The organism is Pseudomonas sp. CCC4.1, assembly GCF_035019225.1.
GTDB classification, from domain to species: domain Bacteria; phylum Pseudomonadota; class Gammaproteobacteria; order Pseudomonadales; family Pseudomonadaceae; genus Aquipseudomonas; species Aquipseudomonas bubulae.
In genome coordinates, this window is sequence record NZ_JASJWL010000022.1 from 1 (window position 1) to 57,187 (window position 57,187).

Annotated in this window: 49 protein-coding genes, 2 tRNA genes and 2 pseudogenes (1 of these 53 cut by a window edge); 30 read left to right on the plus strand and 23 right to left on the minus strand. The window is 57.6% G+C overall.

Annotated elements, in window-relative coordinates:
- Window positions 1-241 precede the first annotated feature (241 nt).
- Genes QN377_RS11220 through QN377_RS11230 form a run of 3 tightly spaced genes read left to right on the plus strand, consistent with a single transcriptional unit; the run spans window position 242 to window position 3,807 of the window.
- Window positions 242-901: a paraquat-inducible protein A gene (locus QN377_RS11220; protein ID WP_095019684.1), complete on the plus strand. Its 660-nt coding sequence runs from the start codon at window positions 242-244 to the stop codon at window positions 899-901.
- Window positions 888-1,511, plus strand: a complete 624-nt coding sequence (locus tag QN377_RS11225; protein WP_095003217.1) for a paraquat-inducible protein A — start codon at window positions 888-890, stop codon at window positions 1,509-1,511. The genes QN377_RS11220 and QN377_RS11225 overlap by 14 nt, the downstream gene beginning before the upstream one ends.
- A complete protein-coding gene (locus QN377_RS11230) occupies window positions 1,504-3,807 on the plus strand; it encodes a PqiB family protein (RefSeq protein WP_095003216.1) in 2,304 nt (767 codons plus the stop codon). The genes QN377_RS11225 and QN377_RS11230 overlap by 8 nt, the downstream gene beginning before the upstream one ends.
- A gap of 56 nt (window positions 3,808-3,863) precedes the next feature.
- Here QN377_RS11230 and mksF read toward each other — a convergent pair whose 3' ends face one another.
- Genes mksF through mksB form a run of 3 tightly spaced genes read right to left on the minus strand, consistent with a single transcriptional unit; the run spans window position 3,864 to window position 8,618 of the window.
- Entirely contained in the window at window positions 3,864-6,704 is a 2,841-nt protein-coding gene (gene mksF / locus QN377_RS11235) for an Mks condensin complex protein MksF (RefSeq protein WP_322212353.1), read from the minus strand.
- The gene (gene mksE / locus QN377_RS11240; protein ID WP_150628566.1) at window positions 6,701-7,351 is read right to left on the minus strand and encodes an Mks condensin complex protein MksE; all 651 of its coding nucleotides are present in this window, start codon (window positions 7,349-7,351) and stop codon (window positions 6,701-6,703) included. The genes mksF and mksE overlap by 4 nt, the downstream gene beginning before the upstream one ends.
- Window positions 7,341-8,618 carry an Mks condensin complex protein MksB gene (mksB, locus tag QN377_RS11245; RefSeq protein WP_095019681.1) on the minus strand — a complete coding sequence of 426 codons (1,278 nt, stop codon included), beginning with the start codon at window positions 8,616-8,618 and terminating at the stop codon, window positions 7,341-7,343. The genes mksE and mksB overlap by 11 nt, the downstream gene beginning before the upstream one ends.
- 144 nt (window positions 8,619-8,762) lie before the next feature.
- Here mksB and QN377_RS11250 point away from each other — a divergent pair, with 144 nt between their 5' ends.
- The gene (locus QN377_RS11250; protein ID WP_150628568.1) at window positions 8,763-9,536 is read left to right on the plus strand and encodes an energy transducer TonB; all 774 of its coding nucleotides are present in this window, start codon (window positions 8,763-8,765) and stop codon (window positions 9,534-9,536) included.
- Window positions 9,529-9,981, plus strand: a complete 453-nt coding sequence (rimI, locus tag QN377_RS11255) for a ribosomal protein S18-alanine N-acetyltransferase (protein ID WP_016781701.1) — start codon at window positions 9,529-9,531, stop codon at window positions 9,979-9,981. Before QN377_RS11250 ends, rimI begins: the two co-directional genes overlap by 8 nt.
- Before the next feature lie 114 nt (window positions 9,982-10,095).
- Here rimI and QN377_RS11260 read toward each other — a convergent pair whose 3' ends face one another.
- Window positions 10,096-10,479 (minus strand): serine kinase/phosphatase, encoded by a 384-nt coding sequence (locus QN377_RS11260; protein ID WP_169916771.1) that lies wholly within the window; start codon window positions 10,477-10,479, stop codon window positions 10,096-10,098.
- A 151-nt stretch (window positions 10,480-10,630) separates the two neighbouring features.
- Here QN377_RS11260 and can point away from each other — a divergent pair, with 151 nt between their 5' ends.
- The gene (gene can, locus QN377_RS11265) at window positions 10,631-11,275 is read left to right on the plus strand and encodes a carbonate dehydratase (RefSeq protein ID WP_095003211.1); all 645 of its coding nucleotides are present in this window, start codon (window positions 10,631-10,633) and stop codon (window positions 11,273-11,275) included.
- Between the two features lie 120 nt (window positions 11,276-11,395).
- On the opposite strand, the gene QN377_RS11270 is transcribed toward can, so the two are convergent.
- Window positions 11,396-12,814, minus strand: coding sequence for a short-chain fatty acid transporter (locus QN377_RS11270; RefSeq protein WP_095003210.1), 1,419 nt, complete (start codon window positions 12,812-12,814; stop codon window positions 11,396-11,398).
- Between the two features lie 301 nt (window positions 12,815-13,115).
- Between QN377_RS11270 and QN377_RS22855 the strand changes: the two are divergent.
- From QN377_RS22855 to QN377_RS11300, 7 genes and pseudogenes are all read left to right on the plus strand, one after another.
- Window positions 13,116-13,802: pseudogene (locus QN377_RS22855) on the plus strand (PAS domain-containing protein); the annotation flags it as partial.
- A gap of 108 nt (window positions 13,803-13,910) precedes the next feature.
- Window positions 13,911-14,342: pseudogene (locus QN377_RS22860) on the plus strand (methyl-accepting chemotaxis protein); the annotation flags it as partial.
- Between the two features lie 97 nt (window positions 14,343-14,439).
- Window positions 14,440-15,321: a Dyp-type peroxidase gene (locus tag QN377_RS11280; protein WP_095039415.1), complete on the plus strand. Its 882-nt coding sequence runs from the start codon at window positions 14,440-14,442 to the stop codon at window positions 15,319-15,321.
- Window positions 15,322-15,417: 96 nt separating this feature from the next.
- Window positions 15,418-18,186 carry an ATP-binding protein gene (locus tag QN377_RS11285; RefSeq protein ID WP_095021246.1) on the plus strand — a complete coding sequence of 923 codons (2,769 nt, stop codon included), beginning with the start codon at window positions 15,418-15,420 and terminating at the stop codon, window positions 18,184-18,186.
- Between the two features lie 11 nt (window positions 18,187-18,197).
- Complete coding sequence (locus QN377_RS11290) at window positions 18,198-19,394, plus strand: EAL domain-containing protein (protein WP_095019678.1); 1,197 nt, start codon at window positions 18,198-18,200, stop codon at window positions 19,392-19,394.
- 90 nt (window positions 19,395-19,484) lie between these two features.
- Window positions 19,485-20,132 (plus strand): response regulator, encoded by a 648-nt coding sequence (locus QN377_RS11295; protein ID WP_095003207.1) that lies wholly within the window; start codon window positions 19,485-19,487, stop codon window positions 20,130-20,132.
- A gap of 36 nt (window positions 20,133-20,168) precedes the next feature.
- Window positions 20,169-20,813 (plus strand): response regulator, encoded by a 645-nt coding sequence (locus QN377_RS11300; protein WP_095019691.1) that lies wholly within the window; start codon window positions 20,169-20,171, stop codon window positions 20,811-20,813.
- Between the two features lie 9 nt (window positions 20,814-20,822).
- Here QN377_RS11300 and QN377_RS11305 read toward each other — a convergent pair whose 3' ends face one another.
- The 6 genes from QN377_RS11305 to QN377_RS11330 form a co-directional block, all read right to left on the minus strand.
- Window positions 20,823-21,341, minus strand: a complete 519-nt coding sequence (locus tag QN377_RS11305) for a fimbrial protein (protein ID WP_232527630.1) — start codon at window positions 21,339-21,341, stop codon at window positions 20,823-20,825.
- Window positions 21,342-21,348: 7 nt separating this feature from the next.
- Window positions 21,349-21,840: a fimbrial protein gene (locus tag QN377_RS11310; RefSeq protein ID WP_095019676.1), complete on the minus strand. Its 492-nt coding sequence runs from the start codon at window positions 21,838-21,840 to the stop codon at window positions 21,349-21,351.
- Window positions 21,841-21,859: 19 nt separating this feature from the next.
- Window positions 21,860-22,786, minus strand: coding sequence for a fimbrial protein (locus QN377_RS11315; RefSeq protein WP_095021237.1), 927 nt, complete (start codon window positions 22,784-22,786; stop codon window positions 21,860-21,862).
- On the minus strand, window positions 22,779-25,400 hold the full coding sequence (locus QN377_RS11320; protein ID WP_095031443.1) for a fimbria/pilus outer membrane usher protein: 2,622 nt from the start codon (window positions 25,398-25,400) through the stop codon (window positions 22,779-22,781). Before QN377_RS11320 ends, QN377_RS11315 begins: the two co-directional genes overlap by 8 nt.
- A gap of 35 nt (window positions 25,401-25,435) precedes the next feature.
- A complete protein-coding gene (locus QN377_RS11325) occupies window positions 25,436-26,134 on the minus strand; it encodes a molecular chaperone (protein WP_095019673.1) in 699 nt (232 codons plus the stop codon).
- Between the two features lie 75 nt (window positions 26,135-26,209).
- On the minus strand, window positions 26,210-26,791 hold the full coding sequence (locus QN377_RS11330; protein WP_095019672.1) for a fimbrial protein: 582 nt from the start codon (window positions 26,789-26,791) through the stop codon (window positions 26,210-26,212).
- A 281-nt stretch (window positions 26,792-27,072) separates the two neighbouring features.
- Between QN377_RS11330 and QN377_RS11335 the strand changes: the two genes are divergently transcribed.
- The 4 genes from QN377_RS11335 to QN377_RS11350 all read left to right on the plus strand — a co-directional run bounded on the left by QN377_RS11335 (window position 27,073) and on the right by QN377_RS11350 (window position 32,506).
- A complete protein-coding gene (locus QN377_RS11335) occupies window positions 27,073-30,327 on the plus strand; it encodes a hybrid sensor histidine kinase/response regulator (protein WP_095021235.1) in 3,255 nt (1,084 codons plus the stop codon).
- A gap of 102 nt (window positions 30,328-30,429) precedes the next feature.
- Window positions 30,430-31,830 carry an FAD-binding oxidoreductase gene (locus tag QN377_RS11340; RefSeq protein ID WP_095027168.1) on the plus strand — a complete coding sequence of 467 codons (1,401 nt, stop codon included), beginning with the start codon at window positions 30,430-30,432 and terminating at the stop codon, window positions 31,828-31,830.
- Window positions 31,831-31,929: 99 nt separating this feature from the next.
- Window positions 31,930-32,005 (plus strand) — tRNA-Phe (locus QN377_RS11345).
- Between the two features lie 156 nt (window positions 32,006-32,161).
- Window positions 32,162-32,506, plus strand: coding sequence for a cupin (locus QN377_RS11350; protein WP_322212362.1), 345 nt, complete (start codon window positions 32,162-32,164; stop codon window positions 32,504-32,506).
- Window positions 32,507-32,581: 75 nt separating this feature from the next.
- On the opposite strand, the gene QN377_RS11355 is transcribed toward QN377_RS11350, so the two are convergent.
- Together QN377_RS11355 and QN377_RS11360 are read right to left on the minus strand one after the other, a co-directional pair.
- Window positions 32,582-33,946, minus strand: coding sequence for an ArnT family glycosyltransferase (locus QN377_RS11355; protein ID WP_322212364.1), 1,365 nt, complete (start codon window positions 33,944-33,946; stop codon window positions 32,582-32,584).
- Window positions 33,947-34,295: 349 nt separating this feature from the next.
- A tRNA-Met gene (locus QN377_RS11360) sits at window positions 34,296-34,372 on the minus strand.
- Between the two features lie 172 nt (window positions 34,373-34,544).
- On the opposite strand from QN377_RS11360, the gene QN377_RS11365 reads away from it, so the two are divergent.
- Window positions 34,545-35,762, plus strand: coding sequence for an MFS transporter (locus tag QN377_RS11365; protein WP_095003198.1), 1,218 nt, complete (start codon window positions 34,545-34,547; stop codon window positions 35,760-35,762).
- Window positions 35,763-35,842: 80 nt separating this feature from the next.
- Here the strand turns inward: QN377_RS11365 and QN377_RS11370 are convergent, their stop codons facing one another.
- Window positions 35,843-36,367 (minus strand): RNA polymerase sigma factor, encoded by a 525-nt coding sequence (locus QN377_RS11370; protein WP_095019668.1) that lies wholly within the window; start codon window positions 36,365-36,367, stop codon window positions 35,843-35,845.
- A 330-nt stretch (window positions 36,368-36,697) separates the two neighbouring features.
- On the opposite strand from QN377_RS11370, the gene sctW reads away from it, so the two are divergent.
- From sctW to QN377_RS11430, 12 genes are all read left to right on the plus strand, one after another.
- Complete coding sequence (sctW, locus tag QN377_RS11375) at window positions 36,698-37,729, plus strand: type III secretion system gatekeeper subunit SctW (RefSeq protein ID WP_322212368.1); 1,032 nt, start codon at window positions 36,698-36,700, stop codon at window positions 37,727-37,729.
- On the plus strand, window positions 37,726-39,819 hold the full coding sequence (gene sctV, locus QN377_RS11380; protein ID WP_322212370.1) for a type III secretion system export apparatus subunit SctV: 2,094 nt from the start codon (window positions 37,726-37,728) through the stop codon (window positions 39,817-39,819). The genes sctW and sctV overlap by 4 nt, the downstream gene beginning before the upstream one ends.
- A gap of 35 nt (window positions 39,820-39,854) precedes the next feature.
- The gene (locus tag QN377_RS11385) at window positions 39,855-40,772 is read left to right on the plus strand and encodes an FHA domain-containing protein (RefSeq protein WP_254925221.1); all 918 of its coding nucleotides are present in this window, start codon (window positions 39,855-39,857) and stop codon (window positions 40,770-40,772) included.
- Entirely contained in the window at window positions 40,769-42,127 is a 1,359-nt protein-coding gene (locus QN377_RS11390; RefSeq protein WP_095019665.1) for a FliI/YscN family ATPase, read from the plus strand. The genes QN377_RS11385 and QN377_RS11390 overlap by 4 nt, the downstream gene beginning before the upstream one ends.
- Window positions 42,114-42,560: a YscO family type III secretion system apparatus protein gene (locus QN377_RS11395; RefSeq protein ID WP_307987298.1), complete on the plus strand. Its 447-nt coding sequence runs from the start codon at window positions 42,114-42,116 to the stop codon at window positions 42,558-42,560. The genes QN377_RS11390 and QN377_RS11395 overlap by 14 nt, the downstream gene beginning before the upstream one ends.
- Window positions 42,539-42,925 (plus strand): type III secretion system HrpP C-terminal domain-containing protein, encoded by a 387-nt coding sequence (locus QN377_RS11400; RefSeq protein ID WP_322212376.1) that lies wholly within the window; start codon window positions 42,539-42,541, stop codon window positions 42,923-42,925. The genes QN377_RS11395 and QN377_RS11400 overlap by 22 nt, the downstream gene beginning before the upstream one ends.
- Entirely contained in the window at window positions 42,925-43,914 is a 990-nt protein-coding gene (locus QN377_RS11405; protein WP_095019663.1) for a FliM/FliN family flagellar motor switch protein, read from the plus strand. The genes QN377_RS11400 and QN377_RS11405 overlap by 1 nt, the downstream gene beginning before the upstream one ends.
- Window positions 43,911-44,564 carry a type III secretion system export apparatus subunit SctR gene (gene sctR, locus QN377_RS11410; protein WP_095003191.1) on the plus strand — a complete coding sequence of 218 codons (654 nt, stop codon included), beginning with the start codon at window positions 43,911-43,913 and terminating at the stop codon, window positions 44,562-44,564. The genes QN377_RS11405 and sctR overlap by 4 nt, the downstream gene beginning before the upstream one ends.
- A gap of 7 nt (window positions 44,565-44,571) precedes the next feature.
- Window positions 44,572-44,832, plus strand: coding sequence for a type III secretion system export apparatus subunit SctS (gene sctS, locus QN377_RS11415; RefSeq protein WP_095003190.1), 261 nt, complete (start codon window positions 44,572-44,574; stop codon window positions 44,830-44,832).
- A 12-nt stretch (window positions 44,833-44,844) separates the two neighbouring features.
- Window positions 44,845-45,642 carry a type III secretion system export apparatus subunit SctT gene (sctT, locus tag QN377_RS11420; protein ID WP_095019662.1) on the plus strand — a complete coding sequence of 266 codons (798 nt, stop codon included), beginning with the start codon at window positions 44,845-44,847 and terminating at the stop codon, window positions 45,640-45,642.
- The gene (gene sctU / locus QN377_RS11425) at window positions 45,639-46,736 is read left to right on the plus strand and encodes a type III secretion system export apparatus subunit SctU (protein WP_095019661.1); all 1,098 of its coding nucleotides are present in this window, start codon (window positions 45,639-45,641) and stop codon (window positions 46,734-46,736) included. Before sctT ends, sctU begins: the two co-directional genes overlap by 4 nt.
- Before the next feature lie 68 nt (window positions 46,737-46,804).
- Window positions 46,805-51,127 (plus strand): AvrE-family type 3 secretion system effector, encoded by a 4,323-nt coding sequence (locus QN377_RS11430; protein WP_254925905.1) that lies wholly within the window; start codon window positions 46,805-46,807, stop codon window positions 51,125-51,127.
- A gap of 132 nt (window positions 51,128-51,259) precedes the next feature.
- Here the strand turns inward: QN377_RS11430 and hrpT are convergent, their stop codons facing one another.
- The 9 genes from hrpT to QN377_RS11475 all read right to left on the minus strand — a co-directional run.
- Entirely contained in the window at window positions 51,260-51,463 is a 204-nt protein-coding gene (hrpT, locus tag QN377_RS11435) for an HrpT family type III secretion system protein (protein WP_095019660.1), read from the minus strand.
- A complete protein-coding gene (gene sctC, locus QN377_RS11440) occupies window positions 51,460-53,412 on the minus strand; it encodes a type III secretion system outer membrane ring subunit SctC (protein ID WP_323567625.1) in 1,953 nt (650 codons plus the stop codon). The genes hrpT and sctC overlap by 4 nt, the downstream gene beginning before the upstream one ends.
- Window positions 53,413-53,480: 68 nt before the next feature.
- Window positions 53,481-53,699, minus strand: a complete 219-nt coding sequence (locus QN377_RS11445; RefSeq protein WP_095019658.1) for a type III secretion protein HrpF — start codon at window positions 53,697-53,699, stop codon at window positions 53,481-53,483.
- A 21-nt stretch (window positions 53,700-53,720) separates the two neighbouring features.
- Window positions 53,721-54,335, minus strand: a complete 615-nt coding sequence (gene sctL, locus QN377_RS11450) for a type III secretion system stator protein SctL (RefSeq protein ID WP_095019657.1) — start codon at window positions 54,333-54,335, stop codon at window positions 53,721-53,723.
- Window positions 54,313-54,858: a type III secretion protein gene (locus QN377_RS11455; RefSeq protein ID WP_095019686.1), complete on the minus strand. Its 546-nt coding sequence runs from the start codon at window positions 54,856-54,858 to the stop codon at window positions 54,313-54,315. The genes sctL and QN377_RS11455 overlap by 23 nt, the downstream gene beginning before the upstream one ends.
- A complete protein-coding gene (sctJ, locus tag QN377_RS11460) occupies window positions 54,855-55,610 on the minus strand; it encodes a type III secretion system inner membrane ring lipoprotein SctJ (RefSeq protein ID WP_095019656.1) in 756 nt (251 codons plus the stop codon). Before sctJ ends, QN377_RS11455 begins: the two co-directional genes overlap by 4 nt.
- An 8-nt stretch (window positions 55,611-55,618) precedes the next feature.
- Window positions 55,619-55,987, minus strand: a complete 369-nt coding sequence (locus QN377_RS11465) for an EscI/YscI/HrpB family type III secretion system inner rod protein (protein WP_095003181.1) — start codon at window positions 55,985-55,987, stop codon at window positions 55,619-55,621.
- A gap of 97 nt (window positions 55,988-56,084) precedes the next feature.
- Window positions 56,085-56,312, minus strand: a complete 228-nt coding sequence (locus QN377_RS11470; protein ID WP_095019655.1) for a hypothetical protein — start codon at window positions 56,310-56,312, stop codon at window positions 56,085-56,087.
- A gap of 296 nt (window positions 56,313-56,608) precedes the next feature.
- On the minus strand, window positions 56,609-57,187 hold the 3' portion of the coding sequence (locus QN377_RS11475; protein ID WP_322212388.1) for a sigma-54 dependent transcriptional regulator. 339 nt of this gene lie beyond the right edge of the window; only the last 579 of its 918 coding nucleotides appear in the window; its start codon lies off the right edge, out of view — the gene reads right to left on this strand; its stop codon occupies window positions 56,609-56,611.

Sequence of the window (57,187 nt, forward strand, 5' to 3'; positions counted from 1 at the left end):
TCGCCGATGGTAGTGTGGGGTTTCCCCATGTGAGAGTAGGTCATCGTCAAGATTAAATTCCAAACCCCCTGTCTGCTCACGCAGACAGGGGGTTTGTTTTTGTGGCGAAAAAAGTTATGACCCGCCTGAGCGTATCGTTCTTCAGATCGCCTGCAGCTAAAGTCCTGCAAATAGGCACAGTTATTTTGTAGCCCGCGCACTAGAATAGGCCCAGTCATTTTCTGAGCCTGAGACTCCCTATATGCCAGATCCGGTTGACCCCCGCAGGGTGTCAGAATTACCGCTGGACGAGTTGGTGGCCTGTCATGAGTGCGATCTACTGATGCGCAAGCCGCATCTCGCTCTCGGTGAGAAAGCCCAATGCCCGCGCTGCGGCTATGAACTCTACGCTCATAGGCACAAGGTGATTGAACGCAGCCTTGCGCTTGTGATTGCTGCTTTGCTGCTCTACATACCTGCGAACTTTTTACCCATCATGCAGCTCAATCTACTGGGCCAGGCGTCGCAAGACACGGTCTGGAGTGGTGTGCTCGGTTTGTACAACACCGGCATGCAAGGCATCGCGGTGGTGGTGTTCCTGTGCAGCATGGGCATCCCGCTGCTCAAGTTGCTCTGCCAGCTTGCTGTGTTGCTGAGCATTCGCTGGAATATCGGGCGCAGCTACGGTTTGCTGATTTACCGCATTTATCACCATCTGCGTGATTGGGGCATGCTTGAGGTCTACTTCATGGGCGTGCTGGTGGCCATCGTAAAACTGTCCGATCTGGCTGAGCTGAGTCTTGGCCTGGGCCTGGTCTGTTTTGTCAGCCTGTTGCTGGTACAGGTCTGGCTGGAAGTGGTGATGTCACCTCACCAGATCTGGCAGGCGTTATCCGGGGAGGATGCTCATGCGGGCGATTGATGCGGGTATCTTGATCTGTGGCGAATGCCACGAACTGAACAGGCAAGACCCCGAAACCGACGAGCAAACCTGTACTCGCTGCGGTGCTCTGGTTCACGCGCGTCGCCCCGACAGTTTGATGCGCACCTGGGCATTGCTGCTGACGTCGGCCATTCTCTATATCCCGGCCAACCTGCTGCCGATCATGACAGTCAACTCATTGGGCCAGGGCTCGCCGAGTACGATCATGGCGGGTGTCATCGAGCTGGTACAGCACGGCATGATCCCGATCGCTGCCGTGGTGTTTGTGGCAAGTATTCTGGTGCCCACCTTCAAGCTGGTCGGCATCGCCTTGCTGTTGTTTTCGGTACAACGCCATCAGCCTCTTTCTGCCCGGCAACGTATCATCATGTACCGATTTATCGAGTTCATTGGCCGTTGGTCAATGCTGGATATTTTCGTCATTGCCATTTTGGTGGCCGTGGTGAATTTTGGACGCATAGCCAGCATCGAAGCCAATCTTGGCGCAGTGGCATTTGCCAGTGTGGTGGTGCTAACGATGCTTGCAGCTGTAACTTTTGATCCCCGACTGATTTGGGACAACACGGAGTCGGACGACGACCATGAGTGACTTGCCTACCGCTAAAACCCGCCCGGCTTCCAACTGGTCGGCGATCTGGATCCTTCCGCTTATTGCCCTGGTCATCGGTGGCTGGCTGGGGTGGCGCGCCTACAGCGAAACCGGCATCGATATTCAGGTGCGTTTCGAGAGCGGCGAAGGCATCGTCGCCAACAAGACCGAGGTGGTCTACAAAGGCATGCCCGTGGGCAAGGTGAAAACCCTCGCCCTCGACGAGTCTGGCCCCAGCAAAGGGGTGATTGCTACCGTCGAAATGGACAAGGACGTTGAGCAATACCTGAAAACCAATACCCGTTTCTGGCTGGTCAAACCCAGTGTCACTCTGGCCGGTATCACCGGGCTCGAAACGCTGGTGTCCGGCAACTATATTGCGGTCAGTCCCGCCGATGGCGAGCCTGCACGCAAGTTCAAGGCGCTGTCACAAGAACCGCCCTTGTCTGATGCCAAACCAGGTCTGCACCTGACGCTTAAAGCTGAGCGTCTCGGTTCGTTGAACCGTGGCAGCCCGGTGTTCTACAAGCAGATCCAGGTAGGGCAGATCAAAAGCTATGTGCTTTCCGAAGACCAAAGCACTGTTGAAATCAAAGTCTTTATCGAGCCGACCTACGCCAATCTGGTGCGCAAACATACGCGCTTCTGGAATGCCAGCGGTATCAGCATCGACGCCAACCTGTCGGGTGTGAAACTGCGCAGCGAATCTCTGGCCAGTATTGTGGCCGGTGGTATTGCCTTCGCCACTCCAGAGAACCGCAAAGACAGCCCGCCCACCGATTCGAGCCTGCCGTTCCGTCTTTATGAAGACTTCGATGCCGCGCAGGCGGGGATCAAGGTCAAAGTCAAACTCAGCGACTTCGAGGGCCTGCAGGCCGGTCGTACGCCGGTCATGTACAAAGGCATCCAGGTCGGTAGCCTCAAGGGTCTCAAGGTGGACCCTGATCTGACCAGCGCCAGTGCCGAGCTGACTCTGGATCCGTTGGCAGAAGATTACCTGGTGCAGGGCACCCAGTTCTGGGTGGTCAAGCCGTCCATCTCCCTGGCCGGCATTACCGGGCTGGAGGCGCTGGTCAAAGGCAACTACATTGCCATTCGCCCGGGTGACAAGGGCAGCACCCCCGAACGCGAATTCGTCGCCCGGCCAAAGGCTCCGCCGCTGGATCTGCGCTCACCGGGCCTGCATATGGTGCTCTTTACCGAGAACCTGGGCTCGCTGGATGTCGGCAGCCCGATCCTCTACAAGCAGGTCAAGGTCGGTTCGGTGCAGAGCTATCAGTTCTCCCGCACCAAAAAGCAGTTGGTGATCGGTGTCCATATCGAGAAGGAATACGAGAATCTGGTCAATGCTTCGACCCGTTTCTGGAATGCCAGCGGCATCACGTTGACCGGCGGTTTGACCGGCGGTATCCAGGTTAAAAGCGAATCCCTGCAAAGTCTGATGGCAGGCGGTATTGCTTTTGAAACGCCGGAAGCCAAGGCTCCGCTGCAAAAACGTATCCCGCGTTTCCGTCTGTTTACTGACCGTGACGCAGCCATGCAGCAGGGAGTCGCCGTTACGATCAAGGTGCCGCGTGCCGATGGCCTGCGCGAGGGTACGCCGATTCGCTTCAAGGGGCTGGATGTTGGCAAGATCGAAAGCATTGACCTGAGCGAGGACCTGCAATCGGTTCTGCTCAAGGCCCGCATCACCGAAGTGCCTGAGCGGATTGCGCGGGTTGGCAGCCAATTCTGGGTGGTCAAGCCGGAGCTTGGTTTGATGAAAACGGCCAACCTCGAAACCCTGGTCACCGGCCAGTACCTCGAGGTGCAACCGGCGAGCAAACAACTGGGGCGCCAGACCAGTTTTGTAGCCCTGGAGCAAGCGCCGGATGCCGCCGTTTCCCAGGCCGGATTGAGCCTGGTATTGAGCGCTGCCCGTCGTGGTTCGCTCAAGGAGGGCGTGCCTGTCACCTACCGTGAAGTCACCGTGGGTAAAGTCACGGGGTATGAGTTGGGCAACAGTGCCGACCGGGTGCTGGTACATATCCTGATCGAGCCGCGTTACGCGCCGTTGGTGCGTAGCGGTAGCCGCTTCTGGAATACGAGCGGTTTTGGTGTCGACTTCGGTTTGTTCAAAGGAGCAACGATTCGTACTGAATCCCTGGAAACCCTGGTGCAGGGTGGCATTGCCTTCGCCACACCGGACGGCGACAAGCTGGGCACCCAGGCTCGCCCTGAGCAAACCTTCCCGCTCTTTGACAAGTTCGAAGACGAATGGCTGCAGTGGGCACCGAAGATCCCGTTAGGCAAATAAGCTGCAAAAAAAACCGCGATCAATGATCGCGGTTTTTTTATGTACGGGGTTCAGTCTCAGACTTCATCCAGTTCGCGTTCTTCCACCGCCGTCAACGCATCAGGTTTCACCTCGTCATGGCGACGAATGTACTTCCAGTCGTCTTCATCGATATAGATCCCGTTAGGGCCGCTGCCGCCTTCCAGGTCGATGGCCACATGGGCGCAGACCTGCGGCTTCACACTGGCCAGAATCGGTACAAAGCCCAGCTGCAAACTGGTCTCCAGCAGAGCTGTCTGGTTTTTCTCGTCAATGTCGGCAGCTTCGTCCAGGTAGTACGGCAAGCGAATACGCCCGGCCTGATCGCGGTCCATCAAGTGCAGCAACAAATACATGTTGGTCAGCGCCTTGATCGTCATGGTCGTACCGTTGGACGCCGCGCCATCGATATCCGTGTGGATCACCGGCTGGCCATTGAGCTTGGTGATCTCGAACGCCAGCTCGAACAAGTCCTTGAGCCCCAACTGGTTATGGTTGGCTGCCACCAGGCGCGCCAGATACTCCTTGGCCTCTTCGTTCTTGTTGTCCTGTTCGGTGCTCTGGCTGAGGTCAAACACCGACAGTGTCTCGCCTTCTTCGTACTGGCTGGCGCTGTGGATAATCTGATCGATATGTTTGAGCGCCTCCTTGTTGGGGGCCAGCACGATACGGAAGCTTTTGAGGTTGGACACCTGACGCTTGTTGATTTCGCGGTTGAACAATGCCAGTTGATGCTCGAGGCTGTCGTAGTCGCTGCGGATATTGCGCAGCGTGCGGGCGATATCGGTGACTGCGGCCCGGCGCGCCTTGCCCAGGGTCAGGGCTTCTTCAGTGCGGTGGGCGTAGGCGTTGATCAGTAACTGCAGGCGCCGCTCCATATCGTCTTCACTGTCGAACTTGGCCACACCCTTGAGGCGTACCTGAGCGTACAGCGCCTCGATCTGGCCGTCGCAACGCAACAAGCCCTGCCAGCTGTCCTGATAGTCGTTGAGCAACGGCAGCAGGTTGTCCATCGAATCGTCGACCGGATCCATAAATGGCGTACCGAACGGCAAGTCGGCGGGCAGCAGTTGGCGTCGACGCAAGCTGTCATCCAGGGTGCGCTGTTTGGCTTCCATGTCACCGATCTGGCGACCGACCAGTTGCAACTTGGCCGACAACTGCTGGACGCGCTCGGTGAAGGCATCGCTGGAGCGTTTCAACTCGTCCTGCGCAGCTTCGGCCTGAGCCAGTTGCTCGAGTTTTTCGCCTTCTTCTGCACTGAGCGTCTGGCTGCGGCGGAAATCTTCCAGCGCCTTTTGCGCATCCAGCACCTGCTGATACAGGGACTCGGCTTCGCTCTTGCTTGCGGCGCGGTCTGAGGTCACGGCCTGCTGGGTCTTGAGTTGCTTGAGCTCTTTTTCCAGACGCTCTTTCTGCTCGCGCAAAGCCGCGCGGTCCGCCAGTGCCTGCAGGGCAGGGGGCTCGATATGGCTCAAGTCGATGGACAGGCCCGGGGCTTCAAAACGCTCGCCTTTAAAGCCATCGAGGATCAGCTCCAGCGATTTGACCCAGGCATCGCTGTCATCCAGCGCAATCCCGTGCTCACCCAGGGGCAGGCTGAACAGGGCACTGTTGAACAGGCGCATCAGGCGTTCCACATCCTGCTGCGAAAACTCTTCGCGCAAGCGGGCATAGCTGTTGTTGTCGGCGTGATCGAGCTGCTGCTTGACCGACTTGAGGCGCTTTTCCAGATCGCGCAGTCGCTCGTCCAGATCCTCGGCACTGAACTGACGCGACTGCGCCAGCGCTCCCGCCAGTTCGTCGTGGGCGTCTTTGGCGCTCAGCAATTGCTGCTCAAGCACCTTTACGTCGTCGACCAGGGCGAAGCGATGTTTGAGCACTGACAACTCGCCGAGCCAGCGCTGGATACCGGAAATTTCCCGCTCAAGACGCATCAACTCCTGAGTGCTGCTGCGCTGGTTGTTTTGCAGGGCGTCCTGTTCGTTGCGGTAGTGCTCGGACTGGATCAGCAGCTCTTCCTTGCGGGCCCCGGCGTAGTCCTGCCAGGTACCGAGCAAGGAGTCGAGCAGCGGTGACAGGCGGTGCAGCTTGCCGCGCAGCAGGTCACGCTGGCGTACTCCGGCAGCCAGCGACTCAACCAGGGGGCCGGCGCCGACCAGTGCGTTGTAGTCCTGCTCCATGCGTCGTACATCACGGAAAGCTTCTTCGCACGCGGCAATGTAATCAACGCTGCCCGAACGCAGGCTGTGTTCGAACGCATCGAGGAACAGTTGCTTGAGCTTGGCCGCAGTGATTTCGCGCATATGCAGCAGGTTGATAAATAGCGCGCGGAAGGTCTTGAGGCTCTGCTCGCTGGTGGAGCGCAGCGGGATCAGGGTCAGGTCCAGGGGGATCGACGTATGGCCGCCCACCAGCAGACGCCGAAGCTCATCAGGCTTGAGCTCGTAGGCTTTGAGGCCATTACGCTCCAGGTTGTTGAACAGCTCTTTCTGGCGCAGGCAGGTGTCGTCTTTCTGGTAGTGGGCCAGGTCCAGTTTGCCCGCGTAGGCAAAAAACTGGTGACCGAAGCCGCCCCCCGGGCCGCGACCGACAACACCGATCACATGGGGGCCGTGGGGCAGGGACACTTCGACCAGGATGTAGCTGGTGTCCGAGGCAAAGTAAAAGCGTCGCGACTGCTCAAGGCTGTATTTGCCGAAGCTCATGTCGGACATGCGCGCCAGAATCGGGAACTGCAAGGCGTTGATTGATGCCGACTTGCCGAGGTTGTTCGCCCCGTAGACCGACAGCGGGTGTTCCAGCGGGAACAGCCCCAGGCTGTAACCGGCGGTGTTCAACAGGGCAAAGCGGCGAATGCCGTAGCGTTCCTGGCTCATGCGTCCATCTCCTGTTGTTCGTCGGCAATGGCGCGGGCCAATGCGGTTTCTTCGTCCTCACTGTCGTCATCGGCCAGCACCGGTGTGGGCAATGGCAAGATGCTGTGCAGGCTGGCGGCCAGGTCGCGGTCTTGTTGCACCGACAGGCACACATCGAGAAAACGGTGCATCGGTGGCAGAAAGCGATAGATGCCGGGTTCTTCACTGGCAAAACCGAGCTGGGTCATGCGGCGCATGATCTTTTCTTCCAGTTCGTCCTGGCTGGTGACTTCAGCCTGCACAAACAGGTCGCGGTATTTTTCCAGCAGCGCAGGCAACTCGTCGCGGCCCAGGCTGCCACCGTCGAGCACGGCGATCGGGTCGCGGCCCTGATCGGCCAGATGCTCGACGATGATGAACGTGAATAGCGCCAGGCGCTGTGCGGTCTTGTTGACCTGCGCAGTGGCAGTGTCGGGCACAAAGTAATAGAAGCCGCGGGTATCACACACCAGTTCAAAGCCCAGGGCTTTAAACAGGGCGCGGTATTGATCCTGGAAGTTCGACAGTTGCGCGTACAGCTCCGGGTCGCGGCGGCTGACGTGATAACCCTTGAACAGCTCACGAAAAATCGGTGCCAGCTGGGACAGTTCAGAAAGATCAAGATGCATGCAGAGAGCTCGCAGTAGTCTGGGTCGCATCTTCGCTGTGAGAAAGCAGAGCGAAGGAGCGCAGGCTGACCAAATGTTCGTGTGTGTGGTAATCGCGGCGCTCCAGGCGTTCGCGCACGAAGCGTTTTTCACGGGACAGGCGTGAGAACCAGTACAGCAGTTCATCGGTGTCGCCGTCTGGCTCTTGTGCCAGCAGCCAGCACATCAAGTCCGGCATCGGTAGCGCATCGCTGCAGCGGTCGAGCATTTCCTTGACCGTGCGCGGGGCCTTGGGCGTTTCGCCGCGGTGGACCTTATGCGCCTTGGGAAATTTCGCCGGTTTGGCTTCGAAGCGGGCCAGGGCATAGACATAAGCCTCAACCTGACTGGCGCTGCCCAAAAAGGTGCTTTGCGGGCGAGTGAACATCGGCATGGCTGCTTGCGGCACTGCGTCCAGGCCTTTGCGGCGGATGGCTGCCAGTGCCAGCGCGGCACCACGGGTCACGGCATTGTGCCGGCGGGCTTCTTCACGCAGCGGCAGTAGCAACTCACGGGCATGGCGCAGGGTCATCTGGGCGCTGGTTTGCATCTCAAGGATGCGCGCATGGGTGCGCAGCAGCATGTCGTCGTCTACCAAGTGGCCGAGGCGTTGCTGTTCGCTGAGCATGCGCAGCAGCACCACTTCGACCTTGCGTACGCCTTGCTCGAAAGCGCCGTCGGCGTTGACCAGCTGAATCATGGGTTCGACGTATTCATCCCAGGTTGCCAGCACTTCGGCATAGCGCTGACGCAACGGAATTTGCCGGTCGCTGGTCTTGGCCCGTTCGGCTACGGCCACCAGCGCCTGTTCATCGTTGGCGAGTTTTTTCAATACATCGCGTACCCGCATATCGAGTAAACGCAGCTGGCGTGCCAGGTCATGGCCGTCTCGAATGTCGAAGGCATCCTGGATATAACCTGCCAGCCGCTCCAGATGGCGCAGGTAGGCTTCGATTTCCAGGCACAGGCCAAGGCGGTGCTCGTGGCGCAAATAAGCCAGAAAGTCGTGAATCTGGGCGTTTAGCTCGAAACGGTTCGGGCTTTTGGCGACCGGCACCAGAATGTCCAGACGAATCCAGGCATCGAGCACGGCGGTGATGTCTTGCGGCGTGCTGTCCATCTGATGAACGGCCAGTTGCAGGCGTAATTCGTTCAGGCTCAGGGTGCCTTGGTCGAAGTGTTCACACAAAGGCTCAAGGAGTGCCCAGTGCTCGGCGAGGGCACGTAAAACGCGCTTGGGTTCGATCATGGGAGGGCCGGTCAATTGGCAAGTAAAGGCCGCGATTGTACTGCAACGTGCTGTCGAGTCATCACTTGGCAGATCAACTGCGGGCGGGAAGGGCAGAAGGGCGGTAGAATCCCCACACTTTAGTAATCCACAGATGGCCGACCCTTGTTGAATGAGTCCCGCCGCCGCGCTTTCTTGACTGCCATGCAAGTGGTCAGCTGGTTGCCGCGCACTGAACTGCCGTTTGCCGCCCCTTCGCGGCCAGAACTGCTGGTGCTCCCCGAGCCGCCCGTGGAGCCTGTGATCACAAGGCCTGCGGTCAAGGCGGCGGTTGCACCGGGCAAACCTGTCGAGCGGCCAAAAATCGAAGTGCCCCGGCCTTCGGTCAGTCGCCCGGTCAGCAAACCGGTGGTCGAAGCCGAGTTGGCACCTGTACCGGCCAAGGTCGTGCAACTGCCACCGCCGCGTTTTGCCCTGCAGTTACTGCGGGCCGGACGTTGCCTGGTGCTGGTGGAGTTACCCACAGGCGGTGCATTCCAGAGCCGCGACCCGGCCTATTTATTGTTAAAGGACATGTTGCGCGCTGCCGGCTTGCCCGACAGCCCGCAAATCATTGGCGAGCCGGTGCGCTGGCCGTTGCTGCGGCGTGGCAATGTCGATCAAGGGCCCGAGGCTGCGCGTGAGTTTGTGCAGGGCTTTCTTATGGCCCGCCTGGAAGAGGCCGAATGTGCCTGTTTGTGGCTGATCGGGCTGCCTGCGGTGCGCTTTGCCGGTGAGGCCGATGCCGAGGCGTTCAACACTGAACTGCAAATTGAAGGGTTGGGCAGCGCATGGGCGTTGCCGGGCCTGGAACTCTTAATGGATGAGCCACAACGCAAAGCGCATGTGTGGCAAGCCATGCGCCGGCTGATGGCGCGCTGGAAACAGAACGATGAGTGATGCGGTAACTTTTCGCCCGATGACCGAGGCGGACCTTGATGCGGTATTGAAAATTGAATACGCCGCTTTCAGTCACCCCTGGACCCGTGGCATATTTCTCGACGGCCTGGGCAAGTACCATATCTGGTTGATGTTTGAAGGTGAGCAGCAGGTAGGGCATGGCGTGGTGCAGATCATCCTCGACGAGGCCCATCTGCTCAATATCACCGTCAAGCCCGAGAGCCAGGGCCGTGGCCTGGGGCTCAAGCTGCTTGAGCACTTGATGTCGATTGCCTATCAGCATGAGGCGCGCGAATGCTTCCTTGAGCTGCGCGACAGCAATACCGCGGCGTTCAAGTTGTATGAGCGTTATGGCTTCAATGAAATCGGCCGTCGCCGTGACTACTACCCGGCTGTGGGTGGGCGTGAAGATGCGGTGGTGATGGCCTGCACGCTGGTCGACTGACGGCGATAAGTCGTTATGTGGGAGCGGGCTTGCTGGCGATGCTGGCGCTGCGGTTTATCAGGTAAACCGTGTTGATCCGATCGCGAGCAAGCCCGCTCCCACAGGGTTTACCTTTCAACGCTTGCGTCCCACCGGGTCAATTTCCGCCAGTTCGGCTTCATCCAGCCCTTTGCCGGCGCCGATTTCGTCTTCATCAACCAGGCTCAGATCCCAGTCAGCGGCACCGTCCGGGCCCTGGGCAGCCTCCTTGGCATCGCGGGCGCCGTCCTCGCGGATCAGCATCTCCTGCTCCAGGTCGTCGTCGTTGAGGCCCAGATCCAGTTCGTCATCCAGCGCGGCTCTGTGCCTGGAGCCTGTATCGTCGACAAACAAGTCGCTGACGGGCTCATAGGTATCGTCATCATCAAAATCCAGCGGCTCCACCGAACCCATGGCGTCCTCGATATCGTCGATAGGTGCGGGTTGTGGTGCCCCGTAGGGGCGACGTGAATCAGTCATGGTAATTCCTCATACTCTGGGTGCTTTAATACGATGACTGTAGCCATTGCTGAAGATTCCACCCAACTGACCGCCGGAATGTCATGGGGCAAGTGACCCCGACCGCTGGTCGGCTGTCAGAACAGCGCATCAACTCTTGAGGCTCCACAGCATGAACGAACTACAAGATCTGATTGATAACAATGAGCGTTGGGCCGATGCGATCAAGCAGGAAGATCCCGACTTCTTCGCCAAGCTGGCCCGCCAGCAAACACCGGAATACCTGTGGATTGGTTGTTCGGATGCGCGGGTGCCGGCCAACGAAATTGTCGGCATGTTGCCCGGCGATCTTTTTGTGCACCGCAACGTGGCCAATGTCGTGTTGCACACTGACTTGAACTGCCTGTCGGTGATCCAGTACGCGGTCGACGTTTTGAAGGTCAAACATATTCTGGTGACCGGCCACTATGGCTGTGGCGGTGTACGCGCATCGATGAAGGACCAGCAGATGGGGCTGATCGATGGCTGGCTGCGTTCGATTCGTGACCTGTATTACGAGAATCGTGAAGCGCTGGCGCTATTACCCACCGAGGAAGAGCGGGTTGACCGCCTCTGCGAATTGAACGTGATCCAGCAGGTGGCGAACGTCGGGCATACCAATATTGTGCAAAATGCCTGGCACCGCGGGCAGAAGCTGTCGGTGCATGGCTGCATCTACGGGATCAAGGACGGTCGCTGGAAAAGCCTGAACACCACCATCAGCGGCCTTGACCAGTTGCCGCCGCAGTATCGTTTGCGGCCGGTGGGCGCAGTATGAAGTTGCATGCATAACCTGTGGGAGCGGGCTTGCTCGCGATGGTATCGACGCGGTTTTCCTGCTTTACCGCGCCGCCTGAATCGCGAGCAAGCCCGCTCCCACATTTAGTTACGAGTTCGCTTACGGCATCACCGGCGCGGTATACACCAGCGTCGTCCCCAATGCCCACAGCAAAAACAGCACCAGCGGCGTGTGCACCAACAGTTGCACAAACGAGAAGCCGATCAAGTCCCGCGCCTTCAAACCCAGTACGCCCAGCAGCGGCAGCATGTAAAACGGATTGATCAGATTGGGCAGCGCCTCGGCGGCGTTGTAGATCTGCACAGCCCAACCCAGGTGATAGCCCAGATCATTGGCCACCTGCATCACGTACGGCGCTTCGATAATCCACTTGCCGCCACCCGACGGGATAAAAAAGCCCAGAATCGCCGAATACACGCCCATCAATAATGCATAGGTGTCATGGGACGCGATCTGCACGAAAAACGTCGAGATATGGTGGGCCAGTGTTTGCCCGTCGGTGCCCTTGACCACCGTCATCAATGCGGCAATCGAACCATACAGCGGAAACTGGATCATCACCCCGGTGGTGGTGGGCACGGCGCTGGTCACGGCATTGAGAAAACTGCGCGGGCGCCAGTGCAGCAGGGCACCGAGCATCAGGAACAGAAAATTGTAAGTGTTGAGCCCGGAGATGGCGCTGATCGCCGGTTTGGTCGAAAACTCATGGAACAACCAGCCAGCAGCCAGCAGCACCAGCAAAATGGTCAGCAGCGGGCTGTATTCCAGCCACTCACCGGGGCGTGTGCGCGGGGGGAGCTTCGGTGAGCTGAAGCTCGGGTCGATACCGCAGGCAGCTGCGTCGCGGGCCGATTCAGCGCCGGGTGCGGTGGCGTAGGCGACAATCAACGACACCACTACCAGCGCCGCCAGCAACACCCCGGACTGCCAGAGAAAGATGGTTTCAGTGAAGGGGATAACCCCGGTAATCGCCAGAATCGACGGCGGCAGGCTGGCGGGGTTGGCTTGCAACTGTGCAGCCGAAGACGACAATCCCAGTGCCCACACCGCGCCCAGCCCCAGGTAGGCCGCAGCGCCGGCGGCGCGATAGTCCATGCGCAGGTTGGTGCGCCGGGCCAGTGCCCGTACCAGTAAACCGCCAAACACCAGCGACAGCCCCCAGTTGAGCAATGACGCGACCATTGAAATCAACGCTACCCAGCACACCGCCTGGCGGCCGTTTTTCGGTACCCGGGCCAGTTTGTCGATCAATTTGACGGCGGGCGGCGAGCTGGCCACCACATAACCGCCAATCACCACGAAGGCCATTTGCATGGTGAACGGGATCAGGCTCCAGAAGCCGTCACCAAATGCCATGGCGGCATCGGTGGGTTTGGCGCCCATCAGCATCGTGGCCAGTGCCACGGTTATTACCGCAACAGCGGCGAACACCCACGAATCGGGAAACCAGCGCTCGGCAAAGTTCGAGCAGCGCAGGGCAAAGCGGGCAGAGCGGCTGTCTGTAATCTCGGCGGCCATGAAATGTACCTCGGTTTTCTTATGGTTATGGGATGGCCCGAGCACAGTAAATCAAAGCGGGAGCAATTCCGATGGCCCGCTGCGTGTGGCCATGAATGTGCAGGGTTATTCAGTGGCCTCGGTTTTGGATGAACGGTCGTTTTCGGCGCTCCAGAAAATTCGCCTAAAGCCGATTCTGTTGCACGCATTCTTTCATTGCTCCGGGTACCCCATGTTCAACACACGCTTGAAGCAAGAGCTGTCGGCTCTTCGCGAAGAAATATCCAGCCTGCAGCAGGTTCGGGAGAGCCTGGACAGCGAAATGCTGGTGCTGTCTCTGGGCGCGGATGGGCGCATCGAGACAGCCAACCATAACTTCACCCAACAGATGCACTACACCGGTACTGCGTTGCTGGGTCTGCATATTGATGAACTGGTGCCCGCGCACCTGAAAAACGACGAACACAGCCTTCGTTTCAAGAGCGCCATGAAGCGCAATGAACATTACAGTGGCACCGTGCGCTTGCTGCGCGGCAATGGCCAGGAAGCGTGGCTGCGCTCGATCATGCAGCCGATTCTGGACTCCAGCGGGCGGGTGCTGCGCATTTCGATTTTCTCCAGTGACCTGACGCGCACCATCGAAACTTCCCGCGACCATGAAAACCTGATGAGTGCGCTGATGCGTTCTACCGCCGTGATCGAGTTCAACCTCAAGGGCGAAGTCCTGACCGCCAATGAGCGTTTTCTCTCCGGCATGGGGTATACCCTGGGGCAGATCCAGGGCAAACATCACCGCATGTTCTGCACCTCGCAAGAACAGAACAGTGCCGAATACCAGGCCTTCTGGCAGCGTTTAAATGCGGGTGAGTTTGTCGCGGCACGCTTTCAGCGCATCGACAGTCACGGCCGTGATGTATGGCTTGAGGCCACCTACAACCCGGTGCGCGACGCCAATGACAACCTGTACAAAGTGGTGAAGTTCGCCACGGTGATCACCGATCAGGTTCATCAGGAACAGGCCGTCTGCGAAGCGGCAGGCATTGCCTACAGCACTTCGCTGCAAACCGACAGCAGTGCCCAGCGCGGCACCAAAGTGGTGACCGAAGCGGTGCAAGTGATGCGTGATCTGGCCCGTCACATGCAGCAGGCGGGTGACGGCATTGAAGCCTTGAGCGATCAGTCGCAAGTGATTGGCAGCATCGTCAAGACCATCAGCTCGATTGCCGACCAGACCAACTTGCTGGCGCTTAACGCCGCCATTGAGGCCGCGCGTGCCGGTGAACAAGGTCGTGGTTTTGCCGTCGTGGCTGACGAAGTGCGCCAATTGGCGTCGCGCACCAGCAAGGCCACTGAAGAAATCATCGGTGTGGTGCGGCAGAACCAGGACATGGCCCGTAGCGCCGTGACCCTGATGGCCGATGGCAAGCTTCAGGCCGAAGCAGGATTGGCGTTGGCCGCCGAAGCGGGCACGGTGATTGTCGAAATCCAGGATGGCGCGCAGAAAGTGGTCGATGCCGTGGGTCAGTTTGCCAACCAGCTGTCGTCATGAGCCTTGATATGCAGGGGTTGAACTTAAGAAAAATCCCTCTGAGGTGACGGAAAAAGTACTGGTAGGAGTAAACTCCAGGCTTTCCAAAGGAGTTTCTATGAGTCTCTACCAGTCGAGCATTCTTGCCAAACCGATACCTTCGCAAGCGCGTTACATGTTTTTCGCCCTCAAGTCAGTAGAAGCTTTGCCGGCTGCACTCGACACCTTGTCGCAGTGGGTGGATGGCAAAAGCGTGGTGGCCGGTTTTGGTTCGCCGCTGGTATTGGCCCTTGGCGCGAAAGTCCCGGGGTTGCGGGTGTTTCCTGCGATCAATGCCATGGTTGAAAACCCGTCGACCCAGCACGCCCTGTGGCTGTGGTTGCTGGGCGAAGACCGTGGCGAGCTGCTGCACCGCAGCCAGGCCATCGAGACTGCCCTGGCGCCTGCGTTCAACCTGCTGCAAGTGACCGAAGGCTTCCGTTACGGCACTGATCGTGACCTGACCGGCTACGAAGACGGCACTGAAAACCCGGTGGACGAAGCGGCTGTGGACGCGGCCATCGTTGCCAATGCTGGCGCCGGGCTGGACGGTGGCAGCTTTGTGGCCATTCAGCAGTGGCAGCATGACCTGAACGGTTTTGCCGCACTGCCGTCCGAGGAGCAGGACAACATCATGGGTCGTCGCAAGAGCGACAACGAAGAGCTGGACGATGCGCCGGAGTCGGCCCACGTCAAGCGGACGGCCCAGGAAAGCTTCACCCCGGAAGCCTTTATTGTGCGTCGCTCCATGCCGTGGACAGAAAACGGCAAGTCCGGGCTGATGTTTGTTGCCTTCGGTCGCACCTTGAATGCCTTTGAAGTGCAACTGCGGCGCATGAGCGGTCTGGAAGACGGCATCATCGATGGCTTGTATCGTTACAGCCGTCCACTTAACGGTGGCTACTACTGGTGCCCGCCGATGAAAGACGGGCGGATGGATTTGAGTGCGGTGCGTCCGTAATAAGCGTCACTCCCCCGTAGCAGAGCGGAGTCAGCGACGACTGGTTTCAGGAATTGTCTGATTATTTTTTGCATGCCGCAGCCTCAGGCTTGCGGCATGAAATCGACCCCCCAAGCCGCTCGAAAACTCCTGCACTTATTTGCCTGTGGCCTGATCGTCGGACTCCTTGCGGGGTCGTTCGTATACTTGCGTGCCGTGTTCAACGAAGAGGTCTCGCAGCGCCGCAGTTTTATGAACGAGGCGGTGTTCAATGCCCAGGATTTTTTCGTCAGCCGCCAGACGCTTCTCAAGAGCCTGGTGCTGGCCACTGTGCCTGATCATCAGGCAGGCCAAACGGTCGCCGGTATTGATCCACAAGAAGAGGTCAACATCAGCCTGGGCAGTGAGGCTGGCCACTGGAACCTTTGGCTGACCCGGCGGATGATGGATTATTTGCACGAAAGCAAAGTCAATCTGTTGTATGTGCCGCAGACGGATAAGCCCAAAGTGGTGTGTTTGTTCGACTCTTCAGGCAACCTTGAACCGCTGCCCAAAGTGGTGTTGCAGCGCCTGCTTGATGAAGGGGCCAAGGCCTATTCATTTGGTGATGATCTGTGGCTGACCGACAGCAAGGTCCTGAATGCCCCCTTTTATTTATTTTCCCGACTCGATAACCGTAACCTGTCTTCCGGCTGGCTGGGCATTGAGGTCGAGGTTCCGGATCTGGTAGAGGCCTTGCGCAGTGAAAGTGCCGGTGACTTCATGCTGCTCAACGGTCAAGGCCAGATTCTGTTCACCAACGCCGCACAATCCACTCTCGTCAATTCATTGCAGACGCTGGAACCCAAGAATTCATTTGGCTTTATCGGTAGTGGCTGGTTGCCCGATAGCCTGGCAATCACGAAGAAGCTGGGCTATTCGGGCTGGCAAATCGTTTATGCCTTAGATATCAAATCTCTATTGCCAGTTTTGGGCGGGCCTTTGTTGGGCTGTGTTTTGTTGTTTATTGCCGTCTGCATCGGCTTGCGATTACTGATTGTGCGCATTGATCGGCGCCTGATCACCCCGGGTGAGAAACGCATTCAGGCGCTGGTTGAAAGTGAGGCGTTCAGTCGTGCCGTATTGCAAGTTGCACCGATGGCCCTGTGTGTAATCCGGCGCACAGACGGCACCGTGGTACTGGAAAACTCCTTGTCACAACAGTGGCTGGGTAACGGCACTGAGCGCAGCAAGTTATGCCATGGCTGGATTTCACGCGCGTTCGATGAATGTGACTTGCGCAACAGTGATGAGATCGAAATGGAGGATGGCCGTCTTCTGTACCTGGCCTTTGCCCCTACGCGCTACAAAAGTCAGGACGTGCTGATTTGCGCGTTCAGCGACATCAGCGCACGTAAACAGATTGAAGTAACCCTCGAACGTGCCCGGCAACTGGCGGACCGGGCCAATGAGGCCAAGACTCTTTTTCTGGCAACCATGAGCCACGAAATCCGTACACCCCTGTACGGTGTTTTGGGCACGCTGGAACTGCTGGCGCGTACCGAACTTAACGATCAGCAGAACAACTATCTCAAGGCTATCGAACGCTCATCCGGCAACTTGTTGCAGCTGATTTGCGACGTGCTGGATGTGTCGCGTATCGAGGCGGGTCAGCTGCAACTGGAACTCAACACCTTCAGCCCTCTTGAGCTGATAGAAGAGGTGGTCCTGGGCTACAGTGGCGCAGCCCAGGCCAAGGGCCTGCAGTTGTTTGCATTGATTGATTCAACGGTGCCCGAGTGGCTCAGCGGTGATGTCACCCGCATCCGCCAGATCTTGAATAACCTGCTCAACAACGCCCTGAAGTTCACGGACTACGGAAAAATTGTCCTGCGTCTGAAAATGGACAGCCGTGATGATGAGCGCGTGATGCTGCACTGGCAGGTTTCCGATACTGGCAAAGGTATTGCCCATGAAGAGCAGGCTCATCTGTTCGAGCCTTTTTATCAAGTGGAGTCAGCGAAAAACGTGGTCGCCGGCACCGGGCTGGGCCTGTCCATCTGCAAGCGCCTTATGCACTTGATGAACGGCACCATGCGTCTGGTCAGTGAGCCGGGATTGGGTAGCAGTTTTACCCTGCATCTGCCCTTGGTGCAGGTTAGCGAACCGGCGCGTTTTAGCCCTTTTGGCGAGTTGGCTGCCCGCGTTGTTTATGTGGTTTCCCCCGTGCGCGAACTGGCCGAGTGTTATTGCGCCTGGTTACGCCGTTGGGGTGCGCGGGCTCATCTTGGGGCGCCGAAACCAGGGGATGCATCCGATGCTGCTGTTTTATTGGAGCTGCATCCCGGCGCTGCCCGGCAATTGCTTGAACCTGGCTGGACAGGACCGCTGGTGGTAGCCGCCAGTGACATGTCGGTAGCTCCCGCCGTTGAAAACCCTTGCTGGCAAGCGGACCTGAGCAGCTTGCAGGACGTCTATCGTGCCCTGTGCAAGGCCCAGGGCATGGGTATTGGCAGCGATCTTGAACCGGGTACGGTGAAGACGGAACTCAAGCTCGGTTTGCGCATTCTGGTTGCCGAAGACAATGTGATCAATCAACTGATTCTGCGTGATCAACTTGAAGAGTTGGGTTGCACAGTGACATTGGTCAGCGATGGACTGGAAGCACTCGAGCGTTGGCGCGACGACGATTTTGATCTGCTGCTGACCGACGTCAACATGCCGAAAATGAACGGTTATGAGCTGGCGGCCCGGTTGCGGGCCATGAACATAACGCTGCCGATCATTGGTGCAACGGCCAATGCCATGCGTGAGGAGAGCGAGCGCTGTCTGAATGCGGGGATGAATCACTGCCTGATCAAGCCTTTTACGCTGCACACCCTATACAACTGTCTTCAGCACTTCTAAAGGAGGATCCAGTGAAGCCCTATCGTGTACTGGTCGTTGAGGATCACCCTTTTCAGCATGAGTATTTGCTGAACGTTTTCAATGAGGTGGGTGGCTTTACAGTTGACACCGTTTGGGATGGCGATGGCGCGCTGGAGTGTCTGGCGCGTCATGACTATGACTTGCTGCTCAGTGACTTGCTGATGCCTGTGATGGATGGTGTGCAACTGATCCAGAGAGTTGCCGCCCTGAAAAATAAACCGGCGTTGGCACTGATGAGCGCCTCGTCCCGGCGCATGCTGATTAGTGCGGGGCTGGCAGCAAAAAACCTGGGTATTTCAGTGATTGGCCTGATCTCCAAACCGGTCGAGTTCAATGCGGTACAGCGCTTGAAAGAGCGGATGGAGCTTTTCCGCCTTAACGGTGATACGGACCCCTCACTGGCCATTGAAGTCGACCCGCAGAGTATCGAATTGGCCATGGCCAACGGGCAGATTCAAGCATGGTTCCAGCCCAAGAAATCCCTGCGCAACGGCAATATTCTCAGTGCAGAAGCCCTGGTGCGTTGGGTGCATCCCGAGGCCGGCTTGTTATTGCCCAAGGACTTTCTGACCTTGTTGATCAGCCACGGTCTTGAAGAGCGGCTGTTGTGGCTGATGCTGGAGCAAACACTTCAAGCCCAAAGACAATGGCGAGAGCAGGGCTGGGATATTCCGGTTTCAATCAACTTGCCCACGCATTTGCTGGATAACCATGCGCTCGCCGACCGTCTGCGCGACGCTGTGATTGCTGATGGTGGCGAGCCACGCAGTATCGTTTTTGAACTGATGGAGAGTTCAACCACAGAAGAGCTCAGTAATTACTATGCGGGAGCTTGTCGTTTGCGCATGATGGGCTTTGGCTTGGCCCAGGATGATTTTGGCAAGGGATTCAGCTCTTACTTCAATCTGGTTTCCACTCCATTCAGTGAGCTCAAGATTGACCGGTCGCTGGTACATGGCTGTGTCGAAAACGAGAATCTGGCGTCAGCACTGCGCAGCCTTGTTGAACTGAGCCGCAAGCTGGGCCTGACAGTTGTCGCCGAGGGCGTCGAGACACAGGCCGAACTCGAGTTTCTGCGCAGCATCCAATGTGATCAAGTGCAAGGTTTCCTTATTTGCGGCGCTATATCGTGCGCCGACTTTGAAACTCTTTTACTGGACGATAGCTCTAAGCCATCACTGGGGTAGCTGAGTGCGGCGCCACGGGTCTTGTTCTGCGCTCGATCTGTAGAAACCGGGGGCGCCGGACTTGCCATGTCATCAATGTGGAGCCAGGCAATGCGCGAATTAAAGGTAGTGATTGCCGACGATCATCCAGTGGTGGTACTGGGGCTTCGGGAAATGATTCAACGTGATGAGTATTTCTCCCTGGTAGGCGAGGCGCTGAGCTCGTCGCAGTTGGTCGAGCAGTTGCAGTTGCATCAACCCGAACTGCTGATTACTGATTTCAACATGCCAGGGGATGAAACCTATGGCGACGGTCTGCAACTGATCGAGTACATCATTGAGCATTTTCCCGGGGTCAAGATCCTGGTGCTGACAGTCATGAGCAATCATCTGATTATCTCGCGCTTGCTGGAGCTGGGTGTGGCAGGCGTGATTGCTAAAAGCCATATCCGCGAAGAAATAGGCAAGGCCCTAAGTGCGTTGGCCAACGATCGGGACTATACGGCCCCGGCTGCTCCAGCCATCTCTGTGGTGACTAACCCCAAAGTCATTGATGAACGTTTCTCCACACTTTCACCCCGTGAAGTTGAGGTGCTGAGGCTGTTTGTTGCGGGCAATAGCGTGGGTGATATCGCCCGCCAATTGAACCGCAGCGTTAAAACCGTGAGCACCCAAAAGGTGGCTGCGATGCAGAAGCTGGAAGTGCTTAACGACCATGCCTTGCTGACCTATTGCATCAAAGCGGACCCCTTCGAATAGCTGTAGTGCTCTTCCAGTGCAGGAGTCATGTTTGCCATGCCGCAAATGAAAGTCTTATTGGCCGACGACCATCCGATTGTGTTGATGGGCGTGCGTGAAATCATTGAGCGTGACCCGCGTTTCAAGGTTGTGGGCGAAGCAATGAGTTCCTCGGAGTTGATCGACAAAATTTCGTTACTCAAGCCTGATGTGATTATTACCGACTACAACATGCCGGGTGACGATCAATATGGTGACGGCACTCGCCTGGTGGAGTACCTGCGCCGGCATTTTCCCGAACCCAAGGTGTTGATCCTGACCGTTATAACCAATGCACAAGTACTGACCTGGCTGTATGAGCTGGGTATCAGCGGTGTCATTTCAAAGAGCGCTGGGCTTGAGCAGATCCTGGTGGCGCTGGACGCGTTCTATCGCCAAGGGCACTACCAGCAGGACCAGCCGCAAGGGGACTTGAGTGAGGGCGCCGATGACCTTTCGCAAAGGCTCAGCCAACTGACGGTCAAGGAGTTCGAGGTCCTGCGTCTGTTCTCTACGGGGGTGAGTGTGAGCGATGTCGCGCATAGCCTGAACCGCAGCATTAAAACCATCAGTACCCTGAAGATTTCGGCGATGCGCAAACTCAATGTCGACAATGATCAAGCGCTGCTGATCTTGTGCGTCAAGGCCAATCTTTTTGCCTGACGCAGCGGTTTACAGATAGATCATTTCCATCAATAGCGTTGAGCTGTAACTGCCGATTGCGGGCAGCTCCTCCCCGGTCTTGACCGGCCGCACTGAGAGCTGGAGCTTGAGCCGCGTTTCTTCAACCGGGAAGATCAATTGCTCGCCCAGCTTCAGGTCAATCACTTTCAACGTACTGGTCATGTCGCTCAGGCGGGTTTTCAGCCCCAGTCTGTCGAGCGTGGTGCGCAGTGTGCTGCTGTCAAAAGCACCATTGCCGGCGCTGAAACGCAGGTGTACCTGGCTGCCTTTGATGCATTGAAAGTCCAGGCTGACATCGGTCCAGCCGGTGATGTCCGAGTTCAGCGAGTTGAGGTTTGTCTTGGGGATATCCACGCTTTGCGAGGCCGGGAAGTTGGCTGTGCAGGGTGGTTTTATCAGAGTGCCGCCCACCTCTATCAGGGCGGCATCCTCTGCACAGATGGCCGGGCTGAGCAACAGCGCTGCGGTGGACAGCATCGCCACCCACAGGCTCACTCTGGCGAGCATGGACATCTCACAGGTACTCGATACTGATAACAGCCGAAGTGCTGAATGCACCCTCGGTCAACGCACCAAGGGCAATCAACTTTGCTTTCATACTCAGGTCGACCGTGCCGCTCTGGTTGGTCAGGTTGCGTTTGGTCCCGGTAATGTTGGCCGCCGTGCTGTCGCTGTTCCAGAGCAATGAATAAGCCAGATTGGTTTTGCCCGTTGAGGCCTGTGTGGTTGAGCCTTGAATCGTGCGGGCTGCCAGAATGCTCACCGCCAGTACCGAGTTGGCCGGGCAGGTCATGGTGAGGGGGATGTCGATCAGCGCGGCATCGGCCACCTGGTCATAACGCAGGCTGCCGAAGTTGGCGGTCAGCGTCTTGCTGCTGGTCAGGTTGCAGGGCGGACGCGTCAGGGTGCCGCTCAGGTTGATGGTCACAGTGTCTGTTACGGCGTTGGCGGTCGAGCTGAGCAGGCCTGCGAACAGTGTCGCAGCCAATGTCAGGGATAATTTCATGGTTGAGCTCCTTACTTGATCAGAGATAGGTGATGTTGAGGGTGTACTGACTGTAAAAATTTCCGGTAGGCGAAACACTGGTATTCAGGCGCGGGCGAAAACCAAGGCTGATGTTGTTGCTGCCATTGGTCAGCGCCAGCGTGCGTGGGCTGTTGAAGCTCACTGCCGTGTTGGTGTCAGCCCAGGTGGCAGCCATCGACAGACCGGCCAGAGTTGTGGCTGAAACGCCCGGGCTGCCGCTGATGGCCGCCTGGGTGGGTACCAGCGTGGCGGTCGCTTGCGTACCGCGAGTGCAATTCATGGTGATATTGGCAATTTGCTGCGAACTGGCGAAGTCATTGCTGCTGAGTGTGCCAAAGGGCAGGTTGAGGGTTTTTGCCGAGCCCATCGAACAGGCGGGCTGGATGACCCGGAAGCTGAGAATGACGGTCTGCAAGTAGTCGCCGTAAGCCTCATAACCTTGGATAGAGGTGTCTGTGAGCGTGACACTGACCATGTAGTTGCCAGGCGTGACGGGCGCCGTTCCATAAAGCAGAACGTTGTAGGAAAAGGTGTTGCCCACGTACAGCTGCACACAGCTCCACGGCATGCATGTAGTGGTCGCAGTCCCGATGGGCAGCTCGGGAACCATCAGTCCAGAGTTGGTATGAAACACCTGGACCTTGCTGCCTCTGCCCTGGTTGTAGAACTGGCTGTGCTGCAATGACGCGCCAAAGGGAAACCAACGGGTAACCCGGCAGTTGGCTGTCATGTTGGCGGTATAGCTGGTGGATGGCGCAAGGTCGCCCAGCTGAATGATGCCGGTGGTGCCCGTAGGGGTGCATGCGAGGTTGTTTTCAATCAGTGCAAACGCTTGCTGACTGACAAGTCCCAGCAACAGGCAGAGCAGCAACAAGCAGACTTTGACCAGCCCCGGACGAGATGATTTGACGTTTGATTCATGCATCGGGAGTACCTTGAGTGTCTGGCGATTTGGCATCGCAACGGATGGTCAGTTGCCCGATGCCAGTCTCTGACAGGTTGTAGGTGTTCAGGTCCAGGTCCTTGGCGCACCAAGGCTGGCCGTTGACGTTGATCAGCAGCCGCGCCTTGTCCGGCACGCCAGTCATAAATACCCGGCCCTTGTCGGCTACCATCGCGCTGCTCAGCAGAGTGCCCTTGGGGTCATACAGCTGCGCTTCGGCGGCGAAAGGGGCGGGCTTGCCAGTGCTTGAGCTGACGCTGACCAGCAGGCGGCGGCCGTTATGGGTTTCGAAGTTGGCCAGGACAAAGGCACCACGATTGGGGGTGACTTCCTGTACCAGGTTGGCAATGTCGGTGTTGTCCGACAGTGAGTCAGTGTTGAGCGATACCTTGTTTTTGCGGTACGGCTGCGCCGAGGGAATAATCGTGTAGCCACTGCCGTTGGTCTTGATCCCGCTCTTGGTCAGCACGCCCACATCGGCGGCGCCGGGGGTGGCGACAATGATGTTGGTCTCGCCCAATGGCTGGGTGAACATCACGGTATTGCGGATGGCAACCACGCCGCCTTCCACGCCATAGTCCATCTGACGGGTGTTCTGATCCTTGTTATAGGAGCCGTGCCAAATGGCATTGGCCGCGTTGTAGCGGGCCGCCACCGAGCCGCCGAGCACGCGGTCATCGTCACTGATCTGCTGATTGATGCCCAGGTTGTACGACAGGGCATCGTCCTGCAGTTGCGAGCCGCTGAAGGTGGCATTGCGGCTGGCATTGCCGGCGGAGTCCTGGTTGGTGCTCAGGCCGATGCGGCTGCTGCTGCCCGGGCTGCCCAGCGGCAGGCTGACGCTCAGCGACACGCTACGGATGTCGTCGCCCATGCCGCTGTTCTGTGACAGCCCCAGGTTGTAGGAGGCGCTGGCAACACTGAAGCTGTAGCCCAACTGAATGGAGGTATTGCTCTTGGCCCGGTTCCAGTAATCGGTTTTGGTCAGGTTGGCGTACATGCCGCCCCAGGTACCGAATTGTTGCGATACGTTGGCGGTAAAGCTGCTTTTCATATGGCCGGTCAAATAGGGGGAAAACGCCGCACTGTTATTCAGGGTTTCATCGACATAGGGCTCTAGCGAGTTGTTGGAGCGTGCGTTGATTGCCTCGTTGAAGCTGTAATAGCCGCTGGTGGAGTAGCGATAGCCAATCAGGCTGAAGCTGGTATCGGTCAGATCGATGGATTTGGAGTACCGGAAGCGATATGACTGGCCCGACAGCGTTTTGGCGTCTGCGCCCATGTCTTCGCTGATGGCATGGGTCACGTCCAGGGAAATCGCACCAAAGCCGGCAAAGTCGTGGGCAAAGCCAAGCAGCGCCGATTTGTATTGTTCGCTGACGATGCTGCCACCGAACAGCGTGGTGCCCTCGGTCAGGCCGCGGCGATAGGTGCCTTGTACAAAACTGGGCTTGGGCGAATTCTGCGCGCCTTCTGCCGGGCGATACTGGCCTGCGGTCACAGCGTAGCTTTGCTGGCCTTCACGCAACATGTAAGGCACAGAGGCAAATGACTGGATGTAGACCTGGCGCTCGCCATTGGGGCCTTCGATGGTGACTTCGATATCGCCGTTGCCCGCGGTCGAGTACAGGTTCTTGAGGGCGAACGGGCCTGACGGCACCCACTGTTCACTGATGACATAACCGCGCTGGCGCAATGTCACCAGCGAGCGGCCGTTGGCAACCCCACGCACTACGGGGGCAAAATTACGCGCATCATCGGGCAGCATGTCCAGATCAGAAGCGATCCCCACGCCGCGGTAAGAGATGGTGTCGAACAGATCGCTGTCGGTGGCGCTTTCACCCACCGTGGCAATGGCCATAAGGTTGCCCAGGTCGCGCTGGACATAGGTGTCCACCGATTTCCAGCTGCCGTCGACGTTAGTGCCTTTTTGCCAGGTCGAGAAATTGCGAAAGCGCCAGGCGCCGCTGTTGAACCCGCTATGAACACTGCCGAACTGGGATTGGCGGCTGCCGAACTGGTTCTCGTAGTCGCTCCCGGAAAAACTGTAGTTGGCGAAGGCCACCTGCTCGCCATCGCTCCAGGTCTTGCGCCGGGTTTCAAACGGCACGCTGCCGATATACGCCTGGGGAACCTGCAGGCTCAAATGCTGCTTGTTGAAGTCGTAATCGTAGGTGACGCCGGTAAGGTCACGGTTGAAGTACACGCAATTGTCGGCGCTGATGTCCGCATTTTTCAGGCGTGTGGGGTCAATTCCCAAATCCATCAGGGCCTGAAGGCTGAAGCAGGGGAACAGGCCGTTGGGAGTCGATATCTGGCTCGCGGTTTCTCGCACAAAGTGCAGGTCGCGCTGCTCCACAAGCCGGTCATCCACTGACAGGTCAACCCGGTAGATCCCCGGAAGTTGACCCTGGCTCATGGCTTTTACTTGCTCGGCCACTTCGCTCGAAGCGTTGCCGCCGCCAATTTCCAGAAAAGAAGAGTCAAAACTGTAGTCTGCATGCACTGCGGTTGTTGCAAGACCTGTAGCCGCAACGGTCATCGTGCTCCAGCACTTTACTCGGCGCGCGAAGGCGCACATGCGCAATCGCAGCATGAGGGGGTCCTTCCATTCAGCGGATTATTCAGTGATCAATGTGGGGTAACGGGTGCGGCCTTGACTGTGCTGCCGTACTCGTTGATGTAGCTAAGTTCTAGGCTGTCGCTGTTTTTCAGCGCTATCGGAGTGGTGACGGTGCTGCCGGGCTTGATAACCTCGGGCATGCCTTTGCTGGCGCTGTTGTTGACCAGCAACTCACTGACCACTACGTTGTAGCCTGACGGGTTATGCACCGCCAATTTCCCGCCTTCGGTCCGCCACTGAAGTTTTTCAACTGCTTCGGGCAATGTGCCCTTGAGGTTGGCAGGGCGATAAAACAGTTTGATCGTGGTCTTGAGTGCTATTTGCAGCACGTTCTGGTTACGCTGTTCCTCGCTCTTGGCCGGGATGGCTTTGACATTGAGCAAAAACAGACTTTCTTTGTCATCGGGCAGGTTCTGAGCGTTGGTGGCAATGATGCGCAGAAGGTTCTGGCCCTTGGCATCCAGGCGAAACAACGGCGGTGTGACAATAAACTCATCGGCGCTGGCGTCGCGGTCATCGAACGGGCTGACCCACGACTGCACGAGATACGGCACACCGTCATCACCCGAGTTTGAAAGTGCAAGGTTGGCTTCTTTCTCCTTGCTTTGATACACAACGCGCGTAGAACCCACGTTGACGCCTGCATGAACCTGGGGCAGCCAGAAGCTTGCTGCCAGTGCCAAAAAGGCTGCAACTTTTAAACGCATTAAGATGTCCTCTGGTTAACGCCAGAGCTCGCGATCAATCGCGATCAACCGCGAGCTCTTCGTTAAATGCATAAATTACTTGTAGGTAACGTCGAAACTGGCCAATGCATTGACTTTACCGGTGCCGATGCCACGCACACCCGGGGTCTCACCCGAAGCTGCGGTGTCGGCAACCAGGCGAACATAGGATGCGGTGAAGTCGAAGGTGTTGGACTGCGGACGCAGAACGTAATCGTTGCTGGCCGTGTTAAGTGGCAACTTGTTACCGGTGCGCGCGTCGTTGATCTGGATACCAACGCCGGGTACCTGGTTGTCACCGGTCATGCCCAGCACGGTTGCATCAGTGCCAGCTTGTTGGCCGCTGAATTTGATGGAGGCGTTTTTCAGGGTCGAGCCGCTGCAGTTTTCCAGCGAGATCGAAAATGGTGTGGCGCCAGCAGTGGCGACAGCCCCTACAGTGTTAGGGAAGTCGGCAATACGGACCTGGCCCATATCAACCGCTTTTTTAACGCTTTCGCTGTTGATGGTGCATGCGTTGTCGTTGATAGTGCCGGTGAATTCAACCTGACCATCAGCCGCTTGAGCGGTAGCAGCAGCCATTACGATCAGCAGCGAAGAGCCACAAAGCGCGGTGTATTTGCCAAATTTATGAAACATGAGAGAAGCCCTCTACAAACCAATGATGTGTGATTTCCATTATTTAATGCCCCCCCTGCCAACGGCTCGCCGCGGCAGGTGATGCAAAGGATGCAATTGCCAGAGGAGAATCCCCATCAGACAATTCCTGTTCGGCTTGCTCAGGCCATTTCGAGGGCGCAGAAGTGGCGGCGCAAGGCTCGTGGCGAGCGCAGTGGGGGCTGGCGGATAGTGCAATGTGTAACCCTTTGGCTAGCAACAGGCTTGCCTATTTCCTCCCAGGTCATCGACGGCGCTAAATCATGAAGCAAGCTAAGGTACGTCTCGGTGCGCTGGCACTGAGCTCACTCAGACTGAACAAACTATTGCTCCTGCTCACCGGGTTTGCCCTGCTGCTGGTGAGCATGAGCTATTGGGCGGTTAATCGAGTGCTGAAGGAGGAGGGCGAGAAGACGGATTTTCATTTCGCGCGGCTGATGGAAAGCATTCATGAGCATGAGACCTTTTTGCGTATTGCCGTTCAAAGCTACAGTCAGGCCAATGAAAACCTGCTGATAGATAGCCAACCGCACTCGCACGAGGTACTGATCCGTCAGGGCGATGAGCGCTTGTTCCAGAACCGTGACACGGCCAAGTCATTGCCCTTTACGGTGAGCCAGCGAGACAAGTTCACCCATGCCGAAATGCAGGGCGTCTACTCGCTCGGTGTGCAGTTGACCGACCTTTTCACGGCTTACTGGTCCGATTCCCACTATGTGGCGCCGCAGGTATTTGTTTTTTCCCCCAGCGATCAATTCACTATTGCGGTGCCCGGTATTGAGGGCACGCGGCAGTCCCCCCTGTTGCTCAAAAGCAACTTTTTCGATGTGACCAAACGTTTGTACGATGAACTTATGGTGCATCGCCATGCCCTTGGCAGTGATGAGCTGATCTGGATAAAAGCTCCGCAGGACCTGATTCAAAAGCGCAAGTACATTGTCGGCGCCGTCGGGCTGAATCTGTCGCGCAACTTCATGCCACCTGGGGCTGAAGCCAATGACCTGGTGATCCTGAACGCGTTACTGGACGTCAGCGATATCGGTGATCTGGAGCGCTTGCTGATGCACCCCACCAACAGCCGTTTGACCTTGATCTCGCCTGCCGGCGATGTATTGCTGGGGGACGCCGGGGATGTCGAGGATCTGCCCCTGGGCTTGAGCATTACCCGCGATGGTCTGCGCTTCAAGCTGAGTTCGGGCGGGGCCACGCCCTGGGTCGGGTTGTACGCGATCAGTTATCAGAACTTCTTTGGCTATGCCAAATGGCCTTTGGCCGGCGCGGCGGGCCTGCTGGTGTTGTTTGGGCTGATCGGCTGGCGCTTCAACCGCTGGTACCGCAAGCAAATCATCGAACCTGCCCAGCGTGCCAGCCAGTCCCTGGCCGAGAGCGAAGAATTCAATCGGGCCATGCTCGACAGCGCACCCGTGGGATTGTGCGTGGTCGAGCGCAGCACGGGAGAGATCCTGCTGGAAAACCAGAGGGCGCATGAGTGGCAGGGTACCCCTGAACTGATTGCCCTGCTGAAGCGCGATTATGGTGAGCACGAACTGGGAGAGGTCCAGTTGGAAGTCGCGGGGCGCTATCTGCAGGCCTGTTTTGTCTTTACCCGTTACAAGGGCAAGAACGTGGTGCTCTGTGGTTTCAACGACGTCACCCGGCATGTGGATGACGCCAACCTGATGGAGCAGGAGCGGCGTTCGGCTGACGAAGCGAGCAAAGCCAAGACTCTGTTTCTGGCAACCATGAGCCATGAAATTCGTACGCCTCTATACGGGGTACTGGGCAATCTTGAACTGCTGGGCCTTACGTCTCTGAATGAGCGCCAGCGTGAATACCTGCAGACCATTCAGCGGTCGTCTACGGTGTTGTTTCAGTTGATCAGTGATGTGCTGGACGTCTCCAAGATCGAGTCCGGGCAAATGGCTGTCGAGGCCAAGTCCTTCTGTCCGCTGGACTTGTTTGAAGACTGTGTGCGCAGTTATTCAGCCGCGGCGAGCAATAAGGGCTTGAAGATTTTTGCCTGTGCCGACGCGCAGTTGCCGCCATTGTTGAGTGGCGATGCGGTACGTATTCGGCAAATCATCAATAATTTGCTGAGTAACGCAATCAAGTTCACCGACACCGGCTGGGTTGTCTTCAGGCTCAAGGTGATTGGCATCGAACAAGGGCAGGCCGCGTTGCAGTGGCAGGTTTCCGATACCGGCGTGGGGATCAGCGAAGAGCAACTGACGCGCCTGTTCAAGCCCTTTTCCCAGGTGGGTGGCAGCGAACGTGCAGGCGGTGCGGGGCTGGGCCTGTCCATTTGTGCGAGCTTGAGCGAGATGATGGGCGCGAATTTGCGAGTGGTCAGTGAACCGGGGCTTGGCAGCAGCTTTTCGTTGCATATGAGCTTACCGGTTATCGCCGGTTCACTGGGTAGTTGTGCCGATATCGACCTTGAGGGGGTCCGTGTTTACGTGCGCGCTGCGCGCAATGATATAGGGCAGATCCTGGCAGACTGGTTAAACCATTGGGGCGCTCGCGCCCAGGTTATGCCGGCAGCGCTTCCTCCCGACTACCCTGCAATCCTGCTGGATCTGGACCCTGACCAGCCGCTGACAGTGCCCTGGCAAGGTGAGCGGCTGCTGGCGACCGAGTCGGGGGGCAGCCAGCCGCAAAGAACTGCCCGTGGCTGGGAGGTCAATGCCTATGATATTCGCGCCATTGGCAGAACGCTGATGCAGATCGCCCATGGGGCTGTCCCCCAGGCGTCCGCCAGTGTGGTGCCCTATGCCGCAAAGCTGGAGTTGAATGTCCTGGTCGCCGAGGACAATCCCGTCAACCAGGAGATCCTCAGGGAGCAGCTGGAGGCCCTGGGGGCCCGGGTTACGTTGGCAGACGACGGGCAGCAGGCCCTGTCGCGCTGGAAGGAAGCGTCATTTGATCTGCTGATCACCGACGTCAATATGCCCAGACTCGATGGCTATCAGCTGACGCGCCGCTTGCGTGAGCTTGACCCGCGGGTGCCGATTATTGGTGTGACCGCCAATGCCCTGCGTGAAGAAGGGGAGCGCTGCCTGGAAGCGGGAATGAATGTATGGCTGGTCAAGCCCCTGAGCCTGACCACATTACGCCAGACCTTGTCCGCCTTGTGCGCAGCGCCTGCCGAGCTGCCTGTTGGCGTCCATGATGCCCCCGATGCACCCCTGCAGACGGATGATCTGCAAGACTGGATCAGCCTGTCGCCAGCCATGCATCGGCTGTTTATCGCCACCATGCAGGAGGATCTGGCGCAGGCTCAGCTGGCGTTGCAGCAGGGCAATACCTCGAAACTGATCAGTTATGTGCACCGGATGCACGGTTCTTTTGCCACGGTGGGCGCTGTCAATTTGGCTGAGGCCTGCAATCAGTGCGAAATTGCCTTGTTGCGTGAGCCCTTGAACCCGGTCTCGGTCGCGGCCAATGAGGTGTTGCTCGAACGTTTGCGCAGGGTGGTCGCGAGGCTGGTTGACGGGGCGTTATATCCCGGCAGCCAGTAACGTTACGGCCACGTTCAGCGGGCTTGCGGATCTGCCGGTGATCACAGTGGCCGTTTGTTGTACCTTGGAATCGTCCCTCCCAACAATAATATGGACGTTTCCATGGCCTCTAACCCTGCATTTCACGCTTCTCCCATGCCCACCCTGCTCGATGCCCTGCGCGAGCTGCTCGGTGAGCGCCTGAGCACTGGCCGAGCCGAGTGCGAGCAACACGGCCGAGGTGAGTCATACCACCCGACCTTGCCGCCGGACGCGGTGTGTTACGCCGAGTCCACGGCCGAGGTGGCGGCCATCGTCAAACTCTGCGCAGCGCAGCGAGTGCCGATCATTGCCTTTGGTGGTGGCACTTCACTGGAAGGCCATGTAGGCGCTACCCGGGGCGGGGTCTGTATCGACCTGAGCCGCATGCAGCGAATCATCGCCGTGCGCCCGGATGATCTGGATGTCACTGTGGAGGCCGGGGTAACCCGCATGCAGCTGAATGCCGAACTGCGTACCACCGGGCTGTTCTTTCCGGTCGACCCGGGCGGTGAAAGCACCCTGGGAGGCATGGCAGCGACCCGCGCTTCAGGGACCAATGCGGTGCGTTACGGGACCATGCGCGAAAACGTGTTGAACCTGACCGTGGTGCTGGCTGACGGCCAGGTGATCAAGACCGGTGGGCGGGCGCGAAAATCATCCGCTGGCTACGACCTCACGCGCTTGTTTGTCGGCTCGGAAGGCACGCTGGGGATCATCACCGAAGTCACGCTGCGCCTTTACGGTATTCCGGAAACCACCTGCGCGGCGGTGTGTACCTTCCCGACGATAGCGGCGGCGGTCAGTTCGGTGGTATCGATCATTCAATATGGCATTCCAGTGTCACGGGTCGAATTGCTCGATGCGCGCACGGTGCAGGCGGTCAACCGTTTCTCGCACATGGGCCTGGTTGAAACGCCGACGCTGTTTTTCGAGTTCGCCGGTTCCCCGGCCAGTGTGGCGGAGCAGGTGGAACTGACCCGGGAGATTGTTGAAAGCAATGGTGCATTGGGTTTCCAGGCGGCTGGCGATGCTGATGCGCGCAATGCCCTGTGGCGTGCCCGGCACAGTGTTCACTATGCAATGCAGTCCATGCGGCCGAATGGTCGGATCTGGAGCACGGATGTCTGCGTACCGATTTCGGCGCTGACCCGGTGCATTGCCGAAACGGCTGAAGATGTGGCCAAGGTTTCATTTTTCGTAGGTATGGTCGGGCATGTCGGGGATGGCAACTTTCACCTGGGGATGGTGGTCGACCCGGGCAATGCCGCAGAACTGGTTGAAGCCGAAGCGCTCAATGAGCGGGTTGTCGAGCGCGCCATTGCCCTTGAGGGCACTTGCACCGGAGAGCATGGCATTGGTTCGGGAAAGATAAAGTTCATGCCCCTGGAGCATGGCGCCGCACTGGGTGTCATGCACCTGGTCAAGCAGGCTCTCGACCCTCTTGGGCTGATGAACCCGGGGAAAATCCTGCCCCAGGGGTGATATCAGGCCTGGGCGGTGATGTAAGCGCAGGTAATCATTGGTCTTTTTTTTATTTCGTGCTTGACGCCCCGACGGTAAAACACGTTTAATTGCCGCCTTGCCCAGATAGCTCAGTCGGTAGAGCAGGGGATTGAAAATCCCCGTGTCGGCGGTTCGATTCCGTCTCTGGGCACCACAACAGCAAAACCCCTGATGCCTTATGGCTTCGGGGGTTTTTTGTTTTCGGGTGGAGCAAATCTGTTCTGCCTATCCCTTTGTCGCCTCGTCACTCGTTACGCCTTTCAGGGTGTTTACTTTCAATAAGGCTTTGTCTTTTGAAAAGGTGGGTGCGATGAGCAATGAACAGGCAATACCCGAGACCAAAGGCGTTACGGTCACGTTGCTGGCCACCATCGACCTTGGCCCCGAGATCGAGGGAATGGCAGGGCGCCAGCTTCGCATGCGTAAGGTGACGATTGAGCCGGGGGGCGTTTTCGGGCCGGTTCACAACCATGCAGACAGGCCTGGCACCGTCTATATCCTTCACGGCGTTATCACTGACCATAGAAATGGTATCGCCACGGAGTATGGCCCGGGTGTGGGCTGGCCTGAAGACAGGCACACCACGCACTGGCTTGAAAACCGGGGAGTGATTGAGGCGGTGGAGATTTCAGTCGATATCGTCAGGCAAGACTAAGCCCGCATCAGGCGGCTGCTTGATAGCCGCTCATTCGAGCGGAATCCGTAATGGGTGACGTTGTGAGCGCGCGCGTCACCAAAACCAATAAGGCAGGAACTTGGGGGTCGGTTCATTGGCCAATTCCAGATGGTAGGTAATGGCGTTAAAGAAAAACATGTCCAGTACGAGAAAAGCCGCCGCCCCAAAAGAGAATGTCAAAAACTCGCGATGTGGATGTGAATAAAGGCGTGACTCCATCCAGGGCCGAGCGGCGGCAAGAATAATCAAGCCCGTCATTGCACCGAGGTAGTTCGGTTGAACAGGGGACGCCGCAAAGTGACTATAAATAAATGCAAACAGAAGTATCCCGAGGCCAATAACGGGCAGTCTCAAGCAGAACTTCAGCAGTTTGTCTCTGGTATTGGCGAATCGTTGGCTTCGATCTACAAAGATATAGGCCGCTAACAAGGAAATCGCGGGTGTGATTGAAAGTATGTAACGCGCTTTCTTGGCACTTGGAATTGTCAGCAGTACGACCACGACAAGAAACCAGGCCGAGAGATACAAGAGCATGCTTGTCGACGGTAGAGGCGACGGTGCAAAAAAATCTTTGCCCTTTCTGATGATGACGTTCAAGGCAATAAAAACGGTTACACCGTAGGTCAGCAAGCCGGCAGAGAAGTAGAAGTAATAACGAGGTGCCTGGTTACTGTCAAACCGCCCCAGCCCTTGCTTGACCAATACCTCCTGCAAGAAAGCATGTCCACCTTGTGCGTAGGCAGCCGCTATCAGCAGCAAAAGGGCAGCGCCCAGGACCAGGCCGGCGAGCAGGCAGAACACAACGAGCCTGCGCCATTGCCGGCTCAGCAGGTAATAAGAGGCGACTACACTGGCTGGGACGATCAGGCCAACAGGACCACGGAATGCAAAGCCCAGCGCCAGGGCTGCGAGTATAAGCAGCAATCGGGATGTTTGTTTATGCTCGTCTCCTGCACAGGCCAGATAAAAACATATCACGGTAAAAAGTGCAGGGTATATATCCATTGATAAGGAGTTTACGCCGTCCAGAAATGACCAGGTGAATAGCGCGAACACAACACCATATGCGCCCCATTTCTTTTCCTCCCGTTCACCCAGCTTGTATATGAATACCAGTGTCAAGGCGGCAGCAATACAAAAAGGCGTCGCCAGTGAGAGAAGGGATACTTGGCCAAATGGCAGTGAAATCAGATAAACGAGGAACGTATGGGTCACTGTGTAGTCGGGATAGGGCTGCAGGTCATCAGAGATTGGAAAAAGCGTCAATCCGTTCTGGAACATATAGTGGGCGAAGTCGACGAAGCGTGTTGTGTAATTGAGCACTGCGGGCCTGTATTGCAGGGCGGCAAATAGGAAAAAAGACATTATAAAAATAACGGAGCAGGGGTATTTAAAAGTGACGTCTTTAAGTGCCTTCATATAAGCGGCTCTCCAAAAACGCGCAGGCTAGCATTGTTTTTTTTAGGTAACCCAGATTTAAAAAGTAAATATTTATTATATTAAAAGTGTCAGGGGATAGTGGGGCTACCTGTCCATTTCAGATCATGGGCTGCGAACAGGTGTGAAGCAGACTGATCCGGATCGGTCATGACGTAAGGGGGTAGGCGATTTCTGGACGCAGTTGCCAGGTTATTGGCCGAGGGCTCGCAGGATGCGACGGGGAGATTTGGGAGGAGACATTAAGAAACCCCCAGACACAAGAAAGCCCGCACTAGGCGGGCTTCTTGTACTGTCTGCAGACTCATGGAGACTTCTGTAAACAAGCGTTTGGTGGCTACACAGGGACTTGAACCCCGGACCCCAGCATTATGAATGCTATGCTCTAACCAACTGAGCTATGTAGCCGATGGCGCGCATTATTCCCTCGTACGGGGGGTGTGTCAAGCAAATATCTAAAAAAAATCTTCGTTCTATCAATTGCTTAAGGTTTTACGGCGTTTGCATGGAAAGATCTTGTAAAAGAATGGCACATTGACGGATCTGCAAGCGCGCATTCACCTGTCGTACGGAAACCCAAATGGCTCTTAGCAACGCTCAAACAACTACAATCGCGTCCCCTCCAGCCCCTCAGTCAAGCCCATTGGTCATGCGCATTATCGGCGCCGTGGCCCTGGCGCATCTGATCAATGACCTGATCCAGGCCGTACTGCCGTCGATCTACCCGATGCTCAAGGCCAAATATGACCTGACCTTTACTCAGATCGGACTGATAACCCTGACGTTTCAGATGACCGCTTCGCTATTGCAGCCGTGGGTGGGTTACTACACCGACCGTCATCCCAATCCGCTTTTGTTGCCTGCCGGGATGGTTTGCACCCTGATCGGGATTTTGATGTTGTCTCAGGTCGGCAGTTTTCCGCTGATTTTGCTGGCCGCCGCCCTGGTGGGTATTGGCTCTTCTACGTTTCACCCCGAAGCTTCCCGTGTAGCGAGGCTTGCTTCGGGCGGGCGCTACGGGCTTGCGCAATCGACCTTCCAGGTAGGTGGCAATGCCGGCTCGGCCTTTGGCCCGTTGTTGGCTGCGGCCATCATCATTCCCTTCGGTCAGGGTAACGTGGCCTGGTTCGGCCTGTTTGCCCTGTTCGCCGTTGGACTGCTGTATGTCATCAGTCGCTGGTACCGCAACCATTTGAATCTGTTCAAGCTCAAGGCCGGGCAGCAGGCGACTCATGGGTTGTCGAAGCAGCGGGTGCTCGGTGCCCTGGCGGTGCTCGGCTTGCTGGTGTTCTCCAAGTACTTCTACATGGCGAGTCTGACCAGCTACTACACCTTCTTTCTGATCGAAAAGTTCGACGTGTCCGTGTCCACCTCGCAGTTGTACCTGTTCCTGTTCCTGGGCGCAGTTGCGGCGGGCACGTTCTTTGGCGGCCCCATCGGTGACCGTATCGGCCGCAAGGCGGTGATCTGGTTTTCAATTCTCGGGGTGGCGCCGTTTACCTTGCTGCTGCCCTATGCCGACCTGTTCTGGACCAGTGTGCTCAGCGTGATCATCGGTTTTATCCTGGCGTCGGCATTCTCGGCCATTGTGGTGTATGCCCAGGAGCTGGTGCCGGGCAATGTGGGGATGATTGCCGGTATCTTCTTCGGCCTGATGTTTGGTTTTGGCGGGATTGGTGCGGCCTTGCTCGGGCATTTGGCGGACATTCATGGCATCGAGTATGTGTACACCCTGTGCTCTTACCTGCCGTTGTTCGGCGTGCTGGCGATTTTGCTGCCGCGAACGAAAAAAGTCTGAGTCGGTAGTGGGGGCCATTCCCTGGCCTTGCTCCGGGCGTGCCCTCAATCATGGACCCCTCTGAGCATCCGTGGCGGGCACTAGCAGTGGGTGGCCATCTTGAGTTGTTCGCGAGCTCGCGAGATGCGTGAGCGAACTGTCCCTATAGGGATTTCCAGAGCGCTGGCGGTGTCGCGATAACTGCTGCCGCTTTGCACCGATGCATACAACGTGTCGCGCATTTCGATGGGCAGCCGGTTGAAGGCAATCAGCGTGAGCTCAAGCCTGCGGTGAGTCTCAAATTGACCATACAGGTCGGGGCTGTGGTCCTGCTCATGGCACTGCGTCTCGTCGAACTCGCAATGCACCGGCCTTGCGTGCAACCGACGAAAATGATTGCGAATGAGGTTCTGGGCAATGCCGCACATCCATGTGCTGAGCGTTGCCTGGCCGTTGAAGCGTGCTTTGCTGCGCCACGCCTCCAGGCAGGTCAACTGAAAAATATCCTCTGCATCTTCGGGGTTCAGTACGCGCTTGTGGATAAACGCTTTAAGTTTTTTTTGAAGTTCAGTCGACAGATCCAGAAAGTCAGGGGCAGGGGGGGAAGCCTTATCAAGGTGATCCATTTTTTATCCTCAGGGTGAGTGCTATCGAAAATGGTTTCGACAAGGACCTCCCAAGCATCGCCTGTGCCAATTTGCGGATCGAATATAGCCATCTGATTTATATGAGCTTTACAGGTTTTTAACAGGCGCGGTTGTGCCGGATCTTGCGTAGCGGACCTTGTGCGTGCGCCAGTTTTTTCAAAAACATGCCAATGCTACTGCCAGGGAACCGCTTGCCTGTGATCAACCACACAGGTCAATGAAACCTCCTGACTTGGCAGCGCTATGAAAGTTGAAGGGCGAAACGACACCGCGCAGATCCTGCTCTCTTCTCGGAGCGTTGGGGGGCAGATGCCCCTGTCTTCTGCGCAAAGTGCCGCTGAAGAGGTTGGCATGTTGTTCAGCCAGAAAGCCGAAAGCAGCAGCAAGGCATTGGCTCAGCGCGCGCTGCGCACGGTAGATAACCGGGTGCAGAAGGTTGAGGGTATCCAGCAGTTAAACGAGCTCTATGAGCAACTGGGGCATCCCGCTCAGCTCAGCCTGGGGCTGCTGACCCGGCACGTTCGTCTGGCACTGGCGTCAGACTCAGGGGTCGAAGCCTTGCTGGCGTTGACCGGCGACGACCCGGCCCGCACCAGTGTTGTCTTGCAGTACATGGTTGCTCAGGCCCGGGCACAAGGGCGTGAAGGTGATATCGAGCGGGTGCAGAAGGTTCAGGCACAGTTGCATACCCGCTATGACCGGCAAATTCAGGCGGGCCTGAATATTGCGCTGGCGCTGGCAGCAGCCGAAGGCGATGCCGCGCTGCGCCAGGCTGTTCGCACGCTGTATTACTCCAGTGTGGTGCGCAAACAATCACTGCCGAGCATTATCCAGGCCTTGCTGGCTTTATTCGATGAAGAGAGGGTCAACGACGGGTTGCGCGTGATGGCGCGCGCGCTGGCGGATGATATCGCCGCCCACCGGCCCTCGGTGCCGAGCATCAGGCTGCGTACTCTGTTGAGCGGGCTTCAAGGCTGCACCCAGTTGAGCAGCCTTTTGCACAGTTGCCGGTGGTTTATTGAGCGATTGTCATCCCGCGAACGGCAGGCCGAACTGTCGCCAGTCTCCCTGTTGCAACGTCTGCTGGGGTATGCGGGCACGGGCATCGATAGCGATGAGGTGCAAAGCCTGAGTCGTGAGTTGGGTGGCGAAAACCTTTCCAGTCAACTGGTCTTGCTCAATCAAGTTTATCCGTTGATTCAGCGTCTCCCGTTGGCCGTTTGGAGTGACCCTGCAAGCCGTCAGGACGCATTGCAGTCTTTTTTGAGCCTGATGGGTGAACACACTCAGAGCGAAGGTATCGTCCAGCTGTCGGCAGGGCTGACGAGACCGATTCGATGAGGCTCGTCAAATGGCTCAGTAAAGGCCCTGGCAATGTGGCAAGCCCGGGCGAAGTGCTCGGGGCCGTGGCGGTGCAGGGCATTGTTTTTATCTTTATCGTGCCCTTGCCGACCTGGCTGGTGGATGTGCTGATCGCGCTCAATATGTGCCTGGCCAGCCTGTTGATCGTGCTGGCGCTTTATCTGCCCAACCCTTTGGCATTTTCCACATTTCCTGCACTTTTGCTGCTGACCACGATGTTTCGTCTGGCGTTGTCGATTGCCACGACCCGCCTGATCCTGCTGGAGCAGGATGCGGGCGAGATCGTCGAGGCCTTTGGCAACTTTGTGGTGGGGGGGAATCTGGCGGTGGGGCTGGTGATTTTTCTGATCATCACCATCGTCAATTTCCTGGTGATTACCAAGGGTTCGGAACGTGTCGCTGAAGTGGCGGCGCGCTTTAGCCTGGATGCGCTGCCGGGCAAGCAGATGTCCATCGACAGTGACCTGCGTGGCGGGTTGATCGATGGTGCACAGGCCCGATACAAGCGTGACCAGTTGTCCCGGGAAAGCCAGATGTTCGGTGCCATGGACGGCGCCATGAAGTTTGTCAAAGGAGACGCCATCGCAGGCCTGGTGATTGTGCTGATCAATATCCTCGGCGGGTTTTCCACGGGGGTAGTGCAACACGGGATGAGTGCTGGCGAGGCCATCACGCTGTATTCGGTATTGACCATCGGTGATGGTCTGATCGCGCAAATTCCGGCGCTGTTGATTGCCTTGACCGCGGGGATGATCATCACCCGTGTTGCCCCCGACGACCAATCGCCAGGCGGGCATGTCGGGGCACAAATCGGCCAGCAGATAACCCGTGAACCCAAGAGCTGGATGATCGCATCGGCGGCCATGCTGGCCTTCGCCGCCCTGCCGGGAATGCCCGCCCCGGTGTTTGGCTTGATTGCCCTGTGTACGTTTGCGCCGGGTTTTTACTGGTGGTCGCGAAGCCGCAAGGCTGAGGCGTTGGAGCCGGCGCAAGCAGTGCAGGTGGCCCCTGAACACAACGGCGACGAAGATCTGAGAGTGTTTGATCCGACACGCCCGTATCTGCTGCAGTTCGCCAGTGCCCATCAAAGCCTGGAGCTTACTGAGCGGCTGATTCACGGGATTCGTCAGGTGCGCAACAGTATCGTCACCCGTATCGGGGTGACACTTCCCAGTTTTGAAATCGAATACAGCGACGTGCTGCCCGAGGATGAGTTTCGCTTTTGTGTTCACGAAGTGCCCACGCTCAAGGCGACTTTTGATGAACGACGGGCCGTGGCACGGGACAGTGTCACGGATGCTCCTCAGAGTGCTCTCAGAGGCAGCGAGCAAAGAGATGAACGGGACTGGCTATGGCTGAACCCCGGTGATCCGCTGCTGGCCCGGGAGGGCGTCGAGTCGTTCAGTGCCCATGCCTTGATTGTTGAGCGCATGCGTCAAGCCATGATGATCAGCGGGCCGCAATTTTTGGGGTTGCAGGAGAGCAAGTCGATTCTCGGCTGGCTTGAGCACAGCCAGCCTGAGCTGGTTCAAGAGTTGCAGCGGATCATGCCGCTGTCCCGGTTCTCTGCCGTTCTGCAGCGCCTGGCCAGTGAAGGCGTACCCCTGCGGGCGGTACGCCTGATTGTCGAAGTGCTGACCGAACATGGCCAGCACGAGCGCGAAGTGTCAGCGCTGGCGGACTATGCGCGGATTGCCCTGAAGTCGCAGATCTATCATCTGTACAGTCAGGCTGACGGTCTGCATGCCTGGCTGTTGTCTGCCCATAGCGAAAACCTTTTTCGCGAGGCATTGCGCCAAACCCAATCGGGCGTGTTCTTTGCCCTGGACAATGAGCACAGTACGCAACTTGTGGCGCTGCTCAAGGAGGCTTTTGCACCGCGCAAGTGCGACGCAAGCGTATTGCTGGTGGCGCAGGATCTGCGCAGCCCGTTGCGCACGCTGTTGTTCGATGAATTCAACCATGTGCCGGTCATGTCTTTCGCCGAGTTGACCGGCTCGGCCAAGGTCAAGGTGCTCGGGCGTCTTGATCTGCAATTCGACGGTGTGCTGCGCGAGGCCGTGTCTTGAGTCCGGGGCATGGCTTACCTGATGGCGCAACCGTGGTGTTCGATTCGCAGCAGCCTGGCCTGTTGTTCGAGTTGCGAGTGCTGAGCGGTTTGCATGAGGGGGCTGCACTGCCTTTGTTCGGTGAATGCTGGAGCATCGGTGCCCATCAAGATGCCGACCTGGAGTTGTACGACCCTGGCGTTGAAGCCAGGCATGCCCGGTTGCACTGTGTGGACGGGCGCTGGACAGTGCAGGCGCAGGAAGGTCTCTTGCAGGATGAAACCGGCACTGCCCGGGCACAGATTGCCGATCTGGCTGCGGGTAAGGCGTTCGCCATTGGCGGGATACGCTTGTGCATCGCCAATACGCAAAGTGCCTGGGTGGATGAGCTGGCAGAAGTAACCAGGGTGCAGAGCGAAACGGCCGCCGCGCGCTCGGGCATGGTGCCTGCGCGCCGCCCTGGCAAGTGGCTGGCGCTGGCCCTGAGCGTGTCGGTGCTGATATTGGCGGCACAAGTCTGTCAGCCTTCAAACACGGCACAGGCACTTTCTCCGAAGCCATTGGCTGTCAGTGACAGGCGTCAGCTTGCAACAACGTATCAGGTCCATCAGCAATTACTCAAGATGTTGATCGAGCGTGATCTGGACAACGCCATCCGGCTGCAGATGGTTGATGAGCAAATCATCCTGGACGGTGATGTCGGCAAAGACTCGCTGGCACTGGTCTCGCGGATGCTCGATCGCTTCGAGGCGCAGTTTGAAACGCCGGTTGCGATCATTAATCAGGTCCAGGAAATCAGCACGGTACTGCCCTTCAGGATCGTCCAGATAATCGGTGGCCAAAAGGCCCATGTTGTATTGGCCGACGGGCGTAGGCTGTTTTTTGGTGACGAAGCGCAGGGTGTGCGCCTGACTGCGATCGACAACCGCCGAGTACTGTTTGAAGGCGCGCAGCGCTATGAGGTGAGCTGGTGAACGGCACGATTGCTGAGCGCCTTGAGCGCTGGCGGCAACGCCAGTTCACGCACCTGGCGGGTTTTTCACCGGTGACCCTGAGCGGTCGGCTCCTGCGGATCAATGGCATGCTGCTGCAATGCTGCCTGCCCCAGGCCCGCATTGGCGAGCTGTGCCGGGTTCAGGCAGGGAGCAACGCATGGATACTGGCAGAGGTCATCGCCTGTGATCAGCAGGACGCCACCCTCAGTGCTTTGGCGAGCCTCGAAGGTATAAGCGCAGGAGCGGCCGTTGAACGCTTGGGGGCTGTGCATCAGGTTCGCGTCGGCAATGATCTGCTGGGGCAAGTGCTCGACGGGTTTGGCCGACCGCTTGCCGGGGGCGACGGGGGGGGCTTTTCCTGGAGGCCTTGTGAGGAGGCCAATGCAGTTGTATGCGAAGCCCCCTTGCCCACTCAGAGGCCGCGCATCGGTCGCGCTTTGCCAACAGGGGTACGGGCCATCGACGGGTTGTTGACCCTGGGTGAGGGCCAGCGGGTCGGGCTGTTTGCCGGTGCCGGTTGTGGCAAGACCACCCTGCTGGCCGAAGTCGCCCGCAACGTCGAGTGCGATGTGATCGTGTTTGGCCTGGTTGGCGAGCGCGGTCGCGAGCTGCGTGAGTTTCTTGACCATGAGCTGGATGAGGGGCTGCGGGGCAAAGCCGTGCTGGTGTGCGCAACCTCTGATCGCACAAGCATGGAGCGTGCGCGGGCAGCCTTTACCGCAACTGCTCTGGCCGAAGGTTTCCGACGCAAAGGCCGGCGGGTTTTATTGTTGATCGACTCATTGACGCGCTTTGCCCGCGCTCAGCGGGAAATCGGTCTGGCCGCTGGCGAACCCTTGGGCAGAGGCGGGTTGCCGCCCTCGGTTTACAGCCTGTTGCCACGTCTGGTAGAGCGCGCAGGCCTGACTCGCGAGGGGTCTATCACCGCGATCTATACCGTACTCATCGAGCAGGACTCCATGGGCGATCCGGTAGCCGATGAGGTTCGATCCTTGCTGGACGGGCACATTGTGTTGTCCCGCAAACTGGCAGAGCGCGGTCACTATCCGGCGATAGATGTGCTGGGCAGCCTGTCACGGATCCTGAGCAATGTGGCTGCGCCAGAACATATGCAAAACATGGCCGCGTTCAGGCGATTGCTGAGCGCGCATCAGCAGATCGAACTGCTGCTCAGGCTGGGTGAGTACCAGGCGGGCAACGATGCCCTGACCGACCTGGCCGTCGAGAGCCGCCAGCGTGTGGAGGCCTTTTTGCGTCAGGACTTGCGCGAGCCTGCAACGTTTCAGGAAACCCTGGAGCACTTGAGCGAGTTGACTGCCCATGTGCCCTTCTGAAAACCGCCCGCCTGCCACCGAGCCCTTGCGGCGCCTGCGCCAACATCGGGCCGATCGGGCTGAGCATTTGTTGCACATCAAACGTATGGAGCTGCGAGCCCTTGGCCTGAACATTGAGCAGGCCCGTTCGGCGGTTGAGCAGGCCAGGCAAAACGAAAACCGGCAGCAAGCCGAACTGACCGGCCGCTATCAGGGGCAGGTGGTGTCGCCCAGGACCCTGTCGGGCTGGGACGAGTCACAGCGCCAGTGGGCGGCTCAAACAGCGCAGCAGGCAAGTGCCTTGCAAGCGCTGCTCGAGCAGCAGCGCGTGGTTGCGATCCATGTCGAGAGTGCCCGCCAGTACGCGGGTGAATGCCAGAGAAAGGTCGAAAAACTTCTGGAATTGTCGATGTTGCTGGCAGAGGAGGCGGGATGGCCGAGTCATCAGGAGTAAACCCGGTGCCGTTGCCATTGGCCCGGTATCAGCCTGCCGCCCCGGCGCGCGCAGCCGACTGCAAACTGTTTGCAGACAGCCTGGCAGGCGCGGATAGGGGCTTGGCACAGGTGTTGTCCGAGGCACTGATGCCCCGTGCACCGGGGGCAGGGCCATGGCCAGTGCAATTTGTGCTGCATCTGGCACATCGCGGGCGGGTCAGTGTCAGCGCCCGTTATGAACATCATGGCTGGCTGATCATTTTAAAGGCGCAGCAATCCGCCACCCGACAATGGCTCTCCCGTCAGCAGCAACCCTGTCAACGGCGTCTGGCCCGTGCCTTGGGGCAGGTCGTCAGGATCCGGTTACTGCAGGAGTGCCAGTGATGACGGTAGCGCCGATCACCTTGCCACAGCTGGACGCAACCACGGTCCAGGCCTGTTGGCGGTTGGGTCGTGGCCTGCGCTATTCATTTCAGGTCGCAGGCGAGCCCGGTGAGCTTTTGCTGGAACCGGGGCGGGCGCCAGGGGGTGGTGCGTGTGTCTCGTTCGAGAGCCGCTGCGGGGTCTTTACGCTCAGTGATGCAGGGCCCTTGCTTAGCCTGTTTGGCGAGTGCCCGGTGGTGCTGGCCGAGACCGGCAACGATCCCCAGTCATGGTTTTGGGCGCACTTTGAGCAGCGCATGAGTGCGCAGTTGAGGGCGCTTTTTGGCTATCTGCGGCCCCTTGCCGACAGGCAGGTGGGCGCATTCGAGTGCTGCCTCAGTGTAGTGCTGGGCCCATCGCGAAGTGTCGGCCGATTGATGCTGGCGGCCCACAGCCTGTTGGCGCTTTGCGAGGCGGGGCAATGGCAGGCAGTCAAGGCGCCGTTGCCCGATTGCTTTGCCGTGCCTGTGCCCGTGGTGCTTGGCTATCTGCCGTTGACGGTTGAGCAGTTGCGCAGGGTACGACCAGGCGACGTGCTGGTGCCGGAGCGCCTGTTGTTCAGCGGTGATGGCGTGGGGCAGTTGAGGATTGGGCGGTGGCGGATCACATCGCAAATTGATGATGAAGGCGGGCGTCGTTGCCTGACCGTGTGTGCTCTCGAGGAGTCGGCTGTGGAAGAGGTGATGTTTGCGGGTACGGACGTTGAACGGCATAAAGGCAATGAGCCGTTTGAAACCTTGCAGGTAGAGCTGAGCGTGCGCTGTGGCGCACTCAAGTTGAGCCTGGGTGAGCTGCGCCAGTTGGCCCCCGGCATGGTGTTGAGCATCGAGGGCTATGACACGGGCATGGCCGGGTTGTATTACGGCGACCGGCCGATCGGTCACGGGCAGTTGGTGGAGGTTGAGGGGCGCCTTGGCCTGCAACTGTCGCGCATCAGTTTTTCGCAATGACCGTTCAAGGGATCGATCCCTTTCTGCTGGCGCTGTTTCTCGGCGGCCTGTCACTGATGCCCATGCTGCTGATGGTGTGCACCGCCTTCCTGAAAATCTGCATTGTGTTGATGATTACCCGCAACGCCATTGGTGTGCAGCAGGTGCCGCCGAGCATGGCCCTTTATGGAGTTGCCCTGGCTGCAACGATGTTTGTCATGGCACCGGTGGGGTATGAAACCGCCCAGGCCCTCAAGCAGACGCCGCTGGATATGAGCAGTGTGCAAGCCTTGCAGGAGAGCGGGGAGGAGGCGGTAAAGCCCTTGCGGGCCTTTATGGCACGCAACACTGCTCCCGATGTGCTGACCCATCTGCTGGATAACACTGCGCGTCTATGGCCTGCGCAACTGGCGCAAGAGGTCAAGCGTGACGACCTTATCCTGCTGGTACCGGCATTTGTGCTGTCGCAGCTACAGGCAGGGTTTGAAATCGGTTTTCTGATTTACATCCCCTTTATCGTGATCGACCTGATCGTCTCGAACCTGTTGTTGGCGCTGGGCATGCAGATGGTCTCGCCCATGACCCTTTCATTGCCGCTCAAGCTGTTGCTGTTTGTGCTGGTTTCGGGTTGGACACGTCTGCTCGACAGTCTGTTCCTGTCCTATCTGTGAGGCGTCCATGGAGCCGATTTTGCTGTTCAAGCAGGGCATGCTGCTGGTGGTGGTGCTGTCTGCGCCACCGCTGATCGTGGCTGTAGCGGTGGGTGTGCTGACCTCGCTGGTGCAGGCGCTGATGCAGGTACAGGACCAGACGCTGCCCTTCGGCATCAAACTGGTTGCAGTGGGCGTCACGTTGGCGCTGACGGGGCGCTGGATCGGGGTTGAGCTGATTCAATTGATCAACCTCACCTTTGACATGGTCGCCCGCTCGGCGCTTTAGAGGGAACAGCCGATGGCCCCACAGATTGCGTTTCTCGAATACCTGCCCAGCCTCGCCATTGCGATGGCGCGCCTGTATCCCTGTTTTTTTCTGATCCCGGCATTCTGCTTCGAACATGTGCGCGGCATGCCCCGGCATGTCATCGTTTTTGCGCTGGCCCTGATACCTGCCCCGGGTATTTATCACGCCTTGTCGGGCGTGAATTACACCCTGCTGGCGCTCGGCGGTCTGATGCTCAAAGAGGCCATGCTGGGCTTTTTGCTGGGCATGCTGCTGTCCATGCCGTTCTGGCTGTTCGAGTCGGTAGGGGGTTTGCTCGATAACCAGCGTGGTGCCCTGATCGGCGGGCAGCTCAACCCTTCGCTGGGGGCGGATGCCACACCTGTCGGGCACCTGTTCAAGCAACTGAGCATTTTTTTGCTGATGGTCACCCTCGGGCTGGGCAGCTTGACCCGGGTGATCTGGGACAGCTACCTGATCTGGCCCCCCACGCTCTGGTTACCGACCATTGCTGCGGATGGTTTTGCCGTGTTTCTTTCTTTGCTCGGCGATACCTTCACGCATCTGCTGCTCTACGCCGCGCCCTTTATTGCGCTGTTGTTGTTGATCGAATTCGCTGTTGCCCTGTTGAGCCTCTACAGCCCGCAGTTGCAGGTATTTGTGCTGTCGATGCCGGCCAAAAGCCTGGCCGGGCTGGGCTTTCTGCTGCTCTACCTGCCACAACTGGAGGAGCTGATCGTGGGACGGATGAGTCTGCTGGGGGATCTTGGGCACGCACTGGGCCAGCTCTTCAAAGTAGGTGAGTCATGAGCGATTCGGGTGAGAAGAAATATGACGCCAGCCAGAAAAAACTGCAGGACCAGCGCAAAAAAGGCCAGGTTGCGCAAAGTCAGGACATCGCCAAACTGCTGACGCTGGCGGTTATCAGTGAGGTCGCCTTGATCACGGCTCAGAACAGCCTGCAGCGTTTTGGCCAATTGCTGATGCTGCCCGTTTCACTGGTCGGGCAACCCTTTGGTCATTCGCTGCAGGCCGTGTTCGTCGAGGCGGGTTACCTGTTTTTTGACTTCGCCTTACTGATGACCGGCGTTGCAGTCTTGATGAAATTAATCAGCAGCTGGCTGCAATTCGGCTTTCTGTTTGCCCCTGAAGTCCTGATCCCGGACTTCAACCGGCTCAACCCGGTCAATCAGGCCCGGCAGATGTTTTCGGCCCAGTCACTGTTGACCCTGCTCACCGGCCTGATCAAGGCACTGCTGATCTGTGCGGTGCTTTACCGAGTGATCGGGCCTTCCCTGGGGGCGTTGGTCGGGTTGGTCAACGCTGACTTGCCGGGCTATATCGTCGCGCTGATCGCCTTGTTCCGGCATTTGCTGCATGTGTGCCTTGGCCTGCTGCTGGTGCTAGCAGTGGTTGACCTGGCGTTGCAGCGGTATTTTTTTGCCCGGCGCATGCGCATGACCCATGTCGAAGTGGTCAAGGAGTACAAGGGCATGGAAGGTGACCCACATACCAAGATGCTGCGTCGGGCACTGGCCCAGGAGCTGGCCCATGAAGAGCCTGTGGCCCCGACTCCGCCGTTGGAAGAGGCCGACATGCTGCTGATCAACCCTACGCATTTTGCCGTGGCGCTGTACTACCGGCCGCCACAGACGCCTTTGCCGACCGTGATTGCCAAGGGGGCTGATGCCCGGGCACGGCGAATGATCGACAGGGCACGGGCAGCAGATGTTCCGGTGATTCAGTGTGTGTGGCTGGCTCGCACGCTGTATGGCATCGAGACCGGGCATTGCATCAGCCGCGAGACCCTGCAGGCGGTTGCGCTGGTCTACCGCACTCTGCGAGAACTGGATGATGACGAGCGCCGTGAAGTCATCGAGTTGGCGGAACTTGAGCAACGCTGATCGGGGCAGGAACCGGGCGCTATTACATGGTCACTCACTCTTCATCAGCCAGTCAGAGTTGAGCAGTCATGGACGTCAATTTTTTTGAACCCGCAAAGCCAGCGCCGTCAGAAATGCGCGGCACAGCCTCCCCGAACACTTCTGGCCCCACCGAATCGGTGCAAATGACCGGTTTTCGTCATTATCAGCAGCCCTCTCTGGCATTCAGCGCCAGCCTGGTTGAAGGAAAAGTCGTGACCCAAGGCTCGTATGTGGGCCAGGACATTGCCGCCCAACTGAATCAGTTGTCCAGGCCGTTCAAGCAAGATGCCACTTACGCAGGCCCTGCCCGGAACCTGCGAATCAGGGACGACAAATTTAATATATTTCATATCCAGTCCACCCCTGCGGCCGCTGCAGTACTTAAAAGCAGTCTTCCCCTGAGTTTTTACCCGTCGCCCCCGATCAATCCCGGGCGTGCCCATCTGGGGCAGATAAGCGGTGTGCAAACAACCGCCGAAGGCGGCCAGTTTCGTGTGGTCGAGCAACGCCTGTACCGGTTAGAAGCACAGACGCTTCGTTGGTTGCCCGACAAGGACGAGGCCCGATACAGCCGTATTGGCTTGAGTGCTCAAGGGCAACTGATGAAAGTGCCGCAGGGGGTCGCAGACATGAGCATTGATGGTAAAACGCAGGCGAGCCTTGAGGGTTTCACGCTAAAAATCAGCCGCGACACAGCCGATGCTGCTCTTTGTCTTGTTCCCGTCAACGAGTCGGGTAAACCGGTGCAACTGGCGCATCTGGGGCTGGCGGGTGATGTGCTGTACGCCTCGACACCTCAGGGTGAGTTTTTGTGCGCGAACCTGCGCAATGCCGAAGACGGGCAATTGGTCATGCGCCCTGAACCACTCGATAATCTTGAGCAGCTGCATCAGGGTGCAGTCAGCATCAAGGGCTTTATGCATGATGATCAAGGCCGGCTCAACGCCCTTGTCCTCGACTCCCGCCGCCAGTTACACAGCACCCCTTTGAGCCATGGCCCTGATCAGGCATCGGGCTGGAACCTCAGTGATGTGATCCTCAGAGTGAACGACACAGGTTTGCCCGAGCCAGGGCTGCAGACACTCGCCGGTAGTGTGGACCTTGGGCCGCGGGGCAAGGTTGCGCTTGAGGGCAACACATTGCTGTGCTGGAACGAGCGCTCACAGCAATGGGATAAAAGCGCTCACCACAATGTGGAGCGACTGGAGCGTGGCCTGGATGGTCGCGCTTATGTATTGCAAGGTGCAGAGCTGAAAGCGCTGGCAATCCATAAAACGCGGGATGCTGCGTACAGCGGTGCCAGTTATGACCTGACACCTGTTAATGATGCTCATGCCCATATCAACCTTGGTGGCGCCATGGTTGAGAATAACGAGCGAAAGATCACCGGTTTTGCTATCGATAACGCCAGGCAATTTGTAACGCTTGATGCTGAAAACAAGCTGATTGCCCACGTCAACGGAAAGGCCAGGGTCTTGACCTTTACCCGGCCTAAAGAGCTTGTGGCGCTGGCACTTGACCGTCAGGGAGATCTGTATGCACAGACCGGCGCCGGCGAACTGCTCAAGCTCGACAAGGCTCACTGGCAAACCCCTTGCACCTCAGCGCTCACCTGGACTCCCGTGCCGGTGCCGGACAATGCGCCGGTCAAGTCGTTGCGTATGGGAGCAGGTCAGCAATTGATCGTCAGCTGGGGTGAAAACAATGCGCAACAAAAAAGATGGGGTGAACACTATCGGCAGTTGATTGTTTCAGCGGATGGTGACCCGCAATGGAAACCTTTAACGGCACACTCAAACACCCCCGCGAGATCACTGGGTACGGTGTTGGGCAACGCTGAGTTGAAGAGTCAGGACAACGGCACCTCCTGGGCCGTGACCTCCGATTGTTTTGGCCACAAGACTGAAGCCCTGTCGGTTGATCGTGGGGTTATTAAAAGTGCTTTAGCCCATTTTCATCCTGTTCAGGGGATCAAGAATATCGGCCTTGGTATCCAGCATGATGTTAAAGGGCGACGCGGGCTGGCAGACCTCTACGCGGATGTGCGGGAACTGCAGGGGCTATTGCGTACGCTGGCGAGCGTGACACCCCGTACGATGGATATTTCAAGTCGCCTTGACCGCCTGGGCGAGGGCAAGCCAACCCAGGCCCTGGCCACAAAACTCAAGCGTTTTATGAGTCAGGTAGAAGAGTGCAGCGTGCAATTGGCCAGGCGATTGGGCGACATCAAGGGAGCCCGTGTGATCCCGGATTATCTGCCCACAACGAGTGGCAAACCCACTGAAGGCTCAGCGAGCAACCTGTCCCGAATTCGCCAGTCCTTCGAGAATATGGGCTCTTCAAAGTCTGATATCACAGCGGCCTTGCTGCGCAGTTACGAAAAACAGGGTGTTTGTTTGTCGTTGCACGACGCTGGCCTGAAACGTGATTTGAGCAATTCGACCGGGCTGATCGAGAGCGATTTGATTCAGCACGCCCGCACACTTTTCAGGCTGGTCAAACTGGTCGACCGGCTGGAGGGTAAAGCGCCTGATCAGGCCGAAATAACAGCCCGCCTGGAGAGTGCGATAGAGGACTATCAAAGCAGCCCGGTACACAAGAAAACATCGCAGAACATCAATGGATTGAAGCAGGCAGAAACGCTCTATAACAACTTCAAGTTGTTGGCCAGGGACTTGGGTACCCCGGGATCAGCGCTCAATTTTCATATAACCACTACCTTGGGGCTCAATCCACAAGAGACGGTCAAGCAGGCTCTGCTGCAATGCATTCAAAAGTCTGAAAGCGGCCAGTCAGTTGCATCGAGCCGGAGCAAAACCTTATCGGCATCCCTGTTCTTACTTCCAGTCCCGTTGCTTGAAATCATAGGGGGTGTTTCAAGAGACAATACCAACGGCATAACGCTGACTCGAACCGATCAGGGGGTCAGCGTTGACATCAATATGGGCACTGGCCATACCGTCACTGGTTCTGTAGGCGTCGGTAACATGTTGCTTCCCTCCGAGGTGCCACTCGAAGGCCGGCTCAGGGTAGGGGCTGAGACTACATTGGCGTTGACGCATGAAAACGAGCAAAGCGTCAGCTTTGATATCAGGGAGGCAGATTTTCCCGCAATGATGGCCATCCTCACCGGGGAGAAAGGGAACGTTTTCGACTTGCTGGATCTTGGCAGCAATCACAAGAGCGGCACGAGCTCGAAAAACGCTTTGGACTTGAGTGTTTCCGCTCATGTGCAGCCCCGCTTTCACATGTTGATGCCGGAAACCTCGAATACACCTGGTGGCCTGGTACGTACTATGGTGAATGCGGGGGGGGGGCTTCAACTGTTTCATGTTGATCAACGCAGCGCTGTCGTCTTGGGGCAGGATGAAATAACCCGGGCCCAAAGCGTGAATACCCAATGGTTAGCCAGAGGCAGTGCCTCTTTAGGTATGGCGCCGGCCAATGGCGCCTTGTGGACTCAGCTCGGTGCCGATGGACCTACGTGGGTGCCGTATATCACGAGTGATTCTTCGTTCACCCTGGGGTTTGATCGCAGTGTTGCCCGCAGCATGCGTTTTACCTTCAAGCAGCCTGCTGTGATCGATCAGGCGCAAGTCAATGGATTACGCGATGCCTTGTCCCGGCATTCTGCGCCACTCAAGCAACACCTGACCTCGTTTGCAGCACAGGGCCCACTGGTGGAGCAACTGCAACATCTGCATCGTCTATTCATTCAGCTACCGTCACCCGCTACCCGTTCTGAAGAGCACCATGCCCTCAATGAACAGCTGCAAACCTGCCTTCACCAGGAGGCGCTGGCCGCACAAGGTCGGCGAGCACTCAAATCAGTTGAAAGAACGGTTTCCTATGTGGGGGTAAAAGGTGGCCCTGACCATGAGTGGCTGAATGACGCTGCGCCTGCTAACAAGGCGGCAATTCTCCGGCTGTTTGCCCAGCAGCCACAATTCGAGCGGATCATCAACGACCTGGAAAGCAGCCAGGGCACCTCGGTAGTGATCAGGCTGGAGGTCAAGCCGAAGGTGCTGCGCATGATTGACAATCAGATAGGGGATGGGCCTAACGCCATAAATGATGTGCAAAAGGCCCTGGAAAACCCGGACAACCTGCGGGTTAAAACCTTGGCTGTAAGCTATACGGCAACTAGAACCGACGCTATGAAGACCCCCATTCCTCTTGTGGCCTACTCCAGCAGGGCAGCCTTGAGCAATTCCTGCAAACTCCTCAACATTGAGTTGAAATACGGTATGGATCAGAACACTCCCTTGCGCGTTGAGTTCAAGGATACGTTGCCCTCGGCTCGTATTCGGGAGCTGAATCCCGAGCAGCTTGACCAAAAGATCCGGCATGGCCGCAGCCCTTTGATGTAATGACAATACCGGCCTGGCTGATAATCAGACAGGCCGGTACATGGGGGTGGGGGCTAAGACTCTGCGCAGGATTGGATGCGTGGGTTTGAATGTCTTCAGATCACCGGGGCAATGGGTCGTTGCACGGTTGATCTAGGGTTCCAGAGGCACAACGTGATGGTCTGAACGTTCAGCATACGAGCCTGTATCTGTACGCATGTGTGGTGGCCACCAGATCACCAGCGTCCTGGCGCTGGAGGCCGGGCGCGCGCACAGGTCTGTACGGCAATCCGAGGTGCAGCCTTGCAACAGTCCAGCCAGGGCCGCCGCCATGGCAACTGCGATCAGCCGAGTCATGGCGCGACCTCCAGCAATGATGGCCGAGACACGCTTGATTGTTCGTCGGGCTCGGGTGCTCGTGTCGCGATAAACACCTCCGCACGTTCGCCGGGCGCCAGCCACGGAGTCGGCCAGACACTCACCGCCAAGGTGCCGGCAGTGCTGCAATCACGTTCATCGACGCGCACCCGGCTCTGGCTCTGGTTGTGCAATACCAGTACGGCCACGTTGTAGTCCTCACTTTCGTACCACTGATGACGCTCGGTATCGACCTTCAGAGACGTGAACGCTTTGCACAGGCTGCCCGTCCGGGTCGGCATCGGCATCGCTGTGAACCGGCCAGGCACGTGGCCCGTGACCAGTTGACGGAACACCCGGGTAATATCGGAGCGCTGAATCACTGGCTGCTTCGCATCACGCCGTCTCAATGGGGTCAGCGCTGCCTCCAGTTGCGCCTGATCCGATTGTGGCAGGTAGCGGGCAGGGTTGGTCTGGTCGCCAATCAGGCGGGGTGTCAGGATAAACAGCCGCTCACGGCGATTTTTAGTGTTCTGCGTGGACGAAAACAGCAGCTTGCCCAGCCATGGGATATTTCCCAATACAGGGACTTGATTGCGGCTGTCGACCTCTTCAGCGACATGAAAACCGCCGATGACCAGGGATTGTTTTTCGTGGATCACTGCCTGGGTACTGATGTTGCCTTTGCGAACATCCGGTGTGGAATGCTGCCCTGTGTTGTCGGCAAAGGTGCCGTCTTCGATATCGATGATCAGGTGAATCTGATTGGCGCCACTGGCTTCGATTACCCGGGGTATGACCTGGAAACTGGTGCCGGTGGTGACCGGCATGATGTTGGCCACGCCCTCACCGACGGCCTGGATATATTGCGTGCGATTGAAATCGATAACAGCGGGCTGGTTTTCCAGGGTCATGATCGAGGGGTTGGATACCACCGTTGCCAGCCCGCGGGCTTCAAGCGCCTTGATCTCGGCTGCAAAACGGTCAGCCTGGATCATGGACACGGTTGTCGGGGAAGTGCCAGACAACCCAGTAGCCATCCCGAAACGGCCGCTCTGAAAGCCCCATTTCGTCCCCAGTTCGTTGAGTTGGGTGCGGTTGATATCGAGAATCACGGCGTCTATTTCCACGAGTTTGCGCGGGACATCGAGCTTGGCGATCAGTGCCTGATAGAGCGTCCCGCGTTCGCTGGCGTCGTAGATCAACACGCTGTTGTTACGTACATCGGCCTCCACGCGGATGGCGTTCAGGCCTGATGATTTCAAATCGGCGGTGAGCGCGGGCAGTGGTGGATTGCTTGAATAAGGCATGGGGGAGGCCGTGCCGGATACTGGCGAGGGGCCGGTGGAGGGAGCAGCGAACGGGCTCGATGACTTGGTATCGAGCAACCCGCGCAACAAGCTGGCGATACCGGGCACACTCAGTTTTTCGCCCCGATAATCGATCTGCCGGTCTGCCGCATTGGCGAACTGCAGTGTGAAAGTCAGCACATCCTGTTTATTGGCGGGTTCTGCCCGTTTGCGACTGAACTGCCTGATCTGCTCGATATAGCGTTTGGGCCCGGACACCAGTACCACGCCGATATCCGGCAACTCGCCCCAGCCGAAACGCTCATCCAGCAGGCCTATCCGGGTCAGGGCCTGCTTCAGATCGGCAATGGTATCGTCCGCAACTTCAAGGCGGCTCGTGGTCTGCTGGTCAAGCGAACTGATGTAGAGCGTGTTGTTATGCACAAACCACTGGAAACGGTGTTCCAGTGCAAGCCGCTCCATTAAACCGGTGAGCGTGTCGGCGCGTAGCTTGCCGTTTACGACGCCTTGAAGCGCGCCATCAATCTGTAGTTGCAGGCCCACGGTATGGGCAAAGGCCCCTAGAAAATCAGGCACTGACAGGTTATTGGCTTCATGGGCATAAGGCGTTTTTTGCCACTCCTGTGGAACGGCGGCCATCGCCCCGTTGGCTAGCAAAAAAAGAGCTGGCAACAGGGTCCGTTGCAAGGAGTGCTTGAACCTGAGCATCACTGCACGGCATCAATAATGCTTTTGGTCAGGCTGTGCTTGAATCGGGTTTGCTCGTTGATCGAGAAACTGGCAATGGCCATTTTTTGTGAAGCGTCGAGGAAGCGCTGCATGTCTTCGGGGCTTGCTTGATTGTTCAGGGCGATCTCCTCCAGTTTTTTTTGGGCCTGGATAAAGCGGGTGTCAATGCGACGCTGAATGCTTTCGAACGAAGCCATAGAACCTCCATCAGTCAATACTCACCACTCAGTGGTAGCTCCTGCCGGATCAGTTCCATCAGTGGTCATGGGGATCAGCAGCGCCTTGAGCGTTGTGGCCCAGTCAATGCGCAGGTCGTGTTGCGCAGTGACCAGCACCAGAGCGAAGGGGTCGAGGCGTTCATCTGCTTGCAGTTGCCATGCGGTATCCGGGCGGGTGCTTAGCCACTGCCGTACAGGTGCAAGCATCTGCGGGTGGCAGCGCAGGGTTGCATTCAATGGCGGGCATTGGGCTGGCAGCAGTTGCGCCAGCAAGGCATTGATTCGCATCTGTGGCGGCACCTCACCGAGCAATCGCTCCAGAGCCTGATTGACCACTTGCGAGGCGCTGGTTTCAATCGCTTGGCACAAGGCGCCATGTTCCTGTTGCCAACGCGCCAGATGGGCATTGGCCTGTTGCCAGAATTCGCTGTGGGCCTTTTGCAGCAGCGTTTCGGCAGCGTTTTCAGCGTTGCTCAGCAGTTCGTCTGCCTGGGCACGTGCCTGGGCCAGCACCTCATTGGCCAGGCCGCAATCGATCAGGGTCTGGCTGCTGATCAGTACCTGGGGCAGCCCGGTTGCGCCTGGCTGCAGCTCAATCGTGCGGCGTGTCAGCATGGTTGTGCCCCTCGTCGCGGGGTCGTGTGTGCCACAACACTGTTTGCCAGAGCGTTCGGAGTTTGGCCGGTGAAATGGCCTGCACCGGTTTTTGCTCCAGCGTTTCGATCCGTGCAGGGGCAAAGCGCAGTCGCAACCTCTGCCAGACCGGTGGTTCGAGCCATGCTCTGAGCAGTTGCAAGGGATCGTCGGCGGGCTCGAGCCAGTCCTGCGGGTGCAAAGCCCTGGCAAGGCGCTGGCACCACAAACGCTGCGTGTCATCCCGTGCAGCAGAAGGTGTAGTGCGGCAGATACGCTCGACCCTTTGCAGCAACGCGTCATAGTGCGCCGGTTGCGCCAGTGCCAGCTGCATCAGGCTGGTTGTGGGCGCACAGGGCAGGCAGGGGGCGATACCCAAGCTCTTGCTGGCGCCTGCATGCTGGTTGCGCAGCAAGGCGGGCGATGCGTCAAGGATCTGCCAGTGCGGATGGGCGTAGCGCCATGGCAAGGCCCACCACTGTACCCAGGCATCAATGTCATTCATGCAGAGCCCTTTTTGCGCAGCTTTAACCATACAACTGGCGTAATGATTGCCAGCAGGCACCCTGTCACCAGTGCAGCGAACAGGCTTTTCCAGAACCCCAGGTCTTGCTGCGGCACCAGAAAAGGTCCGAAGAACAGCAGTTGCTGGTTGTCCTGAAACGCGGCGGCAAGAACAAAAACCGTGGTTATTTTGTGCGGGTTGTCGATTGCCATTGCCATGCCCGGAATGCTGCTGGCAACCATCCGCCGTACCCGCGACTGGATGCCGTCGGGGTCCAGTCTGGCATCGTGTTTGATAAACACCGAAGCGGATGCGGGCTGCACGGCCTCACCTGGCGCCACACGCTCGGGCAGTACCACATGCACGCGCGCGACTATCACCCCGTCAATGCTCGACAGTGTGGCTTCAAGCTCTTGTGACAGCGCATAGATGTAACGGGCGCGCTCCTCAAGTGGCGTAGAAATGACACCTTCCTTGCGAAAAATATCACCCAGTGTGGAGCGCTTTGTTCTGGGCAGGCCAGCCGCCGACAGCGAGTTAATCGCCCGGCTGATAGCTTCTGTTCTGACACGAATGGAAATGCCATTTTTATCGGGGACTTTTTGAGCGTGGACCTGTTTGTCTGCTAGTTCTGCAATGACTGCATTGGCCTCCTGTTCGGAGAGCTGGCTGTGAAGCACCACGCTTTCACCACAACCGGTGACGGCCAGCACGAGCAGGAAACACACGCTCTTGATCAGGCGCGCTGCCATGCGGTTACCTAAGACAGATTGGTGAGTTTTTCGATGGCTTGTGACGTCTTGCTGATCATCTTGGCGCTCAGCACGGTCTCAAGGTGGAGCGCCGACAGGGCCCGGGTGGATTTGAGCATGTCGAGGGGGTCGGTGCTGGTACTGGCTTTTTGCAGGGCCCTTGCGGCGGTACTCGACAGACCCGCTAAAAGTGCAGAGCGCTGTTTGAGTGGGTGGCTGGTCAATTTATCGGATATCTCGGTATTGGTTGCTTTAGTTGCCGTGGCAAGCAAAGAGGCGTTGAACCAATGGATATCGGCCAGTTCGGGGGTGTTCGAGGGTAGTTCAGAGGCACTCAAGACGGCCTGGGGGAGCTTCGAAGGAAAGTGGGTTTTCATTTGAAACCTCAAGCTGTGAGTTGTAGTTGCATGCTTGTGTGGCTGCACGCCCCGATTGGCCGGATGCCCCATTCGAGATGGGGCGGTATGAATAAAATCAGTACGAGATGGCCTTGGCACCTGCAAAGATTGCATTCATTGACTTGCTACTTGAGTCCATTACTCCGGCGGCTATGCCGTTTCTCGTGTCAACTCCCGTTTTGTGCATGGCGGCCGCGGCGGCTTTCCATTCTTGTTCGCGCGCAAAATTCTTTTGCGCTTGGAGGGGGTCGTCGCCAGCAGCGCGCGACATTCCTGCAATCAATCCAATTATTGCTCCAATCATGGTCTGTATCCTCTTGGTTTTTTACAGGAAGGTCAGAACGAAATTTTATTATTTATATATATGTTCGTTTGAGAGTGATCGATATTGTTGGTGTGAGTATTTGCCGGGTTTGCAGGGGGCATTCTTGTGTTTCCAAATCCGCCAAGCGCGTTGAGGACCTGGCTCGCAAAGGGCATTACAAGTGAAAGTAAAGGGAACATGTATGTGCCTCTGTGGTTCGGTATTGGGAGTGCAACAGAACGTCTGTTCGCTATTTAAGTGTCGATATCCATGTGGGCAGTTCCAGTGGGAACTACTCAGTAAATGTCTAATTGTTTCATTCGGTGGTACAGCGTGCGCTTGGCAATCCCAAGTTCGATTACCACAGAATCGATACAATTAAAGTGGCGTCGCAAACAATCTGCGATCAACTGCTTTTCTATTTGTTGCAGGCGCATTTTTAAATTTAGAATTGTGGATTCATGTTCACAGGAAGAGGTATCCAGCGGGGGTAGCCCGAGCACAAAGCGCTTTGCTGCGGAGCGTAACTCCCTGACATTGCCCGGCCAGTCATGACAGATGATCTGTTGTAGCAGCGCAGTGTTCGGTACTGGTATGGATGAGTTGAAATGCCGGGCCTCACGCTGAATAAACTCCATAAACAAGGGGGTAATGTATTCGCGTCGTTCTCGCAAAGGCGGCAAGTGCAGGTTCACGACATTCAGGCGATAGTACAGGTCGCACCTGAAATGACCTTGTGCCACCAACTTCGCAAGGGAGGTTTGGGCCGAGGCAATCACACGCATGTCCACGGGGATGAATGTTGTCGAGCCCAATCGCTCAACACCACGGGTTTCCAGAACGCGCAACAATTTGGCCTGCAAAGTCAGCGGCAT

What these genes read in the sequence shown, in the direction of transcription:
- QN377_RS11220 (WP_095019684.1), top strand. Translation starts at nt 242, where the DNA reads ATGCCAGATCCGGTTGACCCCCGCAGGGTGTCAGAATTACCGCTGGAC.
- QN377_RS11225 (WP_095003217.1), top strand. Translation starts at nt 888, where the DNA reads ATGCGGGCGATTGATGCGGGTATCTTGATCTGTGGCGAATGCCACGAA.
- QN377_RS11230 (WP_095003216.1), top strand. Translation starts at nt 1,504, where the DNA reads ATGAGTGACTTGCCTACCGCTAAAACCCGCCCGGCTTCCAACTGGTCG.
- mksF (WP_322212353.1), bottom strand. Translation starts at nt 6,704, where the DNA reads ATGAGCCAGGAACGCTACGGCATTCGCCGCTTTGCCCTGTTGAACACC.
- mksE (WP_150628566.1), bottom strand. Translation starts at nt 7,351, where the DNA reads ATGCATCTTGATCTTTCTGAACTGTCCCAGCTGGCACCGATTTTTCGT.
- mksB (WP_095019681.1), bottom strand. Translation starts at nt 8,618, where the DNA reads ATGATCGAACCCAAGCGCGTTTTACGTGCCCTCGCCGAGCACTGGGCA.
- rimI (WP_016781701.1), top strand. Translation starts at nt 9,529, where the DNA reads ATGAGTGATGCGGTAACTTTTCGCCCGATGACCGAGGCGGACCTTGAT.
- QN377_RS11260 (WP_169916771.1), bottom strand. Translation starts at nt 10,479, where the DNA reads ATGACTGATTCACGTCGCCCCTACGGGGCACCACAACCCGCACCTATC.
- can (WP_095003211.1), top strand. Translation starts at nt 10,631, where the DNA reads ATGAACGAACTACAAGATCTGATTGATAACAATGAGCGTTGGGCCGAT.
- QN377_RS11270 (WP_095003210.1), bottom strand. Translation starts at nt 12,814, where the DNA reads ATGGCCGCCGAGATTACAGACAGCCGCTCTGCCCGCTTTGCCCTGCGC.
- QN377_RS11280 (WP_095039415.1), top strand. Translation starts at nt 14,440, where the DNA reads ATGAGTCTCTACCAGTCGAGCATTCTTGCCAAACCGATACCTTCGCAA.
- QN377_RS11285 (WP_095021246.1), top strand. Translation starts at nt 15,418, where the DNA reads ATGAAATCGACCCCCCAAGCCGCTCGAAAACTCCTGCACTTATTTGCC.
- QN377_RS11295 (WP_095003207.1), top strand. Translation starts at nt 19,485, where the DNA reads ATGCGCGAATTAAAGGTAGTGATTGCCGACGATCATCCAGTGGTGGTA.
- QN377_RS11300 (WP_095019691.1), top strand. Translation starts at nt 20,169, where the DNA reads ATGCCGCAAATGAAAGTCTTATTGGCCGACGACCATCCGATTGTGTTG.
- QN377_RS11305 (WP_232527630.1), bottom strand. Translation starts at nt 21,341, where the DNA reads ATGCTCGCCAGAGTGAGCCTGTGGGTGGCGATGCTGTCCACCGCAGCG.
- QN377_RS11310 (WP_095019676.1), bottom strand. Translation starts at nt 21,840, where the DNA reads ATGAAATTATCCCTGACATTGGCTGCGACACTGTTCGCAGGCCTGCTC.
- QN377_RS11315 (WP_095021237.1), bottom strand. Translation starts at nt 22,786, where the DNA reads ATGCATGAATCAAACGTCAAATCATCTCGTCCGGGGCTGGTCAAAGTC.
- QN377_RS11320 (WP_095031443.1), bottom strand. Translation starts at nt 25,400, where the DNA reads ATGCTGCGATTGCGCATGTGCGCCTTCGCGCGCCGAGTAAAGTGCTGG.
- QN377_RS11325 (WP_095019673.1), bottom strand. Translation starts at nt 26,134, where the DNA reads ATGCGTTTAAAAGTTGCAGCCTTTTTGGCACTGGCAGCAAGCTTCTGG.
- QN377_RS11330 (WP_095019672.1), bottom strand. Translation starts at nt 26,791, where the DNA reads ATGTTTCATAAATTTGGCAAATACACCGCGCTTTGTGGCTCTTCGCTG.
- QN377_RS11335 (WP_095021235.1), top strand. Translation starts at nt 27,073, where the DNA reads ATGAAGCAAGCTAAGGTACGTCTCGGTGCGCTGGCACTGAGCTCACTC.
- QN377_RS11340 (WP_095027168.1), top strand. Translation starts at nt 30,430, where the DNA reads ATGGCCTCTAACCCTGCATTTCACGCTTCTCCCATGCCCACCCTGCTC.
- QN377_RS11350 (WP_322212362.1), top strand. Translation starts at nt 32,162, where the DNA reads ATGAGCAATGAACAGGCAATACCCGAGACCAAAGGCGTTACGGTCACG.
- QN377_RS11355 (WP_322212364.1), bottom strand. Translation starts at nt 33,946, where the DNA reads ATGAAGGCACTTAAAGACGTCACTTTTAAATACCCCTGCTCCGTTATT.
- QN377_RS11365 (WP_095003198.1), top strand. Translation starts at nt 34,545, where the DNA reads ATGGCTCTTAGCAACGCTCAAACAACTACAATCGCGTCCCCTCCAGCC.
- QN377_RS11370 (WP_095019668.1), bottom strand. Translation starts at nt 36,367, where the DNA reads ATGGATCACCTTGATAAGGCTTCCCCCCCTGCCCCTGACTTTCTGGAT.
- sctW (WP_322212368.1), top strand. Translation starts at nt 36,698, where the DNA reads ATGCCCCTGTCTTCTGCGCAAAGTGCCGCTGAAGAGGTTGGCATGTTG.
- sctV (WP_322212370.1), top strand. Translation starts at nt 37,726, where the DNA reads ATGAGGCTCGTCAAATGGCTCAGTAAAGGCCCTGGCAATGTGGCAAGC.
- QN377_RS11395 (WP_307987298.1), top strand. Translation starts at nt 42,114, where the DNA reads ATGTGCCCTTCTGAAAACCGCCCGCCTGCCACCGAGCCCTTGCGGCGC.
- QN377_RS11400 (WP_322212376.1), top strand. Translation starts at nt 42,539, where the DNA reads ATGGCCGAGTCATCAGGAGTAAACCCGGTGCCGTTGCCATTGGCCCGG.
- QN377_RS11405 (WP_095019663.1), top strand. Translation starts at nt 42,925, where the DNA reads ATGACGGTAGCGCCGATCACCTTGCCACAGCTGGACGCAACCACGGTC.
- sctR (WP_095003191.1), top strand. Translation starts at nt 43,911, where the DNA reads ATGACCGTTCAAGGGATCGATCCCTTTCTGCTGGCGCTGTTTCTCGGC.
- sctS (WP_095003190.1), top strand. Translation starts at nt 44,572, where the DNA reads ATGGAGCCGATTTTGCTGTTCAAGCAGGGCATGCTGCTGGTGGTGGTG.
- sctT (WP_095019662.1), top strand. Translation starts at nt 44,845, where the DNA reads ATGGCCCCACAGATTGCGTTTCTCGAATACCTGCCCAGCCTCGCCATT.
- sctU (WP_095019661.1), top strand. Translation starts at nt 45,639, where the DNA reads ATGAGCGATTCGGGTGAGAAGAAATATGACGCCAGCCAGAAAAAACTG.
- QN377_RS11430 (WP_254925905.1), top strand. Translation starts at nt 46,805, where the DNA reads ATGGACGTCAATTTTTTTGAACCCGCAAAGCCAGCGCCGTCAGAAATG.
- hrpT (WP_095019660.1), bottom strand. Translation starts at nt 51,463, where the DNA reads ATGACTCGGCTGATCGCAGTTGCCATGGCGGCGGCCCTGGCTGGACTG.
- sctC (WP_323567625.1), bottom strand. Translation starts at nt 53,412, where the DNA reads ATGGCCGCCGTTCCACAGGAGTGGCAAAAAACGCCTTATGCCCATGAA.
- QN377_RS11445 (WP_095019658.1), bottom strand. Translation starts at nt 53,699, where the DNA reads ATGGCTTCGTTCGAAAGCATTCAGCGTCGCATTGACACCCGCTTTATC.
- sctL (WP_095019657.1), bottom strand. Translation starts at nt 54,335, where the DNA reads ATGCTGACACGCCGCACGATTGAGCTGCAGCCAGGCGCAACCGGGCTG.
- QN377_RS11455 (WP_095019686.1), bottom strand. Translation starts at nt 54,858, where the DNA reads ATGAATGACATTGATGCCTGGGTACAGTGGTGGGCCTTGCCATGGCGC.
- sctJ (WP_095019656.1), bottom strand. Translation starts at nt 55,610, where the DNA reads ATGGCAGCGCGCCTGATCAAGAGCGTGTGTTTCCTGCTCGTGCTGGCC.
- QN377_RS11465 (WP_095003181.1), bottom strand. Translation starts at nt 55,987, where the DNA reads ATGAAAACCCACTTTCCTTCGAAGCTCCCCCAGGCCGTCTTGAGTGCC.
- QN377_RS11470 (WP_095019655.1), bottom strand. Translation starts at nt 56,312, where the DNA reads ATGATTGGAGCAATAATTGGATTGATTGCAGGAATGTCGCGCGCTGCT.